Origin of the sequence: Vibrio sp. Y2-5, from assembly GCF_014596725.1 — a bacterium.
In the GTDB taxonomy this organism is placed as follows: Bacteria; Pseudomonadota; Gammaproteobacteria; order Enterobacterales; family Vibrionaceae; genus Vibrio.
Genome location: NZ_JACVEG010000005.1, coordinates 115,344 through 173,014 on the forward strand (window position 1 = coordinate 115,344; position 57,671 = coordinate 173,014).

A 57,671-nucleotide genomic window follows, 5' to 3' on the forward strand; every position below is an offset into this window, starting at 1 on the left:
CTGACGGGTGAAACAGCTCAGCATATGTATGCAGAAGTGAACTTCGAATACCCTGTGAAACCAGGTGTGAAGCGCTCTGAACTGGTAGCATCTTGGGGTGATTTCAAATCTGATTCACTACCTTTAGAAAAAATTGCTGACAATCATACGGTAGCCATCAAGTTGCTGGATGAAGTAAAATTCGATCTTTAGTTTGTTGAGGGGGGAATGTTTCCCCCTTTTTTTAAAAGCGATATGAGATGTCTTTGCGCCGTTTATGCATCTCAAATTGTCTTGTTGTAATAGGCAATGAAAGAAAAACATCTTATATGGAAAACCAGTAGTGTTGTTCTGGCAGCACTACTGGTTTTGCCTATCTTAGCTATATTTTTTACCGCTGTTGGCCACTCCGATGACGTCTTTGCTCATCTTATGGCAACAGTGATGCCCACCTATGCGCAAAATACCATTGTTCTCGTCGTCAGCGTGATGGCTTTATCTCTGCTCTTTGGGATACCAAGCGCATGGATTATGGCGATGTGTAAGCTTCCCGGAGAGAAAATTCTGCAATGGGCATTGGTGCTCCCTTTAGCGATTCCCGGTTATATTGTTGGCTACATTTTTACCGGCTGGTTTGATTATGCCGGCCCTGTACAGATGTGGTTAAGAGAGCTAACCGGATGGAAAGCTGGAGAGTATTGGTTTCCTGATATCCGCAGTTTAACCGGAGCTAGCATTGTGCTGGCTTTAGTGCTTTACCCTTACGTTTATTTATTGTGCCGAGCAACGTTTATGGAGCAAAACGTTTCTCTATTGCAGTCGGCGAGATTGCTCAAGTGCACACCGTGGGAAAGCTTTAGACGAATTTCTCTTCCTCTGGCTCGTCCTTCTATTGCGGTTGCGTTATCACTGGTGGCAATGGAGACTATCGGTGATTTTGGTACGGTTAATTATTTTGCGATCAGCACGCTAACCACCGCGGTGTATGACACTTGGTTAAACTATTCTAACCTTAATGCTGCTGCTAAGATTTCAGCCATTATGTTGGTGATCGTGTTGCTATTACTTAGCGCTGAACGTTACAGTCGCCGCAAGCAGAAGCTTTACCAGACTCAGTTTAATAGCCATGAAGATTTCCGTTACGATTTGAGCGGATGGAAAAAATGGCTTGCTCTGTTCTGGTGCTGGGGATTAGTCGCCACGGCTTTCATTTTTCCTCTAATGCAGTTGATCAGTTACGCGTATACCTACTTTGAACAAAGTTGGACTGAAGAATTTCGCCAATATGCGCTTAATAGTTTGAAAGTGTCGCTAACGGCGGCGATTGTTGCTGTTAGCGTTGCTTTGGTTCTTAATTTCTATGCCCGCCTAAAACAGAATCGAACCAGTGTTGCTTTGATGCGTTTATCTTCTATGGGGTATGCGGTTCCGGGAACTGTACTTGCTATCGGCGTAATGGTTCCTGTATTAACTCTAGATCACACTGTCAACGATATCGCGAAAGCGATGCAGTGGGGCAGACCGGGGCTGATATTCTCAGGCACTATGTTTGCGATTATTTTCGCCATGCTGGTTCGTTTCTCTGCGGTTGCGATTGGCAGTATCGAAAGCAGTCTAAACAAAGTCTCCCCATCACTGGATATGGCTGCCCGCACAATGGGATGTCAGGCAAACAGTATGTTGTGGCGAGTACATTTTCCACTGGTGAGACGCGGTGCTCTTATTGCTGGTTTACTGGTGTTTATTGAGTCAATGAAAGAGCTCAATGCTTCACTGCTACTGCGTCCATTCAACTTTGAAACGCTGGCTACCTATGTCTATAACTATGCTTCTGATGAGCATTTAGAACTTGCCGCATTACCAGCCGTATTATTGGTTCTGGTTGGTTTAATCCCGCTTGTAATTGTTAACCGTTCTCTGGAGCAAAATCACTGATGAGCTGCGCACTTTCCATTCAAGACCTCACCTGTCAGTACGACACTCAAACGGTACTGGAATCTCTATCGCTTGAAGTTGATAAAGGTGAGATTGTCTGCTTACTTGGGGCAAGTGGATGTGGCAAAACAACCCTGCTTAAAGCGATTGCTGGACTACTGCCTTTAACATCAGGACATATGAGCTTAAATTGCGTCACCATCGATGATGGAGCCAACTGGCTTGCGCCGGAAAAACGCAATATAGGTATGATTTTCCAAGATTACGCGTTATTTCCACATCTAACCGTTGAAGAGAATGTTGGCTTTGGGTTGCGAACCTTATCTGCGGTTGAACGTAACAGCAAAGTTCAGGAGATGTTGGAACTGGTTCATCTTAGCTCATTTGGTGATCGTTACCCTCATCAGCTTTCTGGTGGACAACAGCAGCGTGTCGCCATTGCTCGTTCGTTGGCTTATAAACCGGATCTACTGTTACTTGATGAACCGTTTTCCAATATCGATACTCAAGTGCGCCATGATTTGATTTCAGAGATTCGTAAGATCTTCAAAAAGCAGGGCGTGACGGCGATTTTCGTCACTCACTCAAGAGAAGAAGCATTTGCCTTTGCCGATAAAATGGCCGTGATGAATCACGGTGTTATTGAACAGTTCGGCACTGCCTCAGAGCTTTACTATCAGCCCTCAAGTAAGTTTGTTGCGGATTTTCTTGGTGGTGGTAGCTATCTGCCAGCGACTCGTAATACACAAGGTCTGTTTGATACGTCTCTTGGAACCTTAGAAGCGCAGATGCAGACTGAAATTGCTGTTGGTGGTAGTTGTGACTTACTGTTACGTCCTCAGCAAGTGCTGATTCAAGCTTCAGATAAAGGAGAAGTCACCGTTCTAGAGCAGCAATTTATGGGCGACCACTGTCGTTACGTGATTGATGTGCACGGTACTAAACTTCTGGCGACTTCAGCTCAGGCTATTTCGGTAGGGCAGAAGGTAGTAGTGGAGATTGATGAGCAAGGTATTCTCGCTTTCTAATCCCCTTTTCCTCTGCGTATTTGATGTTGTAGTGTTGTTGACTGTAGATGTGCGGAGAATGAAAGTGGATATGATTACGCAAACCGCTCAAGACTTCCTGTTCGCTTAGACAAGGGCATCCATGCCCTTGTATGTTTGCTTCATCATAACCACTTTGATTATTCTAAGATTTCTTACAAAGACAAAAACGTCTTCATCTGTAGCAATACACGCTCTGCAGTCGGCTTGTCTTCCATCTCTGCGAAAATACGCAGCAAAGGTTCAGTGCCTGAGAATCGGGCAATGACCCAACCACCATTTTTGAAGTAAACCTTCGCACCATCTTCGTAGCTGACTTTTTCAATTTCAAATTCAAAGTCTGGCAACTGCTTCTCAACATAGATCTTGTTGTACAGCGCTTGTTTCTCTGAAGCTTTAAATTTGCAGTCACCTTCAGCGGTATAGGCATAGCCATAACGAGCGTAGATCTCGTCCAGCATTTCAGACAGCTTCTTGCCTGTTACGCTGATCATTTCCACCAGCAGGCTGGAAGCAAATACGCCATCTTTTCCTTTGATATGGCCGCGAATGGTTAAACCGCCAGAGCTTTCACCGCCTAACAGTGAATCATCGGCTTCCATTTGTGAGCTAATATGCTTAAAGCCTACGGGAACCTCAAAGCTCTTTTCGTTGTGATCCGCCGCGATTTTATCGAGCAGATGAGTCGTTGCGATGTTACGTACCACTGAGCCTTTCCAGCCCTTGTATTCAAGCAGGTAGTAATACAGCAGCATCAACACTTCATTAGGATGGATGAAGTTACCTTTCTCATCGATGATTCCAAGGCGGTCAGCATCACCATCGGTACCAATACCAATATCGTAGCCTTCGTCTTTAACCAGATGCTGCAAGCGATACAAGGTCGCAGCGCTTGGAGATGGCATCAAACCACCGAAGTCGGGGTTTTTACCATCGTTGATCACATCCACGTCACAGCGACCATTGATCAATACCGTTTGCAGCGCATTTTTTGCCACGCCAAACATAGGGTCGATCAATACGCGTAAGTTGGCTTTTTTGATCGCATCAATGTCGATAAAGTCGATGATCGAATCGACGAACTCATTCATTGGGTTGATCGCAATAATCTGTTTATCCTGAATCGCTTGATCAAATTCAATGGATGTTACGTCACTTAACATAAGTGTCGCGATCTGCTGTTCGATCTTCTTGGTGATAATTTCATCGGCATCGCGGCCGCCACGAATAAACACTTTTACGCCATTATAGTCGGCTGGGTTGTGAGAGGCGGTAATACACGCAGAGTAAGCACAGTCGAGCTGTTTTGCCTTATACATCACCACTGGTGTCGGCACGAACTTGTCGATAAAGCTGACGGTTATCCCGTTACCAGCCAACACTTCTGCAAACCATTTTGCGGCTTTGTCGGAAAGAAAACGGCGGTCATAGCCAATCACAAAACCTTCATTTGCCACATTTTCACTATTGATGATATTGGCTAACGCTTGGGCGACTAAACGCACGTTGTCTTTGGTGAACTCTTCACCAATAAATGCGCGCCAGCCACCAGTACCAAATTGAATCATGTTCTGTTCTCCTTTAATCGCCGCTCTAAGCAGCGCCTTAGAGAAAAGGCAGTGAACCAGCATTGATAAACAAACCCTACGTGCCATGGATGGCACGGTTGGAGCTCCATGGATAGGAAGGGCGTGTTTGTGTTCAATGTTGGTTCGCTGATTCTCCGTAGTTAACTTTTATTAACCCATTACCACTGTGATTTGGTTAACGCTGCCTTGTGGTTGCACGTTGATTGCATCAACCTGCTCGCCATTTACCGTCATTGACTTAACGCCTTTGCTTACACCATTCGGGTTTAGCACTTTGATCTGGTAAGTTGCGCCGCGCCATTGACGAGTCACTTCAAATTCCGGCCATGAGGTTGGAATACAAGGGTCAACAGTCAAGCTATCAAAGCCAGTACGTACACCAAGGATGTAGTTAGTCGCCGCATAGTAAGCCCAGCCTGATGTTCCGGTTAACCATGGGTGGTTTGCTCGACCATGGTCCTGATGATCACGTCCCATGATGAACTGCACATAGGAGTAAGGTTCTGCAACGCGAGTCTCAATCATATCGTTCTGGTTATATGGGTTAAGAGCGTCATAGAATTCCATCGCTTTGTCACCACGGCCTAATTTCGCCTCAGCTACCCAAGCCCAAGGGTTTGGATGGGAGAATATCGCGCCGTTCTCTTTTACCCCCTGATAAACACGAGTCACAAAACCGATATCATCATTCGGCGTCGCGAATGATGGTGCATTCAGGTGTAAACCGTATGGTGAGAATAGGTATTTGTAGACCGCATCCATGGCTTTTTCGCCGCGCTCTTGAGAAACCGCGCCTGATAAAACGGCCAGCGAGTTAGACTCAAGATGCACTTTGCCTTCTACCTGTTCAAAGGTGCCGATCTTGTCGCCATCTTTGGTGAGACCACGGATATACCACTCGCCTTGTCCATCCCATAAGTGGGTTTCACAGGCATCGCGTACACCGTCAGCCATCGCTTGGTATTTGCTTAACGCCTCGCTATCGTTGCGGTAGTTGGCTAATTCAATGAAAGCTTCCAAAGCCCAGAAATGAAGGAAGGAAACCATTGCGGATTCACCGCCGCCTAAGTTCAGACAGTCGTTCCAGTCAGCGCGCAGGCCTTTACAAATCCCTGTTTGTCCGACGTATTCGGCTGAGAAATCCAGGGCTGCCATCATGTGTTGGTAAACCGTTGCGTTACCCCCATCAGCATAAGGGATCACTTCATCAATAAAGCCGAAATCGCCCGTCTCTTTTACGTAGTTAAGAATGGTTGGCACTATCCATAGATGATCGTCAGAACAGGTATCTTTAATGCCGTGGATCTTATCTTCGTCAGAAGGTGTTGGAACGACGGTCGGTGATTTTGAAGGTTTTACATCGGCTTTTTCTGGATCAAACCAATCAGGATCGAACAGGTGCAAACCGTAGCCTGCTTTTACTTGCCCACGTAGAAGATCCACTAAACGTTTACGAGTCATCGATGGGTTCGTATGCGGCACTGATATCGCATCTTGCGCAGTATCACGATAGCCAAGACCCGTACGTCCACCCACTTCAATGAAAGAGGCGAAGCGTGACCACACCACACAGGTTTCTGCTTGATAGAGCGTCCATGCGTTCAGCATGGTGTCCAAGCCTGCATTTGGAGACTTCACTTGGAACTTGCTGCAACGCTCATCCCAGTGCTGTTTGATGCCCGCAAAGGCTTTATCCACTTCGTTTAGGTCTTGGTACTTAGCTCTAAGTTTTTCGCCATTACCTTTACCGACACCAAGTATGACCGCAAAACGTACTTTCTCGCCCGGTTGTAGTGTGAATTGCTTATGTAAAGCACCGCAGTGGTTGTAACAGGTTTGTGTGCGGTTAGAACACTGTCCCTTTTCAACAGCGATTGGGTTAGCTTCGTCGCGGTACATACCTAAGAAGGTATCTCGTTGGCCGTCATAGCTGTCAGCATCGAACGTTGCTGTTAGGTAGTAGTAACCAAGGAAGTCGTCAGTGTTGTAGTAAAGATCGTACTCAATGACACCATCTTTGTAGTCTGTACCCGCAGAGTAAAGAGACATCTGATGGTTCTGATTGTCCGATGCAATGTGGCTGAAAGAGAACTCTACATAGTTAAATGCACTGATGGTACGAGGACGATCAGAGGTGTTTTCAATCACAACATCCCAAACTTCCGCATCTTCACCTTTAGGTACAAACAGCGTTTTGCTTGCGACAATACCGTTGTAGTCACATTTAAATTTTGAGTATGACAACCCGTGGCGAACTTCGTAGTTGGCTTGCTCTAAACTCTTTGCTACTGGCTGCCAAGAAACAGACCAGAAATCACCCGTTTCGTCATCACGCAGATAAACATAGTGACCAGGACGGTCTTGGGTAAAGTTTGGACGGAATTTGGTGACTCGGTTGTACTCTGGTGAATGATAAAACGAGTAGCCACCTGCGTTGTGAGAGATAACGCTGCAGAATTTTTCCGTGCCCAAATAGTTGGTCCATGGCGCAGGTACGTCTGGACTTGTGATGACGTATTCACGATTATCGTTATCGAAATAGCCGTATTTCATGGTGATTTCCTTTTTCTAAAACTACGAATAACGCAGTCAATGTCGATGCTAGCGAACTTGAATATGTACTTACTTCCATCCCGTGCTTTGGCATGGGAATGGCAAAAATGAATAACGTTATTTCCAAGGAGATCGATAGTGGATCTCCTGTTTATCCAGCAATGGTAAGTGCCCTTTGAGGCGAGCCAGATAATCAGGCCAGTCACGTAATGAATTCTGTGTCCATCCTGCTTCCGCTAATGCGGTGAGGCGAGGGTAGAGCATGTAGTCCATACGAGATTGGTCATTGATAATTTCGCACCATAGTGCGCTTTGCATGCCTAAGATGCGTTTGCGAATCGGGTGGTCGGCGGGAACTTCCGCCAAAGGTTCGTAGCTGTATGCGCGTTCCAATGGTGTAACGCCAGCCCAGGCAACACCGGGTTCTTCTGGTGCATAGTCCTGAACAATATCGAGATAGGTGTACTGACCCGGTTGCAAGATGACATCAAAACCTTGCTTGGCGCAGTCCAGTGCCGCTTGCTCTGAAAGCCAAGAATAGATAACCGTGTCTTTACTGACTTTGTTGCCATGTTGCGCCTCTTCCCAGCCCACCATACGTTTACCTAAAGAACGTAATTTTTTCTCAACGTAGCGCAGTAAGTGACCTTGCAGCTCTTTGGCATCTTCATAGCCATGTTCTGCCATTAACGCCTGACATTTAGGGCTGTTAATCCAAACACCATCAGGCACTTCATCAGCACCGATATGGATAAAGTGACTTGGGAACAGAGTGGCGACTTCTTCCAAAACCAGATCCAAAAAGCGATACGTTTCAGGAAGGGCTGGTGATAACACGTTGTCGCTATAGTTTTGGATACTGCGATATTCAGAACGATCTTCAGTATCCACCAGCCATTCAGATAGCGAACGGATCGCGGCGCGACAGTGGCCCGGAATATCGATCTCAGGAATAACTGTGATTCCTCGATCTTCGGCAAAAGCGATCACTTGCTTGATCTCTTCTTGGGTGTAATAGCCACCATGCTGATCGGTGACAGTACTGAACTGAGGATCAATCTCTTTGTCTACACCACGCCAAGCGCCGATATTAGTCAGTTGAGGCAGTGATTTGATCTCAATACGCCAGCCTTCATCATCGGTGAGATGCCAGTGAAAAGTACTGAACTTGTAGTGAGCTAACTGATTGATCAGACGTTTTACACGTTCAACCGGATGAAAATGACGAGCGCAGTCGAGCATCATGCCGCGATATTTGAATCGTGGTGCGTCGCTGATTTTGACGCACGGAACAACCAAACCATCTTGCGTGCGTTTAATTAGTTGCAACAGTGTCGCTGAAGCGTGCACAAAACCAACGTGACCGCTGGCTTCTAAGAGTATGCCTTTGGTGTTAACGGTCAGGTGATAGTGTTCTTCATCCAATATTGGATTGCTTTGATAGACAATATCCGCATTGCCAATTGGTTGAGGTTCAAAGTCATAAAGATGTTTGAGTTCTTGTTGCAGCCAAGAGGCAGCTTGTTCCGCATTAGCAGAGTGCAGTGTAATCTGGCTGGTGGATGCTAAAATATAATGTCCGGCCAGCTTTTCAACCTTGTTCGGTTTAGGGATCAAACATAACTCAGCGGCTTCTGTCGCTGGGATCTCACTACGTTCTTGATACGGAGAAGCCAGAACAATCGGAGTGACAGCGACATCGTAGCGAACCGTTGCTTCAGTATGATTGAGCTGTACAAACGCCTCTTTAATTCCGTCACTGTAAAAGCGGAACGGAGCTGTTTTTATGCGAAATTCACAGTAATAGTGACCATTAGCAGGCAATACCGCTTGATGCGGTAATAGGCTGCAGAAGCTTCCTACCTGATGGAGTTCGCCGTTGGAGACACTGTCAGGCTGGATAAAGCGATCCATGATGAAATGCAATGACCAATCACTTAGATCTTGCTCACTTAAGTTGTGTAGTGTCAGGCCAAATCGGCAATCATTCTTCTGTTCAGAAAGTACAGCAAAGTCAATTCGATAGTTCATCATTAACCCTTAATACAAATTCTCTTAATACAACTTCTGTTAATACAAATTGTGTGCTGGTTTGCCAGCAAACATCAGTGCGCCCTCAATAGCATCGAACTGAGGTGTAACAATCCATTGTTGAACGGGTGGAGATAGCCAATCCAAAATGCGTTCTGCAATACTGCCCATCAGACAAATTTTCTCTGCACCCTTGCGATGTAAAGCATTGAGAAACATTTCGATATCTGCAGCGGTTTGTTGAAGAAGCTCAATCGCCAGAGGATCGTGTCGCTGAGCATGAGAAAAAATGGCTGGAGAAAACTGTCCGTAATCACGAGGTAAAGCCGATTTGGACCATTCGACAATCTGATCTACATCGTTATCAAAATGCTCCATGACATGCTGACTTAGAGGAGTATGAGGACGAATACCATCTTGGCTCAGAATGACCTTTTGAATCAGGCTTAGCCCCATCATTGCACCGCTGCCTTGGTCTGAAATTGGAAATTCTCTGCCTCCAACCACATGTTGTTGACCGTCTTTGAGTAAAATTCCACAAGAGCCAGTACCGGCAATCATAATCGCACCATCATCGCCGTTATGAGCACCGAGACACGCGCCGTAGGCATCTGTGTTCAAGGTGACAGAAGCGAACGGGTGAGGCTGCTGCATAAAAGCAAACCATGCGGACTTTTGTTCCGCTCCCGCTAAAGCAAGGCCGACATGCATTCTGTGTAGATAGGTTTCATCCAAGCCACCTTGTTTTGCGGCAATGCGAATAGCTTCAGTGATTGAACGCAACGCAATATCTACACCCAGTAGGATGTTTGCGCTGCCACTTTTGCCTTCACCGATGAGGTTGCCGTCAATGTCACGAATGCGAGCTCGACAAGAGGTACCTCCACCATCAATGCCAACGAAATAATTACTCATGGCTTTGCTCCTGTTGCTGAGCAGAGCAGGCTGTCTTGAAGTGCTCAAACTGGCTCATAATTGCCATTAGGTACCAAGCACCATGTGGGATCCATTGTTCTCCCCAGCGCCAGTTTTGCATCATGTCGTCTTTCTGTTTTTCAGGGTTGAAGGCAATGTCCTGTGGGTCGTCAAAACCGGCGGTGATACCATTGCAGACACCGCCCTTAGCATTGAAAAAGCCTAGGTGAGGTAAGTAGTCAGGATTGTTGCGTCCATGCCCGTCGAGCATGCACATGTCGTATGGGTTTAAGCCTGTAACCCAGTTAAGCGAATTTTGTGCAAAGCTGAGCAACTGGCTTTTTAGCTGTTGGTCTTGTAAGTACGGTTGTACTTGATAAGCCATTGCTGCCAGTGAAGCCAGACGGGCATTCTCGCCTTGCCACCAATAGCCTGATTCGTTGTTTTGTGAAATAAAGAATGCGCTGCGCTTTTCTCCATCCACGTCTTTAACATATTGACGAGGGTAGCCGAACGGGTTGCAAACGGCTTGAGTAATCGTGAGTTCAAACTGGCATGATTGAGTCACGACAGTGTGAACTTTTTCCAAACGCTGTTTGCTCGTTTCAATATCCAGATACTCGCACAAAGCAATGACTGGAAGCCCTGCTTCTGATGCGTGATAGTAAGGACGACTACCATCGTTGTTGGCAGACCAGAAACCAAGATGATTCTCATCGTTGTGCTGTCTTGCACATAAGCGTTCGGCCCATGCTTGAGCTTCTTGCAAATACTCTTGTTTTGAACTGCTTGAACGATACAACTCGCATGCTGCGAGTAGGGCGCAGTATTCATCAATGATGTTTTCTTCACCGTCATTGAGATAGCGGGTATTGCACTCTTTTAAATGCCAATAACCTTTCTCTGCGGCTGCGAGATATTGTTCACGGCTGAATTCGCCATCAATATCGCATCTTGCTGCGGCTGCTAGTGCGGCTATTGCCACACCGCCACCTTGACGAAAACCGGCTTGATAATCGTTGGATTTGTGACCTTGCTGAGTTTCATAAGCACAGATCTCTCTGCGCTTAATGTCTTTACTCCACTGGTCGAAAACCGTCATATAAAAAAATCCCTCGGAGTGCTGCATACGAACTAAGAAATCAGCACCAAACAACGCCTCTTCCTTAAGGCGAGTGCGAGAAAATGCAGCAAACTCCGAGCGATGGTCTAAAATCGCTAACCCTTTGAATAGGTTCCATACCACAATGGGGGTTTGTTGTGGATTCAAATAGTTAGCGTAAGAAAGGTGACTTAAATATTTGCTAACGTCACCTGAAGCGTCGTACCAGCCACCATGCACATCGGCAGTGGATGATGTGCCTAACAGAGGTACTGACTTATCTTGCTTATCAAAAATCCCGCCACAACGTTGTGACTTGAAGTAATGCAGCACATCCGAAAAAGTGCGCTGCATTAGTAGACCTTGAGCAATAGAAAAAACGTCAGATTGAACATTTTCAACTCGCACGTAAAAGCTGCCTTCCTCAGTAAAATGGGAGAAGTCGATACGGTGAAAATACCCTTGATGCCAATTCGCCACTTTACCGTGTTGCTCAATTTTGAGATGGGCAACAGTCTTATGGCTATAACTGCAAACAAGTTGAGCAAAAGTAGAGTGTATTTCTGAGGTTCTACTCAAAAGTACCACCTGCTTTGGTCCAAATGTTTCATAGCCAATGTGGTTGATCAGTAACTGCATTTAGGTCTCCAGTTGCCTTTTGACCAGCACTGCTTTGCAGCGCTGAGTCTTCTTAATACATCAGGTTCGCCCAAGACGAAGGCGAGCCTATTAGTTGTTAAACGCTTAGTTTTCGTATGTTTCTAGTTTTCGTATAGATAACAACGGACAAAGTGGTTATCCGCCAGTTGGGTTATTGCTGGTAATTGCTCGCGGCACTTGCTGGTGGCGTGAGTACAGCGGCCAGCAAACGGGCAACCAACCGAAGCGGGTGTCCACAACGGGATCTCACCTTTGTTGCCTTTCAGTTTTTCGTGGATCGATTTTTTTGGATCCGGAACCGCTGAAACCAGTAATTGGGTGTAAGGGTGCTGCGGATCGTGAATGATCTGCTCGGTATCTCCCCATTCCACCATGTGGCCGACATACATCACGGCCAGATCTTCTGCGATGTAACGAGCGGTGGCGATGTCGTGAGTGATGTAAAGAAGTGACATTTTCTTCTCAAACTTCATCTCTTCCATCAGGTTCAAAACGCCGGCACGAATTGATACGTCAAGCATTGAAGTCGGTTCGTCAGCCAGTACAACTTCAGCACCTACAGCAATGTTACGTGCTAAGTTGACGCGTTGACGCTGACCACCTGAAAGCTGGTGCGGGTATTTCGCTGCTGTCTCTTTTGGTGGAATTAAGCCCACCTGCTCTAACAGGTCATACACGCGTTCCTGAAGCTCTTTCTTATTGCCTGATTTCACTTTCTTATGAATCAAAAGTGGGCGGGCAATATGGTGGAAAATGGTATGAGTCGGGTTTAGCGAGCCAAACGGATCTTGCCAAACCATTTGTATGCCTTCGCGGTAATGCATGAGATCAGAACGAGATTTGATCTCTTGAATGTCACGACCTTTGTACTCAATGTTGCCTGAAGTCGGAGCGTACATTTTGGCGATCATTTTAGCGGTAGTGGATTTACCAGAACCGGATTCACCTACTACTGAAAGCCCACGGCTTTTGTACATCTTGAATGACACGTCATTGATTGCACGCATCATTGGTTGTTTTAATGTGTTGCTGTTGATCGGGAAGTCTTTAACCAGATTCTTCCCTTCAATTAATAGATTTTCGTTTTGAATATTCATATTTCTTTCCACCCCTAACTTTGCGAATAGCGTTGCTGTACACGTCTCAAGCTATAGCTTTACCTGAGCAATAGGCTCACCATAGAGGTGGCAATTGGAGAAACGCCCCGGCTCTATTTGACGCAGCAGCGTCGGTACTTTGGTACAGGTTTCATGGACACGGTCACAACGTGCCTGAAAACGACAACCTTGCGGAATTTCAAGTAAGTTCAGTGGGTTACCTGGAATTCCCGTCAGTTTGGTTTTTGGCCCCGTTAGTGGTGGGAATGAGCTTCCCAGACCTTTGGTGTAAGGGTGGAATGGGCTTTGTAGAATCTCTTGTGAAGGCGCAACTTCAATCAGTTCACCGGAATACATGATGCCAATACGATCTGAGAACTCGACCATCAGTGACAAGTCATGAGTGATAAACAAAATAGAGAAGCCGAACTCTTCTTTTAGTGCGTAGATCTTTTGCAGAATTTCACGCTGAACCACCACATCAAGTGCTGTGGTTGGCTCATCCATGATGATCATTTTTGGATTAAGCGCCAACGCAATCGCGATCACTAGACGCTGACGCATACCACCTGAAAATTGGTGTGGGTAGTCGTTTAAGCGACTCGGGTGAATATCCACAATTTCCAACAGACCTTCAGCGCGGCGTTTAGCCTGCTCTCTGGTCAAATTGGTATGGCGCATAATCACGTCACAGAACTGCTCTTCCATGGTGAGAACAGGGTTAAGAGCATTCATCGCACTTTGGAAGACCATCGACATCTGGCTCCAGCGAAATGACTGCATTTTTTCGTCGCTGTATTGAAGAATGTCTTCGCCATTGAAGATCACTTCGCCACCAGTAATGAACGCAGGCGGCTTATGTAGGCGCATCAACGAGAAGGCGACGGTTGATTTACCACAACCAGATTCACCCGCTAAGCCAAACACTTCGCCCGGTGCGATATCAAAGCTGACGTTGTTACAGGCGCGAACATCGCCTGCATCAGTAATGTAGTCCACGCATAAGTTGCGGATTGAGATAAGTGGTGCTGTCATGTTATTTGTCTCCGCTCCATAGTGCATTTTGAGGTGGTAGGTTAGGCTCACGCCCTGATTTGTCTTGCTGAGCGAGTTTCTTCCAACGCTTCATCCCTTTATGAGAACGCAATTGTGGGTTAGCGATTTCGTCTACCGCGAAGTTAAGTAGTGCCAGACCAGTAACGAGTAACGTCAGTGATAAACATGGAGCTAACAGTTCCCACCAAGCGCCAACCAACATAGATGAAGAGGTTTGCACGTTGTAAAGCATGATGCCCCAACTGATGGTGTTTGGATCGCCCAGACCGAGGAAGGAGATAGTGGCTTCCATCATCACGGCGTACATGACTGAGCCGATAAAGCTTGCGCCGACAATTGAGATAAGGTTTGGCAGGATTTCAACGAAGATGATGCGCCATGAACTCTCACCCAATACTTCAGCCGCTTTTACAAACTCTTTTTCACGCAGTGCAAGTGTCTGAGCTCGCACAACACGGGCACCCCATGCCCAGGAGGTACATCCTATGATGAGGGAAATGGTGAGTGGGCCAGCTTCACCAATAAAAGCGGCAACCACGAACAGAAGCGGGTACTGAGGGATAACCAACATGATATTCATGGCAGCGGTTAAGAAATCATCCACTTTGCCACCGAAGTAGCCCGCTGAAACACCAATGATGGTTGCTAGGAAACAAACGGTGATACCCGCACCAAAGCCTACCGCTAAGGATACGCGTGCGCCATAAGCAACTTGCGACCATACGTCACGACCCATACGAGTTGTACCAAGGGTATGATCGGCTTTTTTCGACATCGTCAGAGTTCGTCTGTCTGTCGCCAGATTTTCAGCAACCCAGCCATTCGGGTTACTTTTGGCGGCTTTCACAACAAATGAAGGGTATTCATGTGGATTGCCTGTACGTTTATCTGGTGAGTGTTTGGTAATCATCGGTGCAGCAAGCGCGATGAACAAGAATACTGAAAGAATCGCGACACCTATCATGGCGACTCGGTTGCCTGATAACAGTTTCCAAAGTGCTTTCATGATTATTTACCTCCCTTACGTAGACGAGGGTCGAGTACGACATACAGCATGTCTGCGAGCAGGTTAAAGAACAGCATAAACAGAGTCATGATAAGAAGTTGGCCTTGTAGAACTTGGTAGTCACGAGCTGTGATTGCGTTAAACAGCACCGTACCAAGACCTGGGTAGTTGAAAATGATTTCGATAATGAGCTGACCACCGATAGCCATACCTAATGACATCGAAAGCGCAGTGACACTTGGCAATAATGCGTTGCGAGCGGCGTAGTTGAATACAACGCGGTTTTCACTCAACCCTTTGCCTTTCGCCATCGTGATGTAGTCTTCAGCAAGTAGGTTGATCATGTTGTTACGCATGTTGACCAAGAAGCCACCGATTTGAACGATAGAGGCACAGATAAGCGGAAGTATTGCGTGGTAACCGACATCTTTAATGAACTCCCAGCTTGTCCAGTCAGGAATGGTACCTGCAGTGTAGGCATAGCCGGTTGGGAACCACTTTAAGCCGATAGCAAAAATGAACATGGCAAGCATGGCGATAACCACTTGAGGAACCGCTTGAATAACCAGCATACCCGGAGTGATGAAAGTGTCGTAACGGCTACCGCGTTTCCATGCAGCAAAGATGCCGAGAATTGAGCCGATTGAGAAAGAGATAATGACGGCAGTACCAGCAAGGAAAAGTGACCAGCCAAATGCACCGCCTAAAAGCTCGTTAACGCTTAAAGGATAGAATTTGATCGAAGTACCCAGCTCCCAGCTAAAGATACTTTTCATGTAGGCAGCATATTCCACATACCAAGGACCGCCAACGAAGCCAAGTAGCTCCTTCATAGCAGCGATACGCTCAGGTGTTACCTGCACCGTTGCGTGAGCAAACATCATGGTGACTGGGTCACCAGGCATTGCTCGTGGAATAATGAAATTGATAGTTGCTGCAACAAGCAGCGCGGCAAAATAAAATGACAAACGTCTTAAAAAATAACCCATAACTTACACCTTACTCACCCGATATTTGTTTACGTGCTAGCGAAATTTAGAGCGAGAAATCCCCTGACGTAAAACGCCATAACTTTTCGAAATAATGGGGATTTAAATAGGCGGCGCACGAAGTACGCCGCAAAGAACTAACGTTTACTTAACTGGTTTTAGGTCCAGTACGTGAAGTAGACGTTCTGGAATACCAGCCCATACACTTGGACGACCTTTCGCGTTGTCTTCGTTCCACCAACCAGTGAATCGAGTAGTGTTGTACTGGTACATCCACGCGCCCGACAATACAGGGATAGTCACTTGGTTTTCAGCGATGATTTTCTGAATACCGTGCGCAATTTCTACTTGCTTGTTCTTATCTGCTGTTTTGTAGAAGCTATCTAATAGTCCGTCTAGCTTATCGTTTTTGTAGAAGTGCATCGCAAAACGTGGCATGCCTTCACCACCTTGAAGTGATGAGTTGTAGCCACTATTCCAGTAAGTGTAAGGATCTGCACCGTGGAAGTAGTTGGTGTATGCCACGTCGTAAGTGCCTTTCAGCATTGCTTCGTTGTATACCGCGAACTCAGGGGTACGAGCTTTCGCTTGAATACCCACTTCGTTTAGCTGTTCAACAGCAAGTTGAACGGTGTTGTTAAAGTCTGTCCAACCGTTTGGCGACTGAACAAGTAGCTCGAAAGATTTACCTGAAGGAGTGTCGACGAAGCCGTCACCGTTCACATCTTTAAAGCCTGCTTTAGCCAAAAGTGCTTTTGCACCTTCAGCATTATAAGAGTTAAAGCCTTTGTACTTGTTGTGAACCGTTTCATCAGACCATGCTTCAAATGCGTAACCTAAGCCTGATGCGAAGTCGTTCACCGTACCGCCACCGTAGAATGCGATGTCGATAATGGTTTGACGATCAATCGCCATTGAGAAAGCACGACGGAAATCTACGTTAGTCAGTGCTTCTTGCTTGGCTGGATCTGGGTTTTTGAAGTTAACCACAAACGCTTGGGTACCAGATGCTGGGTACCAGTAGTGGTGGTTTGGACTTGCAGCTGCGTAAGTGCGGTCAATGTCAGGAATGAATGATGAAGTCCAATCCAGTTCAGAGTTCACAACTTTACCCAATAGTTGGTCGTTGTTTGCGATTTGTGGAACACGTAAACAATCAACTTCTAGGTTTGCAGCATCCCAGTAATTAGGGTTACGGCACTGAATATATAGTTGAGGAGTGAAGGTGTCGATTTCAGTAAACGGACCCGTACCTACAGGATTTTCATTAGTGAAAGTGGTAGGTTCTTTGACATCTTTCCAGATGTGCTCAGCTACGATCGGAACAAGCGAAATTTCGTATGGTACGTTGGAGTTCGCTTCAGTTAGCTGGAAGCGCACGGTGTAGTCATTTACTTTCTCTACACTCTTAATCCATTTGTTGATACCACGTTGGTCAAGCTCTGGTTTGTTTTTCAGTAGGTTGTAAGAATAAAGGATGTCATCTGCAGTAAACGCTTCGCCATCAGACCATTTCACGCCTTTACGAACGTTGAATGTCACGCTCATTAGGTCGTCAGCCATTTTGTAGCTTTCTGCAAGGCGCATCACCGGAGTGTTGCCTTTCATCTCGTTAAAAACCACTAACGGTTCATAGATGAAGTCTGTGGTTGTACGTAGGTTTGTTGCTAAGTACGGGTTGAAGTTGCGAACCATAGTTGGGTAGAAATCAGGTACTATGGTTAGCTCACTGCGTGCTAATGCAGGAGCTGAGACGCTAATTGCTCCAGCGATAACGGCTGTTGCGAGTGCTGTCTTTTTAATATTGGCAAGCATAGCTGTTCCTTACTGTTTGCTTCATTTCACGAATGGATATGAATGTCATCATGGGATGAACAATTTCCAAAGGTTTACCTCATATTGAGTTCCACCAGCGGAGGAGCAGGGGGAATATGAGTGGCCTGTAAACCGTTGGCTGAGGTAAGAAAACACTTTGTACCAACATTTGGCAATTCCATTTCTCGTTAAAAACGTCAAAACACACTCATTCTCCGTCATTAACGTCAAAATTCGTTACGGTTGATGATGTTTTAACCGTTTTATCTTAATCTTAAAAGCTTACAAATTGCATGTTTTTTGCTTTACTGTTAGTGATTACTTACTTTTCAATCATTGTTTTTACTGGTGATTTTCGTCTTTTCAATAAAGTGAGATTTTTGTCACTACCACATTTCTCCGTTAATTTATCCTCATGAATTAATTCTGGCGAATTGTTGTGATTCAAATCCCACGGCCAAAAAAATTGTTATTTCTATGCTATCTCTAGGTGCTTTTTTGGGCTGAAAGTGGGGTAATTCTAACGACAATAACTAAAAATAAACGCATTAATTTTCTTCGTAAATTAACTTAAGTGAAACGTATTGATGGCTTGGTTAAGTTTGAACTCTCAGTTACAGGCATGGAGGCGGGAATGCCCCTAAATAACGCTGAAGGCCGCTGTAGAGTAGCCTGCTCTTAGCTAAAAGCCTTACAGAAGAGGGTGAGAATGCGTGTGAAGTGCTTTAATTAGCACGAATAAAAAAGCCCACGTCAGTGGGCTATTAGAGTTGATAATTCACGCAGTTAATAGTGTTACATAGCCGCGATAAGTTTCTGTAATTTGTTACGCAGGGCTTCAAGGTGAATGCGTTCTGACCCCGGCTCATTGTGATGCTCAAGGATGTAATCGAGCGAGTTTAGTACGGTACGCCAGCGTGGGGTTTTCGGCAGCGTTTCGATACGCAGATACTTGTCGAGTGTACGTGTTTGCAATGTACTTCTGTCCAAGTAAACACGCCACAGTCCGCTTTGTTCTGCAAAAGTGAACTTGGTTTGGCCGGGAGCTTTCTCCCAGTAGTTGAGCGCGCTTGTCATCGCATCGACAAGCACTGCGCGCATAAGCTCTTGCTTGGATTGATTATCGCCCTCGGCCTTATCTGCAATGCGAGTGAACTCACCGCCCAGCTCCTTAAGTTGCTGCAATCTTTCTTTATCGCCACTAAACGCATAACTCGATAGAGCATCAACTGCCGTTTCTAAGTTATGTATTCTTTGTGCGCTCTGAGCACCACCGACATTTAAAATATAAATTGCATGCATCCCCGAGCCTTTAGGGAGTTTTAGAATATCTGCTGATAAATGAAGACGTGAATCACCCACAAATATATCGATTTCGCCGCAATAGTGTTGTTGAGTAATGTTGACATGCTTATGGGAAAACAGTTCTTCAGCACTAGAACGCTTTAGTTGCTCTTGCGTGCGTTTAAACAATCTCGAGGCTGCTTGGTTGGCGAACAGAACCTTGTTGTTTTCTTTGATACATACAATGGCTTCTGGTGCCGATTCTAGCTGTTCCAACAGTCGTTCTTGTGTTTCGAGCAAGTCGGCTTCAACAACATTTCTTTGCTTGAGCTCATTTTGTAATTCTAGATTTTCTAATCTTCTTTGTTCAGCTTGACTCGCTGCCATATGAGCATGAATACGCGCCGCCAGCTCTTTTTTATTGAACGGCTTTGACAGATAGTCGTTTGCGCCAGCAGCAAAGCCTCGTAGTCGGTCTTCTGTTTGATTCAGGGCTGTGAGCATGATGATAGGTAAATCGGTGAGGCTGTATTTTTCTCTCAGCTTTTCACACACCTGATAACCGCTCATACCTGGCATCATAATATCGAGTAGTAATAGCTCTGGTTTTTCGTTTTCAACGGCTCTTAACACTTCGTTGCCATCTGCGACAGTTCTTACACGATAGCCTTCTAATCTTAAGAAACTGTCCAAAATTCGTAGATTCACAGGCTCATCATCGGCAACAAGCAGCAGTGGACCGTTACTATTTTCTGGCAGATTGCTAGTATCGGGTAGCTCAACCTCTCCAATTTCTTGCACTTGATAGTGAGGTTGTTCGGTCAGTTGGGCTCGCTCAATGTCTTCTGCCGAAGCAATAGGCAAAGTGAAGCTAAATGTTGTACCGACAAGTGGCTGACTGCTGACATAAAGGGTGCCGTTCATCAGTTCAATCAGTTGTCGGCTAATCGATAAGCCTAACCCAGAGCCTTGGCGATAGCGGTTAGTCTCGACGGTACCTTGGATGAGCGGTTCAAAGATATGTTCCAACTGTTCGGCGGGAATGCCTTGACCGGTATCGACAACTTGTACACGAATCTGATCATCAATTTGAGACGCGGATATAACAATTTTGCCTTCCGAGGTGTATTTAATCGCATTGCCAATCAGGTTATATAGGACTTGCTCTAAACGCTGTGGATCGGCGAAGACCCAGAAGTGATTATCTGAAATTTGATTGATGATCCGGATAGGCTTTTTACCCAGCAGATGGTTAGAGAGTTCTAGCACTAACCGTGTTGAACTTGATAAATCAACCGCATTGCTCTGTATATCAAGATTACCATAACGCATTTTGTGGTAATCGAGTAAGTTATCAACCAAGCGAGCAAGACGTTGCCCACTGGTGGCAATGATATCCAACTGATACTTGTGATCGGAGGTAATAGGACCGTTTGCGCCAGATATTAAGGCTTCGGCAATACCAATCATTCCGTGTAATGGGGTTCTCAGCTCGTGAGAGGTTGTGGCAAGAAATTCATCTTTTAGTTTGTTCGCTAGTTGCAGTTCATCGTTTTGTTTACGAATGATTTGGATATTTTTTTCCAATTCGCTGTTTTGCGATTTGATTAGTTGGATTTTCTCGCGGATAGAACGCTGCATGCGTTCAAAGCTAACCGCAAGACGACCAATTTCATCTTTACGCTCGGTGTTAATCATACTTTCATCGAGATCGCCAGCCGATGCACGTTCAGCTGCCCATGTTAGCCTTAACAGTGGTGAAGTAATGAAGTTTGAAAGCATGTGTGAAGCGATAACCACTAATACGATGGCGGTAAGCATGGCGAAAATGAACAGTTTTTCTAACTGGTTTACTCGTGCAAATGCCTCTTTTTCGGGTAGTTCTACGACAATAGCCCAATGTGTGCTGTTAAGGTTGATCGGGGCATAAGCCGCGATGTTCTTTTCACCAACGGAATCGGTGTAAGTGCCTACATCTTGCTTACCAGACAGGGCTAAGCTAATGACTTCACTGCTTTTATCTATGTCGTCTTGAAGGTAAGAAAGTGTACGCGAACGGTGATCCTGACCAACAAGAAGTGTCTGCATTTGTGAGTTATTGCTATCGGCTATGAGTTTGGTGATCCCCTTGTTTGGCAGGCGGAACATCGCATAGCTATGTAAGTAACCTTGCTGGATAATTGGTGCGCCAAACCAAGCGTATTGTTGTCCGTTCTCTTCAATAAAATCGGAAAGCATAACCGGAGTAAAATCCTCGTTGGTTTTTCTGTGCTCGGAAACCGTTTTTTCTAGACGTTGAAAGGTTTGGCCTAAGTTAGCGTCTTTGAATTTTCCGCTGAACAGATTGGTACCATACTCTTCATTTTTATTAATCGAATAAGTGACATTCCCGTTTAAATCGACCAGTAAAATGTCATCAAAGTCAGATCTTTTGAGCAATTCCATGTATGCCCAGTGATAGCGCTTATGCAAAAGTCGGTAGCGCTCACTACCCACATAACTACTGGATTGCGGTAATACAGAGGTTTTAACCTGATCGCCGGAACCTAAGATGTAGCGTTGTTGGGCGTTTTCTCTGGCTTGTTCAATGTTTTCGCCCAAGCGTGTAAAAGCATTAACTAGACCATAAAATCGGCCACCACTGGCATAAGCGAGTTCTGAGCGGACAAAGCCCATAACCTCTGATTCTTTGGCATTGAGGTAGTCGACAACTTGCTGTTGTTTGGTATCTCGAACTGACAGAAGATGAGAGGTACTTTGTTCTTGAAGATCGTCAATATGAGATTTCAGAAAGAAAATAGCGGTAACAGTCAAAGGAGTAATGCTAAGCACTAGAAAAGCCAGCATCAAAGTATTCTGTAAGCGTTTAAACTTTTGTCTGCGATAAAACCTGAACATATCAAAGAGAATTCTTTCAATGAAACTTGCAGGCAAACCTGCAAGTTATGTGATTGAGTAAAAACGGGTTACGCAGAAGTTAACAAGTTTTTTTTCTTTGACAAGTAAGTCCCACTTAAAGCGTGGACATTGGCTCACTTTTAGTTAATTTGTAACCAATTGTTAAGGTTTTTTTGCGTGATAAATAGCGAATTTACTGGTCTTATTTAACGTCTCGCAATTACCTAGTGATTGCTCAATAATCGGTGGATATTTCAAGAAACTATTGGCCACAACGAACAGCTCACCATCAGTGGTTAAATAGTTTGGTGCTTTTTCCAATAGGGTTTCTGTCGCACTATAGCTAGTATCTAAACCTGCATGGAAAGGCGGGTTGGTGACAATGAAGTGATAGTCTGTCGCTGTATCTGAGTAGATATCTGATGCGAATACTCGACCAGATAAATGATTGGCTTTCAGTGTTTCTTCGCTTGAGCGTACAGCTAACGCACTGATATCACACATTTCCAACTGAATGTCGTTGTTCAAGGTTGCCATCACACAGCCTAGAACACCTGCGCCGCAACCAAAATCAAGTACTTTACCACTGAGATTTGGCAAGGTATCGAGCAGTAATCGACTGCCTAGGTCAAATTCACCATGGCTGAATACGCCTGGCAAACTTCGAATAGTAAGTTCATGTTCGTGATATTGAACGGTATAAGACTTGAACCAGTCTTCGATCTGGAAAGCTTTCGGCTGTTCTAAACATTGACCCCAATAGAATGAGCAGCGGCGAGCAGAATCGTACTTTGTTACTCTGCCATATTCCGCAAACATCTTTTCGATACTTTTTATACCAGAACGATTTTCACCGACTACAACGATTTCTGTATTGACCCCAAGTTTCGCCATCAACATAGCAAGCAGATATTCCGCTTCCATCTTTGCTTTTGGCCAGTAAATAAGCACCATGTCTGCATCAATATCGCCTTCCAACTCAGCACCGAAATGGACGCTAATCGCTGACTTAGATTTAAGCTGACGGTAGTAGCCATAGTTGGTTGTAAATACAGAAACGGAAAGACAGTGTTGGGCGAGTTCAACAGGAAAGAGATCTTCGGCTTCACCCGCTATGAGTACTTTTTTATTCTCAAAGTAAGCGAGTTGGCGTTGGGCAATTTGGCTTGGGGTAATGTAATTAGACATTCAGAGCCTGTTATCTTTTAGGTTCAATTAAGCTAGATTCAATTTTGGAGCCGATTTTCGCATAGTCGGCTCCAAGCATGAAGCTTTTTAGCTGTTGTCTTGGTTATCTAGGAAGTTCTGGAACTCTTCTTCGTAAATATTAAACAGTACGATCGCGATCGCGAAGATCAGCGGACCATAGATAAGACCGATTAAACCAAACAGTTGAATACCGCCCAGTAAAGAGAAGAAGATCATCAGAGTGTTCATTCCTGCACTGCCTTGCATCAGGAGAGGTCTGAGTAAGTTGTCGATAGAGCCAACAATGGCAACGCTCCATACGGTTAGGAAAATAGCCCAAGTAGTATCACCTGTGAGGAATAAATACGTTGCGGTTGGAATCCAGATTAGTGCAGTACCCACGACCGGAATAAACGACGCAAACCCCATCATGGTTCCCCAGAATAACCCCGGAAAACCAGCTAACCACATACCAATACCACCAGCGACACCCTGAGCGATAGCTGTAAGGAAAGATCCCATCACTGCTGATTTGGATACGCTTTCAATCTCATCCAGCAAGCGATCTTCTTGGCTGCGAGACAACGGCAGTATGTGACGAATGGTTGAGATGATCTTTTCTCGGTCTCTTAGTAAGAAGAACAGAACAAACAACATCAAGAAGAAGCTCATGATAAAACTTGTCGCATCGCCTAATATTTTTGCGCTGATACCAACTAAATTGGTGCCAAAGCTAGTGGCGAATTGTGCAATTTTTTGCGCGATTTGTTGCGGGTTAATACCATCAAAAGGTAAATACTGATTGGCGAAAGCTAATCCTTTTATTACCCAAGGATGGTTAAACAGAGTTTGAATACCGCCATGGGTAACCCACTGATAAACGTTCTGAGAAAACTTGGAACCTTGCTGAACGATAGCCGCAAATACGAAAAGTAGCGGAATAACAATAATAAATGTCAGAATAATGCAGGATAGCAAAGATGAGATATTTCTATGTGTGGGCATCATGTTGTCTAATTTCTCATGCAGAGGAATCAGAAGCATGGAAATAATGAATGCCATCACAATTGAATTGATATAGGGTTCTACGATTAGGTAGCAGGCGAAACCTGCTATGAGCAGGGCAATAACAAGAACCCAATGACTGGATGAAATTTTGATTTTTTCTGGCACTTTTGGCTGTCCTTGGAATCAAATAAGTATGTTTATAATGGCTGTAATTCAGTCGGTTAGCAATGAAGAGGGTTGTATGGGATGTTGCAATGATGAGAAGTGTTGCGAAACTAAGAATGTAAAACGTCGCAAAATTTCATGGATTGGCGTTGTTGTCGCCGTTCTAGTTGTACTTGTTATTGCCAACTGGAAATAAAATAAGGCTGCCGAAGCAGCCTTATTGTTCAAACTGGTTATGCGTTATTTTGCTTCGGCTGCAATAATTGCTAAACAGCGATCCGCTGCTTCAAGCGTCGCTTCGATTTCTCTAGAACCGTGAGCTAAAGAGGTGAAGCTAGCTTCAAATGCTGAAGGTGCAAGGTATACGCCTTTGTCCAACATTAGGTGGAAGAAGCGTTTGAAACGTTCAATATCGCACTTTGTCACATCTTCGTAGCAAGTAATGCTTTCTTGATCTGTAAAGAAGAATCCAAACATGCCGCCTACTTGGTTCACGACCATTGGGATTCCATGTTTATCTGCAAGGTATTTAAAACCATCAGCTAATTGCTTCGTTTTGAATGCAAGGCGCTTTTCGTTACCTTCTTCTTTTAATAGGCTCAGACAAGCAAAACCAGCAGCCATTGCTACAGGGTTTCCTGACAATGTACCTGCTTGGTACACAGGGCCTGTTGGTGCGATGAATTGCATCACTTCTTTACGGCCACCAAATGCACCGACAGGCATTCCGCCGCCAATTACTTTACCTAATGTTGTTAAATCAGGCTTGATGTTGTAATGCGCTTGAGCGCCGCCAAGTGCAACGCGGAAGCCAGTCATTACTTCATCAAAAATCAACAACGCGCCTTCTTGGTCACAGATCTCACGTAGACCTTCGTGGAAGCCTTCTACTGGTGGGATACAGTTCATGTTGCCCGCAACAGGTTCAACGATGATACATGCAATTTCACCTTTATTTGCAGCGAACAATTCACGCACGGATTCAAGATCATTAAAGCGTGCCGTTAATGTGTGTTTTGCAAAATCAGCAGGTACGCCTGGGGAGCTTGGTTGACCCAGCGTCAAGGCACCTGAGCCTGCTTTTACTAATAAGCTGTCAGCATGACCATGGTAACAACCTTCGAATTTGAGGATCTTGTCACGACCGGTGAAACCACGCGCTAGGCGAATTGCACTCATGGTTGCTTCTGTGCCTGAGCTCACCATACGTAGTTGTTCCATGGAAGGAACTAACTCAGACACTAGCTCAGCCATAGTGATTTCGATTTCAGTTGGAGCGCCGAAACTTAAACCACGGTTTGCCGCATTGATCACTGCTTCACGGATAACTGCGTGGTTATGACCAAGAATCATAGGCCCCCAAGAACCTACGTAATCAATGTATGCTTTACCATCAGCATCAAAGATGAATGCGCCGTCTGCTCGCTCAATAAAAATAGGAGAGCCACCAACACCGTTAAACGCACGAACAGGAGAGTTAACGCCGCCAGGAATCTTTGATTGAGCTTTGTTATAGAGATCAGCCGATTTGGTCATGGAATCTTCCTCTTTATTATGTCTCGGACCAAGTTGCTGTGCATTGTACGCTTGTGAGTGCAGAGGTGAAACGTTTTAACTAAATTTCTGACTCTTCTCACTGAGTTATCTTGATTAATCAGCAAAAATGGAGCTCATCATTTCTGAAGACATTGAACTAAGTATCGGTGAATACTTGAACGTATAGGTCAGGTATTAGATAATCGCCGCATTATCAAAAAAGAGTCATGTCCATCAGATTGATATAGTGAATAATATCTGGTGTACATTTACGCGACTGAGAGAGGTCATTGTGAGTGATGTAAATGTACCGTTATCCTTTTCGGATGCAGCAGCAACACGTGTTAGAGCGTTGATTGCTGAAGAAGAAAACCCGGCACTGAAACTACGTGTGTATATTACAGGTGGTGGTTGTAGTGGCTTCCAATACGGATTCACATTTGACGAGAATGTAAATGATGGAGACACCACAATCGAAAATAGTGGTGTAACCCTAGTGGTTGACCCTATGAGCCTGCAATATTTGATTGGCGGAGTGGTTGATTATACGGAAGGGCTGGAAGGTTCCCGCTTTTTTGTAAACAATCCAAACGCAACAACCACATGTGGTTGCGGTGCATCGTTTAGTGTTTAACTAATGATGCAGAGTGAATTAGCAAGATAAATGAAACTTCTGCTGATTCACTCTCCTTGCATATTTGAGTTGTTGTGCAGGGACATATATATAAAGGATTGTCCATGTCTCATGTCTCATTGAGAAGCTTACTTGGGGGGCGATATTTAACACAAAAGCCCTGGCTTGTTTCTTTCATACTGATCATATTATTAACCCTCTGGCTGAGTCTTGGTTCACTTAACGCACAAGAGCAAGCCCCTGAAAAATCTGCAGATACTATCCCGCTTGCAAAAGTGATGTATCAAACCTTCCATGCTGAACCTACAGAAAAGAAAATCGATCTTTACGGACGCACTGCGCCAGATAAGCAAGCTCGCTTATCTGCGGAAATCGCAGGTAAGATCCTACTCACTAAAATCGACAAAGGTGACAAAGTCTCTAAAGGGCAAGTGATTGCGCTTATTGATCAAGGCGATCTGCAATCTCAACTTGATCGAGCAAAGGCTGTTTTGTCGGTAAAGCGTCAAGAGTTCAAAGCGGCAGAGTCGCTTAAGAATCGTGGATTGCAGGGCGAAATCGCTTATACAAATGCACTTGCAGAACTGACTGATGCCAAATCCAGTGTAAAAACGGTCGAAATGCATCTAGCGCATACTTCAATTGTTGCTCCGTTTGATGGCGTTGTAGAAAACTTGTTTATTGAACAGGGCGACTTTGTTGGTGTTGGTGATCCGGTAGCAACTTTGATTGACCTTAATAAATTAGTAATAGAAGCGAACGTAAGTGAACGCCACATTCAGAGTATTACTAAAGGTCAATTAGCAACCATTCAATTCATTCAAGGTTCGCAAGCTCAGGGAACCGTGCGTTATTTGTCTCAGCTTTCTTCTCCTTCAACTAATACTTTCGCTATTGAGGTGGAAGTGCCTAATCCGAAGCAGTTGATCCCAGCAGGGGTAAGCACTCAAGTTGAACTGAATTTAGAAACGCAAATGGCCGTGAAAATTACTCCAGCCATGCTTGCGCTTGATGATCAAGGAAACTTAGGGGTGAAAACCTTGGTTGAAGACAGAGTTCATTTCGTTCCTATTCAATTGGTCAAAGCCGAGCAAGACGGTGTTTGGCTAACGGGCTTAGGCGAAGAAGTTGACATCATTACTCGTGGCCAAGGTTTTGTACGTGATGGTGATAAAGTCGCAGCAGTTAAACAGACAGCAGATATAGAAACCCAACAGTTACAGAATAGTAAGCCTTAGGAGGCGACATGTTTGCGTTAATTGACGCGGCACTGTCGCGTACTCGAACTATGCTGGTGCTATTGATCTTTATTCTTGTAGCTGGCGCATTAACTTATGTCACGATTCCTAAGGAATCGAGTCCAGATATCACTATCCCAATCATCTATGTTTCTGTTTCTCACCAAGGTATTTCACCGGGAGATGCTGAGCGCCTGATTGCCCGCCCTCTAGAGCAGGAATTGCGTTCTATCGAAGGCATTAAAGAGATGACATCCAATTCTTCTGAAGGCCATGCTTCGGTGGTTCTGGAATTCAATGTCGGTGTCGATCTTGATAAGGCAATGGCCGATGTGCGAGATGCGGTCGATTTAGCCAAGCCAAAACTGCCTGCTGACAGTGATGAGCCAACTGTAAACGAAGTGACTCTGGCAAATGCCCAACCAGTATTATCCGTCGTTTTATATGGCACAGTACCTGAACGTGGCATTGTGCAAATCGCTCGTTTATTGCGGGATAAACTGGAGAGCTTTCGACAAGTTCTTGAAGTGGATATTGCTGGCGATAGAGACGACATCGTTGAGATCATTGTTGATCCATTGCTCATGGAGAGTTACGGGTTAGATCAGGGGGATATTTATAACCTCATTGCTTTGAATAACCGTGTTGTAGCGGCAGGTTTTGTAGATACTGGTTATGGCCGTTTCTCTGTCAAAGTCCCTTCTGTGTTTGACTCGATAAAAGATGTCTTAGAGTTGCCTGTGAAAGTGGATGGCAAGCAAGTGGTCACATTTGGAGACATTGCGACAGTAAGACGAGCTTTCAGAGATCCGAGTTCGTTCGCCAGATTAGATGGCAAATCAGCCATTGTTTTGGATGTCAAAAAGCGAGCGGGCGAGAACATCATTGAAACGGTAGAACTTGTCAAAACTGTTATAAGTGAAGCACAAAAGCGAGAAGGTTGGCCATCCAACTTATTGGTCAAGTACACATGGGATGAATCTCAAGATGTTGAGATGATGCTTAATGACCTACAGAACAATGTATTATCCGCCATTATTTTAGTCGTTATCGTTATCATCGCTGTATTGGGTGTGAGAACTGCATTATTGGTTGGTGTTTCAATCCCTGGTTCATTCTTAATTGGCTTGCTGACACTTTCGGTGTTTGGATTAACCGTCAACATTATCGTCTTGTTTGCGCTCATTATGGCGGTAGGTATGCTGGTGGATGGCGCGATTGTTGTAACCGAGTTTGCCGATAGGCGAATGCAGGAGGGGATGCCAAGAGGTGAAGCGTATCGTGATGCTGCTAAACGCATGGCATGGCCTATTACGGCCTCAACCGCGACCACTCTCGCTGCGTTTGCTCCTTTGTTGTTCTGGCCGGACGTGACTGGGGAGTTCATGAGGTATCTTCCTCTTACTCTGATTGCGACGTTGACCGCTTCATTAATTATGGCGATGTTGTTTGTACCGGTTTTAGGTAGCGTTATTGGGCGTCCTCAAAACGTAACTCCCGAAGCGAGAGCTAATATGGTGGCGTTACACGAAGGAGAGTTTGATAAAGCAACGGGTATCACCAAACTCTATTACCAAACGCTTTCTATTGCATTGCGTCATCCACTCAAAATTCTTTTGAGTGCGATTGTTATGTCTGTCGCAATAGGGTTTGCCTATGCCAAAGCTGGTAATGGTGTAGAATTTTTCCCTGAGGTTGACCCGCCATATTTCAACGTGAAAGTTCGATCTTACGGTGACTTGTCTATTAATGAAAAAGACACCATCATGCGTGAGATCGAGCAGGTGATGCTTGGGCATGATGAGTTTGAAAGTGTTTACACCCGAACGGGTGGTGATGATGTTATCGGCCAAATTCAAGTTAAACCTGTTGAATGGCAGTATCGCCGTAAAGTCATGGCGATCATTGATGAACTTAAGCAGACCACCGATAAGTTTTCGGGTGTAGAAATTGAGTATAAGTTTCCAGATGCAGGTCCACCAGTCGATCACGACGTAGTGATCGAGCTTTCAGGTAACAATGCTCAAGAGCTAGAGTTGGCTGCTAAGACGGTACGTCACTGGGCTGACAGTAATGCTGCGTTTACCAATATTAGCGACTCATCTTCAAAGCCGGGTATCGACTGGCGGATTGACATTCGTCGCGATGATGCTTCTCGCTTTGCAGCTGATGCGACTTTGGTGGGTAACACGGTTCAGTTTGTTACAAATGGCCTCAAAATTGGTGATTACTTGCCAGATGATGCCAACGAAGAAGTGGATATTCTTGTTCGTTATCCAGAAGATAAGCGAGATATTGGACGGTTTGATCAACTGCGGGTAAAAACACCGGCAGGTTTAGTACCGATTACCAATTTCGCCGAAATTAAGCCAGATCATAAACAAGATACGATTAAACGTGTTGATGGGCGCAGAATTATCAATGTGATGGCCGATTTAAACGAAGGCTATAACTTGGCGCTAGAGTTACCGAAAATCGAACAAGCGTTATCTGAATTAGGGTTACCGCCAAGCGTTGAATTTAGAATGAGAGGCCAGAATGAGGAACAAGAGCATTCGGCTGCTTTCTTAGAAAAGGCGTTTTTAGTTGCATTGGTAGCAATGGCCGTGATTTTGATTACTCAGTTCAACAGCTTCTATCAGGCATTTTTAATCTTGAGTGCAGTATTGTTCTCAACGGTTGGTGTCTTCGCTGGTTTGTTGATTTTCCAGAAACCGTTTGGTGTGATTATGTCTGGCATTGGCGTTATTTCACTGGCAGGTATTGTGGTAAACAACAATATTGTTTTGATCGATACTTATAACCAGCTGATAAAGCGCGGAATGGATAAGAAAGAAGCGATACTTCGAACCGGTGTTCAACGTTTACGTCCGGTCCTGCTCACCACCATCACCACCATCCTTGGCTTGTTACCTATGGTTTTGGAAATGAACATCGACCTAATCAATCAAAAGATTGAGTTTGGTGCTCCTAGTACCCAATGGTGGTCGCAATTAGCAACAGCTGTTGCTGGTGGTTTAGCATTTGCAACGGTTCTAACTCTTGTTTTGACACCCTGTCTATTGATGCTTGGGCGGAATAAGCACCAAAAATAGTTGTTAGGAAACACATAAAACAAAGGGCTGAGTATTTCTACTCAGCCCTTTTTGTCTTTGTATACATCGTCTTTGATGAATACTGACAGGCTTGTTATTTAGCGTAGAGCAACTGGCTATATCTGTCTAAACGCTGCAATCTAATTTCCGCGTTAGCAATAAAAGTTTGTTTGGCTTTACCCGTTAAAGATTTAGATTGCGGTAATGAAACGGTTCGTGGGTTTTTATGAACACCATTAACTAAGAATTCGTAATGCAGATGAGCCCCTGTTACTCGACCTGTTCTGCCTAAGGTGCCTATCACTTGCCCTTGTTTCACCCTTTGACCAGTTTTGACGGTTCGTTTAGTTAGATGCAGATACTTAGTAATGTAGGTGTTGCTGTGACGGATGAATACATAGTTACCGTTGAACTGGTTGTAACTCGATCTTTCTACTACACCATCGCCCGCAGCCCAGATGGGGGTACCGATAGGTGCTACATAATCCGTACCTCGGTGTGCTTTCACTTGTCCCGTGACTGGGTGTAAACGTCTTGGGTTAAAGTTGGAGGAAACCCGACGGAAGTCCAGTGGTGAGCGTAAGAACGCTTTTTTCATAGCGCGGCCATTTGGGTCGTAGTAGTTACCCGTATTGTCATCGAGCACCGCAGTAAAGTTTGTACCCTGGTTGATAAAGCTGGCTGCAATAATATTTCCGCGCTCAACCACTTCCCCTTCAACGATTTTTTCTTGATAGAGCAATTTAAAGCTATCGCCAGAGCGAATATCTAAAGCGAAGTCGATATCCCAGCCAAAAATTCCCGCTAACTCCATTATTTGGTTCGCGCTTAAACCAGCAGACATGGCAGCATTCCAGAAATTTGACGTAATTTCTGCTTCAGCATAGTTGTATTGGTAGAAGACTTCTTTCTTGTCTACTTCCGAGGTGTAACCATTTCCAGATTGGGTGACAACAAAGGTTTCGTAAGCACTCAGTTTACGTTTAAGTTGAATCAGTTCATTGTTGTCATCAAAGCCAAACTGCAGTTCATCACCAGGACGTAGACGACTTAACTGTCTGTTAATCTCATCGTTACTAGACGTTAAGTTATACAGTTGTCTGGCACTGAGCCCAATGCGCTGGAATAAGACAGCGGCACTTTCTCCTGAACGAACTTTGTATTTTTCCCAGCGAAGAATGGCTGAAGGAAGAATCGTCGAGCCCGGAGAGAGAGCCTCACTATTGATAGCAAGTGGGTAGTGGCGACCGACTTGCAGTTTGTTTGGATTCTTTTGCAAAGACTCTGGGCTAGGCAAAAATAAAAGAGCAAAAACAATCAGCGCACTGCATAAGGCGATTAAAGTTCGATGAATCCATGGAAGACGAGTGAAAATAGAAAGCATACTCGGAGGTCATTCAGCCAATAATTAATAAAAAATCCAGTTACGTAGTCTAACTGGTTTCAAAATGCATCGCTATTCAAGTAATATGTCGAACTATTAAATTTTTGCCAAATCTGTGGGAGTGAACAAGAATGGCGAGTATTGAAGCGGCTTTAGCTGAAATTAAACGTGGTGTTGAGGAACTGATTCCTGAAGAAGAGCTGATTGCTAAGCTTAAAGAAGGCCGTCCTTTGCGTATCAAATTAGGTGCCGATCCAACTGCACCAGATATTCATTTAGGTCACACTGTGATTCTAAATAAGTTACGTACTTTCCAAGACTTAGGTCATGACGTTACTTTCCTTATCGGTGATTTTACGGGTATGGTTGGTGACCCAACGGGTAAAAATACCACTCGCCCACCACTAACTCGTGAAGACGTTCTTCGTAATGCTGAAACGTACAAGCAGCAAGTGTTCAAGATCTTAGATCCAGCGAAAACCAAAATTCAGTTTAACTCTGAATGGTTATCAGACCTTGGTGCAGAAGGTATGATTCGTTTGGCTGCAAACCAAACTGTGGCTCGAATGTTGGAACGCGATGACTTTAAAAAGCGTTATGCAGGCGGCCAGCCAATTGCTATTCATGAATTCATGTACCCACTCCTGCAAGGTTATGACTCAGTAGCGATGGAAACTGACGTTGAGTTGGGTGGTACTGACCAAAAATTCAACCTATTGATGGGACGTGAACTGCAAAAGTCTAACGGTCAAAAACCTCAAGTTGTGTTGATGATGCCACTATTAGTTGGTTTAGACGGTGAAAAGAAAATGTCTAAATCAGCAAACAACTATATTGGTATCAGTGAATCTCCAAGTGAGATGTTCGGTAAGATCATGTCTATCTCTGACGACCTGATGTGGAGCTACTACGAGTTACTGTCATTCCGTCCTCTTGCTGAGCTCGATCAACTGAAATCAGACGTAGCGAATGGCTCAAACCCTCGTGATGCTAAGATTCTTTTAGCTAAAGAGATCATTGCTCGTTTCCACACTGAGGCGGATGCTGAAGCAGCAGAGCAAGAGTTCATCAATCGTTTCCAAAAAGGTGCGATGCCAGATGAGATGCCTGAATTTGAATTTGAAGCTGGTATTGCAATCTCTAATCTACTTAAAGATGCTGGTCTTGTTAACTCAACATCCGATGCGATGCGAATGATCAAGCAAGGTGCGGCTAAGCAAGATGGCGAGAAAATCAATGATGCTAAGCTAGTACCAACTGCGGGTAATTATGTTTTCCAAGTAGGTAAGCGTAAATTCGCACGTGTAACTGTGAAGTGATTTTACTCACATTGAGCATCAAAAAGCGCCTATGGGCGCTTTTTGTATTTTAAGGACACTCGGTTTAATTCACGTGTTTTTAAGCTTAAAGCTACTTACTTAACTCAACCACTTGTCGATAAAAGTTTTTTTCAAAAGTTACCAGAGGTGCTTCTACAGGAACCTTGCTTTCAACTTCTGGTGGGAAGTAATCCGTAACAAACTGGATGAAGACTGAATTCGGTTTTCCTCTTTCATCTAAGCCATATCCCGCCATATTGTGCGTTCCATATAGAGAGCCGCTCTTGGCTTTGATCCTTCCTTTAATCGCTTTATCGCGCATGCTACGTCGATACTGTAATGTCCCTGATTCTCCGGAACTCGGCAGCAGGTTGATTAAACCTAAGGTTTTGTCGTGCTTCCAAATGTAATGCAAGACTTGAAGCATGTTGGATGCCTGAATCCGGTTATTGCGTGATAAACCAGAACCGTCAACCAGTTGGTCCTCTTTAAGCGAGATACCTGTTTGCTTGGAAATCACTTCTTTTATGGCTTCTGTACCATTGTTGTAGCTACCTGCTTGCTGGTAATGATGTCGACCTATAGATTTTGCTAATGTATCCGCTATCAGATTGTCAGAATCTTTGAGCATGGTATCGAGAAGAATAGGTAAAGGTTCTGATTGATGAGTTGCGATAACTTTTCCTTTCTTTGGCATCTTTCCCATTTTTATTTCGCCTTTAAGCTGAAGACCCAATTGATTCAGGAGCTTATAAACAACTCTCTGCGCATAAAGATTGGAATTTTGAACCGCGAATTTTAAGGGAAGTGGTTTTGCTCGCTCGGCTAAGCATCCCGATAACTGATAGTGATTTTCTTGTGTGGGGTAGAGTTCTAAATCGCAGTGTTGTGACTCTTGTTGTTGTTCAGAAACCGCCTTTGCATCCGTCATTACATAAACAGGGTATTGTTCGGGTACATATACGCGAGTGGTTCCATCTTTCTCTGTATAGATAGAGGATTGAATACAGTTGCCATCGATATTGATGGCACTTGCTGGCGCGCTATAACAGACACCAACAATATCCCAAGGCCAACCTACGGCTTTGTCATATCCGGTGAATGCCGTGTTATCTAACCAAATATCCCCTGAGATTAACCCCGAGTTTGTTGATTTTATATTGCCCAGTAGTTGCTTGATGTTCTCTGAAGATAACGTCGGGTCTCCAGAAAATACCAGAGAATAACTATTACCTGATCGTGTTAAGGCTGTTTGGAAACGAAACTCATCGCCCAACTCCAGTTTAGCGGCAAGTGCGGTTACGACTTTTAATGTACTGGCAGGGGGAAAATACTGTTTTGTCGATTGTGCATCTGTTTCAATCTTGTCAGTAAGCTTTTTCGCAATAAGCGCGTAACGAGTAGCGGGAGGAAGCTCAGCAGCAACTTGGTTAGCCTGCGCCTGAAAGGATAATAGGATAACCGTCAATCCAACGACAAAGCTAAAAGCGATTTTTTCAAAGGTGAGTTTGGCTAAAAAGATACGCTGCATATGGACTACAAAATTGCTTAAAAGTGCAGTCAGTATAATGTGTTGAGCAGTAAGTTTCATTGCCGTTTTGGTTAAACTTTTATGTGCTAAAAACAAAAACGCCTGCAAAGCAGGCGTTTTAAGAAAAGGCATTGATTACGATTAGAAATCGTAACGCATACCTAGCACAACTTCGTCTTCAGCATCCACTTTAGATGCAGTGCCTTGCGTATAGACACCTGTTGTAGAGTTTTTAGATGTAAATGCATCACCAGCGTCAATTAGGTTGAAGTTGTATGATACATAAGCACGGAAGTTAGGCTTGAAGTAGTAGCTTGCATCTACAGCGACGTTGTCTGCTGTAGTGTTGTCCCAAGTTTCAGCTTTGTTGTATGTAGTAGTGAATACAGTTTGGCCTAACGTGTAAGCTGCAGCGAATTCATAACCTGTGTAATCTACATTTGTATCTTTTTCACCATCGGTGAAAGTACCAGCAAAGTAGAAATCAGAAATAGCGTAAGAAGCTGCTAGCATGTACTCATTTTGAGTATCTTGGTCTGCATAGCCAGCACCTAGTTTCAAGCCTGTATCACCGAGTGCATAGATAGCTGATAGAGAGTAGCCGTCTTGACCGTTATCATCGTAGCCACCATCAGCAGCTTTTTCATTGCGGTCAGCAAAGCGGTAGCTAGCTTTTAGTGAAAGGTCAGAGAATGCGCCTTTGTACGAGATCATGTTGTCAGTACGGTCAGCTACAGCAATTTTGTCTGCTGCTGAGTTACCGTGGAAAGCCATGATATCGGTAAAGTCCGTGATAACACCTAATGCACCTTCGTTTTTACCGTAAGTGACTTCACCGAAGTTGCCGCCAATACCTGCGTAAGCGTAACGGTTCATTAGGCTATCTGAACCAGAACTGTCAGTTTTACCTTGATCTGATGTTGTAAACTCACCTTCGTAGAAACCAACACCGTATAGGCTGTCGGTGATCATGCTTTTACCAAGGAAGTTTAGACGGACGCGAGATAGGTCGTCTGCTTTGCCATCTTTAAGAGATAGACGTGCTTCTGCACGACCACCCATAGTAAGAGTGTCGCCATCTTTGTTGTATAGTTCGTTAGCGTTTGCGCCTGTTGCCACTGCTGCGCCAGCCACTACTAGAGCAATTAGAGTCTTTTTCATTTTTTAATCCTAATTTACTGTCCATAAATAGAAAATAGAGTGTGAATATACTACAACGCACATATCTATCGTCGTTTGAATACTTAAGCCGATCAAGATCCCTATGTCATGTTTATGTGAAAGTTGCATAAACAAGTTTAGAGAGCCTACGGATATTGCGTAGTTAGATTTAAACCTCAAAGTTCCCATGCTTGTTAGTAAAATGATGTAAAAAACATAATTGAACAGTGTTTTATTGTGGTTGTAAAATATCAAGTGTATGTTTTTAAATGATTTTAATGCTTGTCTAATCTTTTTTTAATCGTTTGTTAATGGCAAATATTTATCTTTTTTTATTTTAATGGCGTAAATATGACCCGGATGATTTGTGACCTAGATCTCTGTGATAGCCAGGTTTGTGCGCCGAAAGCCAAATCTTGTATCTAATTTTTAATTTGGATGATTTCGACAGAAAGTTTGTTTACACTTAGTCAAAATACATTTATCTATTACAGCCTATCTCCCTAGGGAGGTTAGGCTGTTTCGTTTTGTCCAAAGGCAGCTTTGGCGTAGAGGTATAAAATGGAAAAAGTTCCTATGACAGTACGCGGTGAGAAATTACTGCGTGATGAACTTGAAAGATTATTGAAATTGCGCCCACAGATTTCTCAAGCTATTGCAGAAGCTCGTGAGCTAGGTGACTTGAAAGAGAATGCTGAATATCACGCTGCTCGTGAAGAGCAAGGAATCTGTGAAGCTCAGATCCGAGATATCGAATATAAGCTATCAGTGGCTCAAGTTATCGATGTAACGAAGATGGATAAGACAGGTAAGGTTATTTTTGGTTCTACAGTAACGCTGATTGATGTCGATACTGATGAAGAAAAAACTTACCAAATCGTTGGTGACGATGAAGCCGATATCAAGGCTGGTCGAATCTCTGTTAGTTCGCCGATTGCTCGTGGACTGATTGCAAAAACTGAAGGTGACGAAGTTACTATCTTTACACCTGGCGGTGAAAAAGTATTTGAAATCGACAGAGTAGATTACATCTAACGGTTGAGTTTAAGTTCTATAAAAATATAAAAGGTCGCTACAGCGACCTTTTTGTAATCTTAAGTAACACTTTTTGTTTCTTGCAGAAAAGCTATTACTTACGAGGTAGTTCGATCTTACGTTGTTCTGAAGGACGATACAGAACCAGTACTTTACCTATAACTTGTACTTTTTCTGCTTTAGTCTCTCGAACAATCGCGTCAACAATCAGTTGTTTTGTCTCGCGATCTTCAGATACCACTTTCACTTTAATCAGTTCATGGTGGTCAAGCGCAATTTCGATTTCTGCTAGAACCGCTTCGGTCAGCCCGTTAGCGCCCATTAGAACGACTGGGTTTAAATGGTGTGCTAGACCTTTTAGGTGCTGCTTTTGTTTGTTGCTTAGGTTCATTACGCGCCCAAATTTCTTTATTATCAGGGTTGAAAAAAGCTATTTTAGCGCCATCTATCTTTGAAGACTATATTTTCTACCATACTTTCTCAGATAGACGCTGTTTGATTAGGATTAGAATGAGTAAACAAAAACATTCAGCGAGCTCTGGCCGCTGGTTGAAAGAACACTTCGATGACAAGTATGTGAATGAAGCTAAAAAGAAAGGTTATCGTTCACGTGCTATCTTTAAAATTGAAGAAATTCAAGAAAAAGACAAATTATTGAAGTCCGGAATGACAGTGGTTGACTTGGGCGCCGCTCCAGGTGGCTGGTCACAATATGCTGCTGGTATTGTTGGTGATAGTGGACAGGTTATTGCTTGTGATATTTTGCCAATGGACTCAATTGCTGGTGTATCGTTTCTTCAAGGAGATTTTCGTGAAGAAGCAGTTTTGGAAGCACTTTTAGAAAGAATTCAGCCTGACATGGTCGATGTCGTAATGTCTGACATGGCACCTAATATGGCAGGTAACCTTTCTGTTGACCAACCTAGGGCGATGTATCTGGTGGAATTAGCGTTAGATATGTGTCGACAAGTTCTTGCGCCTAATGGTAGTTTTGTTGTCAAAGTGTTTCAGGGCGAAGGGTTTGACCAATACGTTAAAGATGTCCGCGACATGTTTAAAGTTGTGAAAATTCGTAAACCAGATTCTTCAAGGGCTCGCTCTCGAGAAGTTTATATCGTCGCCACTGGTTACAAAGGTTAACTATTTTACCTTGGTGAGAAAAGTTAACACTATGGCTACAGCCTAGAAACTGTAGTACCCTACCTTTAATTACAACTAGTTATCGAGAGGCTTACACCTTGAGTGACATGGCAAAAAATTTAATTCTGTGGCTTGTAATCGCTGTTGTGTTGATGTCTGTATTCCAAAGTTTTGGTCCAGGTGATAACAACGGTAGAACTATCGATTACACGACCTTTGTACAAGAAGTTGGTCAAGGCCAGATTCAAGAAGCTCAGTTCAATAACAGTGAGATAAGCTTTACTCGTAGAGGCAGCAGTGCACGTTACGTCACTTATATGCCTGTATATGATGAAAAATTGCTTGATGACTTGATCAATCAAAATGTGAAAGTTCAAGGTACTGCTCCTGAAGAGCAAAGCCTACTTGGAACTATCTTCATTTCTTGGTTCCCAATGATTCTGCTTGTCGGTGTGTGGATTTTCTTCATGCGTCAAATGCAAGGCGGCGGCGGCAAAGGTGCTATGTCCTTTGGTAAGAGCAAAGCCCGCATGATGAGCGAAGAACAAATCAAAACCACATTTGGCGATGTTGCTGGCTGTGATGAAGCAAAAGAAGATGTAAAAGAGCTGGTTGATTATCTGCGTGATCCAAGCCGCTTCCAAAAGTTGGGTGGTAAGATCCCGACAGGCGTGTTGATGGTTGGTCCTCCGGGTACAGGTAAAACATTGCTTGCAAAGGCGATCGCTGGTGAAGCCAAGGTACCTTTCTTTACTATCTCTGGTTCTGACTTCGTTGAAATGTTCGTCGGTGTTGGTGCATCTCGTGTGCGTGACATGTTTGAACAAGCGAAGAAAGCGGCGCCTTGTATTATCTTCATCGATGAGATCGATGCGGTAGGTCGTCAACGTGGTGCTGGTGTTGGTGGTGGCCACGATGAACGTGAGCAAACTCTAAACCAAATGCTGGTTGAAATGGATGGTTTCGAAGGTAACGAAGGTATCATCGTTATCGCAGCGACTAACCGTCCTGACGTACTTGACCCTGCACTTCTTCGTCCTGGTCGTTTCGACCGTCAAGTTGTTGTTGGTCTACCAGACGTTCGCGGTCGTGAGCAAATTCTTAAAGTTCATATGCGCAAAGTTCCTCTAGCAGGTGATGTTGAGCCTTCATTGATTGCTCGTGGTACACCGGGTTTCTCTGGCGCTGACCTTGCAAACCTTGTCAACGAAGCTGCTCTGTTTGCTGCTCGTGGTAACAAACGTAATGTTTCTATGGTTGAGTTTGAGTTGGCTAAAGACAAAATCATGATGGGCGCAGAGCGCCGTTCAATGGTGATGTCAGAAGAAACCAAAGAATCAACCGCTTACCATGAAGCTGGTCATGCTATCGTCGGTCGTTTAGTGCCTGAACATGATCCAGTTTATAAAGTATCGATCATTCCTCGTGGCCGAGCTCTTGGTGTGACAATGTACTTACCAGAACAAGATCGTGTAAGTATGTCGAAACAACATTTAGAGTCGATGATTTCAAGCTTGTACGGTGGTCGTCTTGCTGAAGAGCTGATTTACGGTGTTGAGAAAGTATCGACTGGTGCGTCTAACGATATCGAACGAGCTACTGATATTGCTCGTAAGATGGTGACTCAGTGGGGTTTTTCTGAGAAGTTAGGTCCAATGCTTTACGCGGAAGAAGAAGGTGAAGTATTCCTTGGTCGTAGCGTAACGCAAACCAAACATATGTCAGATGACACGGCTAAGTTGATTGACGATGAAATTCGCATCCTCATAGACCGCAACTACGAACGTGCTCGCAAGATTCTGACCGAGAATATGGATATCATGCATTCAATGAAAGATGCACTGATGAAATATGAAACGATCGACGCAGGCCAAATTGATGATCTGATGGAGCGTAAATCAGAGATTCGTGAGCCAGCAGGTTGGGGTGATCAAGCGAAATCTCAGCAAGAAAAGGCTGAAGAGACTTCTAAAGCTTCTGCTCCTGTTGAAGAAATAAAAGATGAGTCAAAAGAGGAAGATAATTCTCAAGAGTCATCTAGTGAGAAAAAAGATTCAGAGTAATCTAATATCATCTATAAAACCCCGACTCGTTCGGGGTTTTCTGTTTCAGGGTTATGGAAACATTCATCGTTTATGAAATTAACAACAGCAACTAAAGAACTCATTCTCGACCGCCCCCATGTGATGGGAATTTTGAACACTACTCCAGATTCATTCTCAGACGGTGGGAAGTACACGTCTGTAGATAATGTCATTGTGCGTGCTAAACAAATGATAGAAGCGGGTGTTAGCATTATTGATATTGGTGGCGAATCCACAAGACCGGGAGCACCTGAAGTGAGTCTTGAGGAAGAACTTCACCGTGTCATTCCGGCAATTAAAGCGATTCGAGAGTTTAATCAAGATGTATGGATTTCGGTCGATACCAGTAAAGCTGAAGTGATGCGACAATCGGTAGAAGCTGGAGCTGATCTGATTAATGATGTCCGCTCACTGCAAGAGCCTGGAGCTCTGGAGGTTGCAGCTAAAGCACAGGTGCCTGTTTGTATCATGCATATGAAAGGGCAACCTAAAACGATGCAAATCAATCCGGAATACGATAATGTTCAGCTTGAAGTAGAGACCTTTCTCCTCGAAAAATTGGCGATATGTGAAAATGCAGGTATCGCGCGTGAAAACATTATCCTTGACCCCGGTTTTGGTTTTGGTAAATCACTTGAGCATAACTATCATTTACTCGCTAATTTAGAAAAGTTGCATCGTTTTGGGTTACCTATTTTGGCTGGAATGTCGCGTAAATCGATGATCTTTAAGCTTCTTGAGAAAAAACCTGCGGAATGTATGGTTGCGAGTGTAACTTGTGCCTCAATTGCCGCTATAAAAGGCGCTCAGATTATTCGTGTTCATGATGTTGAAGAAACATTGGAAGCGATGAAGATTATCCAAGTAGTGAACGATAATCTATAAGTAACAATAAGTTATAAGAATAAGTTAAGGAAATATTATGTCTGATGAAAGACGTTATTTTGGTACTGACGGTGTGCGTGGCAAGGTAGGTCAATATCCTATCACCCCTGACTTTGTACTCAAGCTCGGCTGGGCTGCAGGACGTGTGCTTGCTAAACAGGGTACTAAGCAAGTGATCATCGGTAAAGATACCCGCATTTCTGGTTATATGCTGGAATCAGCTCTTGAAGCAGGACTTGCAGCCGCGGGTTTGAAAGCCGTATTTACTGGCCCGATGCCAACACCTGCGGTAGCGTATCTGACTCAAACATTTCGTGCAGAAGCGGGAATTGTGATCTCAGCTTCTCACAACCCGTATTACGACAACGGTATCAAGTTCTTTTCTTCTAACGGAACAAAACTACCTGATGAAGTGGAATTGGCTATTGAAGCTGAGTTAGATAAAGAGATCACTTGTGTAGAATCCGCTCTACTAGGTAAAGCTTCGCGCTTAGTTGATGCTGCTGGCCGTTATATCGAATTCTGCAAAAGCACGTTCCCAAATACATTGAGTTTGGCTGGTTTGAAAATTGTAGTGGACTGCGCACATGGTGCGACTTACCACATCGCTCCTAATGTATTTAAAGAGTTGGGTGCAGAAGTTGTTGCTATGGGTATTGAACCTAATGGTACCAATATCAACGATAAAGTTGGTGCAACCGACGTAGCGGCACTACAAAAACGGGTTGTTGAAGAGCAGGCTCATCTCGGATTGGCTTTTGATGGTGATGGCGACCGTTTAATCATGGTTGATGAGAATGGTAACAAGGTTGACGGAGACCAAATTGCTTACATCATTGCTCGTGATGCTTTACGTCGCGGAGAACTGAAGGGTGGTGTTGTTGGTACACTAATGACCAACCTAGGTATGGAAAATGGCCTGAAACAACTAGGCATTCCATTTGTTCGTGCTGCGGTTGGTGACCGCTATGTGATGGAACAGTTGCTGGCTAAAGGTTGGAAAATCGGTGCTGAAAATTCAGGCCATATTATCCTGTTGGATAAAGTCACAACCGGTGATGCGATTGTAGCCGCTCTGCAAGTGCTAGCTTCAGTTGTAGGCAGTGAAATGTCATTAGGCGAGTTGTCCCAAGGTATGACTCTCTATCCGCAGGTGTTGGAAAACGTACGTTTTAGTGGCGATTCTAATCCGTTAGACGCTGATGCTGTGATAGCAAGCGTTAAAGAAGTTGAAGCCCAACTAGGCGCTAAAGGTCGGGTGCTGTTGCGTAAGTCAGGTACTGAGCCTTTGCTTCGAGTTATGGTGGAAGGCGAGGATGCTGAGCTTGTAAAATCTTCTGCTTTAAAAATTGCAGAAGCTGTAAAAGCGAACTGTTAAGTCTTGTTTTTATTGGCTCCTAAGTTTTTAACCAGGTTAGAAATTTGGAGCCAAGTTTAAACTAATATCACTTTGAGCCTTTTTTGACCGTTTGATAAGCAAACGGGATATTTTTATCAAATATCCCTTGTCAGTCATACTCGCATTCGATAGTATTGCGTCCGCCTTCTGTTAGGAGGTCGCTAGCCTTGTTCTTGTCGATGATTAGAAATGATTGGAACGGCGCTGGCTCAACAATTTGGAACATAGGTGGAAGCGATGTTTACAGTTCTACTTGTGATTTACCTGTTGGCAGCGGTTGGTATCATTGGCCTAGTGTTGATCCAGCAAGGTAAAGGCGCAGATATGGGAGCCTCATTCGGTGCTGGTGCTTCAAACACAGTGTTTGGCGCGAGCGGCTCAGGAAATTTCCTAACCCGAATGACTGCAATTTTTGCAACAGTATTTTTTATCTTCAGTCTTGTGCTAGGCAACATGTCTACACATAAAGCTGAATCACAATGGGTTGACCCTACTAAAGGTCAAGTGATTGAGCAAACTACTGAAGGTACATTGAGTGAAACTCCAGCCTCAACAGGCGACGAAATTCCTCAATAATCTTACTTTAAAGTAAGAAAGGTTATGCCGAGATGGTGAAATTGGTAGACACACTAGCATGAGGTGCTAGCGCTTCGGTGTGAGGGTTCGAGTCCCTCTCTCGGCACCATGTTTACAAACTTGTAAAACACCTTGTTGAGCGTATAATTGCTCACAAGTCGGACGCGGGGTGGAGCAGCTTGGTAGCTCGTCGGGCTCATAACCCGAAGGTCGTCGGTTCAAATCCGGCCCCCGCAACCAATTATCTTCTATTTATAGAGAGCTAATTGTTGCAAGTTTGGCAGTGTTTACCTCACTGCAGTTGAGAAGAAATTCTCAATTTATCAGGGTCCAGCAGCAAAAACCCCGACTTTCGGGGTTTTTTGTTATCTGTGTTTCTTAATGTGAAATACAGGTGCTTTGCTTGGAATTTAAATTGGGCTCTATGCCCTTTTTTTGTTTCTGGAGTGGTTTAAATGACTGGTTTAGAAAGACAATTAACAGAAATGCTTGAGGCTCCTGTAGCGGCTTCAGGTTATGAGTTGGTTGGATTAGAGTTTGTTCGCGCAGGACAACACTCAACACTACGTATCTACATTGATCATGAAAACGGTATTAACGTTGATGATTGTGCAGAAGTAAGTCACCAAGTGAGTGCTGTATTGGATGTTGAAGATCCGATCACTGTGGCTTACAACTTAGAAGTGTCTTCGCCAGGTATGGAAAGACCACTCTTTAAAGCTGCACATTATGATCAGTTTATCGGTCACGAGGTCAGCATCGTTTTGAAAATGGCTGTAGCAAACCGTCGTAAATGGAAAGGCATCATTCACTCAGTTGACGGTGAAACTGTTGCTATAACTGTAGATGGTCAAGAAGAACATTTTGCGATTAGCAACATTTCAAAAGCTAACCTGATCCCTAAATTTTAGTTCTCCTAGAGAAAAGAGCTTAAGAGGCTATAAAATGAGTAAAGAAATTTTAGCGGTTGTAGAGGCTGTTTCGAACGAGAAAGCAGTACCTCGTGAGCGTATCTTCGAAGCGCTTGAAATTGCGCTAGCAACATCGACTAAGAAAAAGTACGAAATTGACGTAGATGTTCGCGTTGCTATCGACCGTAAAACGGGTGAGTTTGAAACTTTCCGCCGTTGGTTAGTCGTAGACGAAGTAGAAAACCCAACTAAAGAGATGTCTCTAGAAGCTGCATCTTATGATGATGACTCAGTTGAGTTAGGTCACTACTATGAAGAGCAAATCGAATCAGTAACATTTGACCGCATCACAACGCAAACTGCGAAGCAAGTTATCGTACAAAAGGTACGTGAAGCTGAACGCGCACAAATCGTAGAACAGTTCATCGATAACGAAGGTGAGCTAGTAACGGGTGTCGTTAAAAAGGTTAACCGTGAGACTGTTATCCTAGATCTTGGTAACAACGCTGAAGCGGTGATCTTACGTGAAGATCAACTACCACGTGAAAACTTCCGTCCTGGCGACCGCGTTCGTGGCCTACTTTACAAAGTGGCTCCAGAAGCGCGTGGTTTCCAACTATTCATCACTCGTTCTAAGCCTGAAATGTTGGCTGAACTGTTCCGTGTGGAAGTGCCAGAAATTGGCGAAGAGATGATCGAACTGAAAGGTGCAGCACGTGATCCTGGTTCACGCGCGAAAATCGCTGTGAAGACAAACGATCGTCGTATTGACCCTGTAGGTGCGTGTGTTGGTATGCGTGGTGCACGTGTACAAGCTGTTTCTAGCGAGCTTGGCGGCGAGCGTATCGATATCGTGCTTTGGGATGATAACCCAGCGCAATTTGTTATCAATGCAATGGCTCCAGCAGATGTGGCATCTATCATCGTTGACGAAGATGCACACTCAATGGATATCGCAGTAGAAGCGGATAACCTAGCACAGGCTATCGGCCGTAACGGTCAAAACGTTCGTCTAGCATCTCAACTTTCTGGTTGGGAACTGAACGTAATGACAGTTGAAGATCTACAGAAGAAACACCAGGAAGAATCAATGGCAGCTATCGAGAACTTCATGAAGTATCTTGATATCGAGCAAGACTTTGCTGAGCTATTGGTTGAAGAAGGCTTCTCTTCTTTAGAAGAAGTCGCGTACGTTCCAGTTAATGAACTACTAGAAGTTGACGGCCTAGATGAAGATCTAGTTGAAGAACTACGTAGCCGTGCAAAAGATGCATTAACAACAATTGCATTGGCACAAGAAGAATCGTTCGAAGGACTTGAGCCTGCTGAAGACCTACTTTCTCTTGAAGGTCTAGAGCGTGAAATGGCATTTAAACTTGCTGCTAAAGGTGTAGTAACACTTGAAGACTTAGCAGACCAAGGCATCGACGATCTTGAAGGTATTGAAGGTCTGACCGAAGAACGTGCTGGTGAGCTAATTATGGCAGCACGCAACATTTGTTGGTTCGGCGAAGACGCATAATTTCAGCAAGGGGAGGAAGCGGCATGACACAACTTACAGTTAAAGCACTGAGTGAAGAAATTGGTACTCCAGTTGACCGCTTATTAGAACAACTTGCTGATGCTGGCATGAAAAAAACGAGTTCAGATAGCGTATCAGATGATGAAAAGAACCAGCTTCTTAATCACTTACGTAAAGAACACGGAGAGGGCTCTTCATCTGAGCCTACTCGTTTAACGCTCCAGCGTAAAACCCGTAGTACACTTAGCGTAAGCGCAGGTGGCGGTAAAAGTAAGAATGTTCAGGTTGAAGTGCGCAAAAAACGAACGTATGTTAAGCGCAGTACAGTTGAAGATGAAGCAAAACGTGAAGCAGAAGAAGCTGCTCAACGTGAAGCTGAAGAATTAGCAAAACGTGAAGCAGAAGAAGCTGCAAAACGTGAAGCCGAAGCGCAAGCTCAAGCCAAACGTGAAGCAGAAGAAAAAGCCAAACGTGAAGCGGAAGAAAAAGCGAAACGTGAAGCAGAAGAAAAAGCGAAGCGTGAAGCACAGGGTGGGGCGAAAGATGAACGTTCTGCTGAAGAGAAAACTAAGCAAGAAGCAGCGCGAAAAGAAGCCGAAGCACTGAAGCGTCGTCAGGAAGAAGAAGCTAAGCGTAAAGCTGAAGAAGAGAGTCTTCGTCAGCTTGAGAAAGCACGTGAATTGGCTGAACAGAATAAAGAACGTTGGTCTGCTGAAGAAGAGAAAAAGGGTAAAATGGAAGAGAATACAGATTACCATGTAACCACGTCGAGCTATGCTCGCGCGGCTGAAGATGAAGCAGATCGTCGTGAAGAAGGTAACGGTCATCGCCGTTCTTCGACCAAAGCGAAAAAGACAAAAATGTCTAAACGTGATGATAAGCAAGAGCGCAATACTAACCGTGGCGGTAAAGGTCGTAAGGGTGGCAAGATTGCTAAACCTTCGTCGATGCAGCATGGTTTTGATAAGAGTGCAGTTGTTGCGAAATCAGATGTCGTAATCGGCGAAACTATCGTAGTGTCTGAATTGGCAAGTAAGATGTCAGTGAAAGGTACTGAAGTCATCAAAGTGATGATGAAGATGGGCGCAATGGCGACAATCAACCAAGTGATTGACCAGGAAACAGCACAACTTGTTGCTGAAGAAATGGGTCACAAGGTTATTCTTCGCAAAGAGAACGAACTTGAAGAAGCGGTAATGCAAGACCGTGACAACGAGTTTGAAAAAGTTTCTCGTGCACCGGTTGTGACTATCATGGGTCACGTTGACCATGGTAAAACGTCAACGTTGGACTACATTCGTCGTACACACGTTGCTTCTGGTGAAGCGGGTGGTATTACCCAGCACATTGGTGCGTACCACGTAGAAACGCCAAACGGCATGATTACGTTCCTTGATACTCCTGGACACGCGGCGTTTACGTCAATGCGTGCTCGTGGTGCTCAAGCGACAGATATCGTTGTTCTTGTTGTGGCAGCAGATGATGGTGTAATGCCACAAACAGTTGAAGCTATCCAGCACGCAAAAGCGGCAGGCGTACCTTTGATTATCGCTGTGAACAAGATCGACAAAGAAGATGCTAATCCAGATAACGTTAAGAATGAGCTAGCTCAATATGACGTTATTCCTGAAGAGTGGGGCGGTGAGAACATCTTCGTTCATATCTCTGCAAAACAGGGTACAAACATTGATGCACTACTTGAGTCTATCCTTTTACAGGCAGAAGTTCTTGAACTAACTGCAGTAAAAGACGGTATGGCTTCTGGTGTTGTCATCGAATCACGTCTAGATAAAGGCCGTGGTCCAGTTGCAACTGTTCTTGTTCAGTCAGGTACTTTGAACAGAGGTGATATCGTACTTTGTGGTCAGGAATATGGCCGTGTTCGCGCAATGCGTGACGAAGTTGGTAACGAAGTAACCGAAGCTGGTCCTTCTATTCCTGTAGAGATTTTAGGTCTTTCAGGTGTACCAGCAGCGGGTGACGAAGCGACAGTTGTACGTGATGAGCGTAAAGCTCGTGAAGTTGCAAACTACCGTCAAGGTAAGTTCCGTGAAGTTAAACTTGCTCGTCAGCAGAAATCTAAACTAGAGAACATGTTCTCTAACATGACTGCTGGTGATGTGGCTGAACTGAACATCGTACTGAAAGCTGACGTACAGGGCTCTGTAGAAGCTATCTCTGATTCATTAGTGAAACTATCTACTGATGAAGTAAAAGTGAACATCGTTGGTTCTGGTGTAGGTGGTATTACTGAAACTGACGTAGTACTAGCAGCAGCTTCAAACGCTATCGTTGTTGGCTTTAACGTTCGTGCTGATGCTTCAGCTCGTCGTGCAGTTGAAAACGAAAGCATCGACCTACGTTACTACTCAATCATTTACCAATTGATTGATGAAGTGAAAGCGGCGATGAGCGGTATGCTTGCTCCAGAATTCAAGCAAGAAATCATTGGTCTTGCTGAAGTTCGTGACGTGTTTAAGTCTCCTAAACTGGGTGCAATCGCAGGTTGTATGGTTACTGAAGGTACAATCAAGCGTAACAGCCCAATTCGTGTACTACGTGATAACGTGGTTATCTACGAAGGTGAACTTGAATCGCTACGTCGCTTTAAAGACGACATGCAAGAAGTTAAGAACGGTTATGAGTGTGGTATCGGCGTTAAGAACTACAACGATGTTCGCGTAGGCGACCAAATCGAAGTATTCGAAACAGTTGAAATTCAACGTACCATCGATTAATTCGTTAAAATTGATGAGACCTGATGATTATTCGTTAATCACAGTGGTTCATCAATTAGAACAAACGGCAATGTTCGGTTGTTGAATACGCCATGGGGGAGTGGGATTACCATTCCCCCATTCTTTCTATTAGTGAGAAAATTATGCCAAAAGAATTTAGCCGTACTCAGCGTGTGGCTCAGCAATTACAAAAAGAACTAGCGATGATCCTTCAACGCGAAGTTCGTGATTCTCGTTTAGGAATGGTGACCATTTCTGATGTAGAAGTTTCTCGTGATCTTGCTTACGCGAAAGTGTTCGTCACTTTCTTATGTGTAGGTGAGCAAACGCCAGAATCATGTTTAAAGGCATTGCGTGAACATGAAGCTCATATTCGTATGATGCTTGGTAAACGTATTCGCTTACGTCTAACGCCTGAAGTTCGTTTCCATTACGACAGCACCTTAGTAGAAGGTATGCGTATGTCGAACCTAGTTTCAGAAGTGGTTAGCAGTGACAAGCAAAAACAAAAAGAAGCAGGTCGCGAGGACGAAGAGTAATGGCTCGTCGTCGTAAAGGGCGTCCGATTAATGGTGTGGTGCTGATTGATAAGCCAACCGGCATCTCATCAAATGATACCCTGCAAAAAGTTAAGCGCCTGTTCTTCGCTGAAAAAGCAGGACATACTGGTGCGCTGGATCCTCTGGCAACCGGTATGCTTCCGATTTGTCTGGGTGAAGCAACTAAGTTTTCTCAGTTTCTGCTTGATTCCGATAAACGTTATCGCGTGATCGCAAAACTGGGTGAGCGCACTGATACATCGGATTCAGATGGTGAAGTGGTTGAAACTCGTGACGTGAACGTAGATCGTGAAACACTGATCAGCTGTATCGAAAAATTCAGGGGTGAAACTGACCAAGTGCCTTCAATGTTCTCAGCATTGAAATACCAAGGTCGTCCTCTGTATGAGTATGCTCGTCAGGGAATCGAAGTTCCTCGTGAAGCTCGTAAAATCACCGTTTACGATATTGTTCTGCATCGTTTTGAAAACGATGAAGTAGAGATGGAAGTTCACTGCTCAAAAGGCACCTACATCCGCACTATCGTTGACGATTTAGGTGAAATGCTAGGCTGTGGCGCGCATGTCACTATGCTTCGTCGTACTGGTGTTGCGAAATACCCCTATGAAAATATGGTGACGCTAGAGCAGCTTAATGAGCTTGTTGAACAGGCTCACCGCGAAGAACGTTCACCCTATGATGCCCTTGATGCTTTGTTGTTGCCAATGGATACCGCAGTACAAGACTTGCCTGAAGTAAATCTTGTCGCTGAGCTAGTTGATATGGTTCAGCACGGTCAAGCCGTTCAAGTGTTTGGCGCTCCAACTGACGGTATTGTTCGCATGACTGGCGGTGAAGAGAAGCTATTCCTAGGTGTTGCTGAAATCGATAACGATGGCAAGGTAGCGCCGAAGCGTCTAGTGGTTTATCCACCACGTACTTGAAGCTGCTGCCTTTAACAGCGTTCATTTACCCTTGTCGCATAGTTTATCTACGCTGACGAGGGATTCGTCTGCTTGTTGCTTAGCTGCAACTCCAATTACTTTGCGGGTTTATGGCGCGAGTTTGTCGATTCTATTCTGTGAAATAGCGCTTGTGTGATTACAGGTTATTCCCTATAATCCGCCCCTCACGTGTCGGCTGAATCAGAGATTGGCTGACACAAATATAAACTTAACTCTTTAGGAGAGAATTATGTCTCTGAATGCAGAAACTAAAGCAGCAATCGTAGCAGAATATGCACGTGCTGAAGGCGATACTGGTTCACCAGAAGTTCAAGTAGCTCTACTTACAGCTTCTATCAACCACCTTCAAGGTCACTTTAAAGCTCACAAAGGCGATCACCACAGCCGTCGTGGTCTTCTACGTATGGTTTCTAGCCGTCGTAAGCTTCTAGACTACCTAAAAGGTAAAGATCTAGATCGTTACCACGACCTAATCAAACGCCTAGGCCTACGTCGCTAATTAGCGTCTGCCAAGCAGGTTTGAAGAAAAGGGGCTTTTAGCCCCTTTTTTTATGTCTGTAAAAAGTCAAAATTATGGGTTACAGAGACCTTAATTCCCTCCTGAAATTAGCATCTTGCCGCAAGCGGGTATATACTATGCGCGTCGAAATCCTTAGATAGGGTTAGGCGTTCAAACTCACTACATTACAGTCAACCACGTCGACCAAACGGTCGCGGCTATTCAAAGCGTGCTTACAGAGCGTATCTTGAATGAATTTTCTGGGGACAGCGTCTGTTGGAATGAAAGACTGAGCGCGTTTTTACTAGTCGCGATTCGTAATGTGTGAGATTCATTTACTAAATCTGAGCATCTGCTCAGAGAAAGGAATATTTACATGTTCGAAAAACCAGTTGTTAAAACGTTTCAGTACGGAAACCACACTGTAACGCTAGAAACAGGTGTTATTGCACGTCAAGCGACAGCTGCAGTTATGGTTACTATGGATGACACCGCAGTATTCGTATCTGTTGTTGGTAAAAAAGAAGCGGTAGAAGGCCAAGACTTCTTCCCACTAACAGTTAACTACCAAGAGCGTACTTACGCTGCTGGTAAAATCCCTGGTGGTTTCTTCAAGCGTGAAGGCCGTCCTTCTGAAGGTGAAACACTGACTGCTCGTCTAATCGACCGTCCTATTCGCCCTCTATTCCCAGATGCATTCAAAAACGAAGTTCAAGTTATCGCTACTGTTGTTTCTGTTAACCCAGATGTACAACCAGATATCGTAACTATGATCGGTACTTCAGCAGCGCTTGCTATTTCTGGTATCCCGTTCAATGGTCCTATCGGTGCGGCTCGTGTGGGTCACATTGATGGTCAATTAGTACTTAACCCAAGTAACACTGAGCTAGCAACATCTAAGCTTGATCTTGTTGTTGCTGGTACTTCATCTGCAGTATTGATGGTTGAATCAGAAGCAGACAACCTAACTGAAGAAGAGATGCTTTCTGCTGTTGTATTTGGTCACGACCAACAACAAACAGTTATCAATGCTATCAACGAATTTGCAGCAGAAGTTGCAACTCCAGCATGGGCTTGGGAAGCTCCAGCAGAAAACACAGAGCTTAAAGCGAAAATCGCTGAGCTAGCTGAAGCTAAACTTGTTGAAGCTTACCAAATCACTGAAAAAATGGCGCGTTATGACCGTATCCATGAAATCAGTGCTGAAGTGAACGAGAAGCTACTTGCTGAAAACGAAGAACTGAACCTAAAAGAAGTTCACACAATTTTCCACGATCTAGAGAAAGTGGTAGTACGTCGTAGCATCATCGCGGGCAACCCTCGTATTGATGGTCGTGAAAAAGACATGGTTCGTGCTCTTGATGTACGTACTGGCGTTCTTCCACGTACTCACGGCTCTGCGCTATTCACTCGTGGTGAAACTCAGGCTCTAGTTACTGCGACTCTAGGCACTCAACGTGATGCTCAAATCATTGATGAGCTAACAGGTGAGAAGAAAGATTACTTCCTACTACACTACAACTTCCCTCCATACTGTGTAGGCGAAACTGGTTTCGTAGGTTCTCCTAAGCGTCGTGAAATCGGCCACGGTAAACTGGCTAAGCGCGGTATTGCTGCAGTAATGCCTTCTCCAGAAGAATTCCCGTACACAGTACGTGTTGTTTCAGAAATCACTGAATCAAACGGTTCTTCTTCAATGGCATCTGTATGTGGTACTTCTCTTGCTCTTATGGACGCAGGTGTGCCAATCAAGTCTTCTGTTGCAGGTATCGCTATGGGTCTTGTTAAAGAAGGCGATGATTTCGTTGTTCTTTCGGACATCCTTGGTGACGAAGACCACCTAGGTGATATGGACTTTAAAGTAGCAGGTACTAACACTGGTATCACTGCTCTTCAAATGGACATCAAGATTGAAGGTATCACTAAAGAGATCATGCAAATTGCTCTTAACCAAGCGCAAGGTGCACGTAAGCACATTCTATCTGTGATGGATGAAGCGATCTCTGGCGCTCGTGACGATATTTCTCAATTCGCTCCACGTATCCACACAATGAAGATTAGCTCAGATAAGATCAAAGATGTTATCGGTAAAGGCGGCGCAGTTATCCGTATGCTAACTGAAGAAACGGGTACAACGATCGAAATCGAAGATGACGGTACAATCAAGATTGCTGCAACTTCTGGTGAGCAAGCGAAAGAAGCAATTCGTCGTATTGAACAAATCACAGCTGAAGTTGAAGTAGGTAAGATCTACACAGGTAAAGTTGCACGTCTTGCTGACTTCGGTGCATTCGTAACGGTTCTTCCTGGTAAAGATGGTCTTGTACATATTTCTCAAATCGCTGACCAGCGTGTAGAGAAAGTATCTGACTTCCTAACTGAAGGCCAAGAAGTTCAAGTTAAAGTACTTGAAATCGACCGCCAAGGCCGTGTTCGTCTGAGCATGAAAGAAGCAGTAGAAAAACCAGCTGAAGCAGCGCCAGCATCTGACGCTCCAGCAGCAGAGTAAATAAACTCTATACTCAAACTACTTGGCGTTGTCGGTAACCAATACCGCTGCAGCTTCAAGTCGGAAGAGTATAATGGAAATGCGAACTGTTTTCGCATTTCCATCACAAAGCGTGTTATAAAGGGAGCGTAATTCGCTCCCTTTTTCATGTGTTTGGGGTATACAGGAGTATCTATTAGTGAAATGGTTCAAAACCGCAGCGGCCAGTGCAGCATTAATGTTGTTAGCTGGATGTGCGAGCAATTCATCAGAATCGGATCAATCTGTACCTTGGGTTTATCCACCAATGGCTATTCCTTTACAGGCAAGTGTGCAACAGGAAGTGCAAATAGCGCGTTTGACTCAGCTATTACAGCGCCCTGATTTAAGCGACGAAGTGCGAGCAAAAATGTTGTTTGAACGTGGCAACGCTTATGACAGTGTTGGTTTACGTGATTTAGCTCGTTTAGACTTCACTCAGTCATTAGCGTTAAATCCAGCACAACCAGATATCTTTAATCTGCTTGGTGTTTATTACACTGAAACAGGTGAATTCGACGCAGCCTACGAATCTTTTGATTCAACGTTAGAGCTTGACCCGAATAATGAATATGCAATGCGTAATAGAGCGGTTGCACTTTATTACGGTGAGCGTCCACAGCTTGCATTCGATGAAGCTGACAAACATTATCAAATGGATCCTAATGATCCGTTCCGTGCTCTTTGGCGCTACATCATCAAGATGGATCTCGATCCAAACGCCGCAAAAACTGAGTTAAGCCAACAGTTCAAGTCTCACAATGAAGAGTGGGGGTGGTTGTTAGTTGCGGTGATGTTGGATGACATATCCGAAGAACAACTATTTAAAGTGATACTGGCGAGCACTCGTGACAACAATTTGTTAGCGCAGCGATTAACAGAAGCCTACTTTTATTTAGGTAAGCGTTATCACATGCAGGGGGATTATGCGCATGCGGTCTCTCTTTATAAGTTGGCCATCTCATTCAATGTTTATGAGTACGTAGAACATCGTTACGCGTTTATTGAGATGGGGCGCATTTACAAAGATGTACGTGAAGCGCAGAAGGCGAAAGAAAAAGCGAACCTTACGGCAAGTGAGTAGAGCTATCTAAGTCTTGTGATGAATAAAAAAATCCAGTGTCTGAGGCACTGGATTTTTATTTGCGGTAAACAAAAGAATATCAGTTGGTTAACTCTAAGCGGATAAGAACTTCTTCAGTAATATCGATAATCTCGCCGTAGCCAACAATGGTGCTGATTTCTTTCTCCAAGTTTTTAGCCTGATGGAGACTGATTTGTGCCAACTCATCAATATCGCGCCTTAGCAGTACCGTGAACGGGTCAAAAACAGGAGCGCCGCAAAGTCGCAGAATAATAATTTCGCCCATAAATTGTGCTTTCTGAATGAACTTAATACGTTCTTTCGTATTGGCAAAATCGGATAACAGTCGGGTTTCAATAGACTGAATACGTGAGCCAAACTTGAGTGCAGCAATATACACTTCATTGTATTGAGCTTCAGCCCCGTCAATTCGCTTCATTGGGGTTGCCAGTAAGGTATTGGTGTGACCTTTGAAGATTGGCTCTAGGGATATTTGACCCTCTTGCCCCAGTTTCGCCAGCAAAGCCAAATGAGCAGGAAGCGGGTAATTTACCCCAATTACTTTAGGTTTCAGGCTAGGACCGCTTTTTTCGACAAAAATTGGTGCGCTGACAATCTTATCGAGCAGGATGTTGTGTAAGCCCTCGAGTAGTTGTGGGCTAGGCAAAACTTCTTCTTTCGGTTTTAACTTGTCTTGATTGCTTTCAATGATGCTATTGAAAAACGCGATGGTTTTCATTGTTTGTGCATTTTCATCGATCATCAGATGCAGACGTTGCCCTTCTGGACTGATGCGAATGACGTGATATGGAACATGATTGAGTGGCAAATTTTTGTCGTACAGCTTCAGCTCGAGAAAATCAATGTTGATCATGTCTCCCGCTTTTAATTGCAAAGGAGTATTCACAATTACATTCAGACCTCGTTTTGAAAGGTCTACAGAAGCGCCTTCTCCCAGCAATTGTTCATTTAGACTGATGTTTACAGGTGTTTTGAGTGTGTAACGAGGCTCTTTGCGGCGTGAGCGGGCATCAAAATAGATACCTGTCGGCGAACCAATAACCTTACGAGGGTGCCTAAATGGATTGAGGTCACTGGTTGGTAACTGAGGTTTGTCGACTAATAAATAGTCCTTCGCTGAGCTGAAATCGCTGATTTCTTGTAATACTCCGCAGTGAGTGAGTTTTTGCGATTGGTTTGCGAGTTCACTGGAATGATTAGCCAGCTCTTCTCGTTCTGCCTGAGAAAGCTCGAACACTGATAAACGAAAAGCTTTCCAACTCTCTTTGCGGGCTCCAACATGCCAGAACAGTTTACGTTGGTCGCTTGTGGCTTCAGGCATCATCATAGAAAAGAAGAACGTTTTATCTTGGTGCTCGTGTTTAAACGCATAAAGGACATTATTGCTGCCGCTTACGCCCGGCTTAGTGAGCATGTCCATACGAGTCTGATTGAACAAGCTGCTTAAAGATTGTTGGTTACGCTCATCATGCCAATATTGCCAGATAGGATGGTTATTCTCAGTGAGTAACGCCAACTTAAGTTCACTACCACTGAAAAATACTGGTAAGTTACAGGTATGTTTTAGATAGATGTGTTCGTAACCGCGAGTCCTAGCGCGAATAATTTTGTCTTGATTATCGTGGCGAGCTTTCTGGCTATTATTTTTCAGTGACTCTTCTATCACTTTTTCAATAATTGGACTATCCGACAACTTCAAAGCACGCAAATACTTTATCGAGTCATTGTCGTAAGATTCATCGACACCAAGAACGCGATATTCAATCGGTTTGTTCAGTTCTTCGAGCTTAGTGCTTTTAGTGAGTTCGGTGAATTGAACCCAAATGGTATCGCCAAGTTTGTAGTTGAACGCCGAGGGGACTTTGAATTTAGCGCCAGATGCTGACAAATCGACACTCAATCCATGAACAACTTGTTCAGTACTTGGCAAATGGATTTTTACCTGAGTATTAATTTTTAAGCGATTTTCTAAGCGTTTAAGGTCGTACCCCAACTTAACTGGCTCAACTTCAAAGCTGCCGTCTACAGTGGCACTTTTGCCCTTGTTCATTGTGCCTTTCTGCTTCATTACACGAAAGTTGTTGCGGGTGTTAATTAAGTTTTCCCAAACGCCTTCGGTGTAACCGCCAAATTTCTTAATGCTCTTGTGATAAGTATTAAAGGCAACATCATCCAGCCAATGCTTTCGCCCGTCTAACTCATATTCTCTACATTCACCTTGCACTCGCCCACGTAAATCAATGCTTTTGGTACAGGGAGCCATGACACGATTCAGCTCCATCTTTACCAAAAGTTTGACAGACGGAGGCTGCCCCCCCGTGAATTTATTCAGGAGTTGCTCAAAGTCGGCTGATTTATAAGCGGGAATAAGCCGTTCAGCGAGGGAGAGAATTTCAGATTGCTGCATAGTTTTCTGTTAGAGTAATGTCCACTTAATAAAATCGGCATTGATAATGATTTCTTTAGCAATATGTTGCATTGATTCAACATATTATTAAAGTCTCTGTGTCACAACTTAGATGAATTTGAGGAAGCATGGTAAAAGCAAAACGCGCTTATGTATGTAACGATTGCGGCGCAGATTTTCCCCGTTGGCAAGGTCAGTGTAACGCTTGTGGCGCATGGAATACCATATCTGAAGTAAGGCTGGCCGCTTCGCCACAGGTTGCGCGTAATGAGCGCCTCAGTGGTTATGCGGGAAGTGCTACAGAATCGCAGGTTCAAACACTCTCAGAAATCAATCTACAAGAAGTTCCTCGTTTTACCAGTGGTTTTAAAGAGTTAGATCGAGTGCTCGGTGGCGGTATTGTTCCGGGAGCTGCTATCTTGATTGGTGGTAACCCTGGCGCAGGTAAATCTACACTTTTATTACAAACAATGTGTTTGCTGTCTTCCCAAATGCCAACGCTTTACGTCACTGGCGAAGAATCACTTCAGCAGGTCGCTATGCGTGCTTCTCGGCTTGGGTTGCCTAAAGAGCACCTGAAAATGCTATCAGAAACCAACGTTGATAAAATTTGTCAGGTAGCAGAAAAAGAGCAGCCAAGAATTATGGTGATTGACTCTATTCAGGTGATGCATGTTGGCGATGTTCAGTCTTCTCCCGGAACGGTGGCCCAAGTACGGGAATCCGCAACGACTTTGACCCGCTACGCCAAACAGAACAATGTTGCGGTGTTTATTGTTGGTCATGTAACGAAAGATGGCTCTTTAGCTGGGCCCAAAGTGTTGGAGCACATTATTGACTGTTCAGTGTTGCTCGACGGTGGTTCAGATTCGCGATTCAGAACCTTACGCAGCCATAAAAACCGCTTTGGCGCTGTCAATGAGCTTGGCGTATTTGCTATGACAGGCCAAGGTCTGCGCGAAGTGAGTAACCCATCTGCCATTTTTCTTTCTCGTGGAGAAGAAGATACTTCCGGAAGTTCAGTGATGGTGGTGTGGGAAGGTACTCGTCCATTGCTTGTTGAAATACAGGCGCTGGTGGATTATTCGCAGTTAGCTAATCCAAGACGAGTCGCAGTGGGATTGG

General features: G+C 44.3%; 42 protein-coding genes and 2 tRNA genes (2 of these 44 cut by a window edge). 25 read left to right on the forward strand and 19 right to left on the reverse strand.

Going from position 1 to position 57,671, the window contains the following annotated elements; genetic code table 11:
- The 3 genes from HUO09_RS14070 to HUO09_RS14080 all read left to right on the forward strand — a co-directional run.
- On the forward strand, positions 1-192 hold the end of the coding sequence (locus tag HUO09_RS14070) for a Fe(3+) ABC transporter substrate-binding protein (protein ID WP_167410379.1). Its footprint begins 822 nt before the window's first position; 192 of the gene's 1,014 nt are visible here — the last part of the coding sequence; its start codon lies beyond the left edge, outside the window; its stop codon occupies positions 190-192.
- Between the two features lie 96 nt (positions 193-288).
- Complete coding sequence (locus tag HUO09_RS14075) at positions 289-1,914, forward strand: iron ABC transporter permease (protein ID WP_188234375.1); 1,626 nt, start codon at positions 289-291, stop codon at positions 1,912-1,914.
- Entirely contained in the window at positions 1,914-2,942 is a 1,029-nt protein-coding gene (locus HUO09_RS14080) for an ABC transporter ATP-binding protein (RefSeq protein ID WP_188234376.1), read from the forward strand. The genes HUO09_RS14075 and HUO09_RS14080 overlap by 1 nt, the downstream gene beginning before the upstream one ends.
- Before the next feature lie 173 nt (positions 2,943-3,115).
- Here HUO09_RS14080 and HUO09_RS14085 read toward each other — a convergent pair whose 3' ends face one another.
- The 13 genes from HUO09_RS14085 to HUO09_RS14145 form a co-directional block, all read right to left on the reverse strand.
- A complete protein-coding gene (locus tag HUO09_RS14085; RefSeq protein WP_188234440.1) occupies positions 3,116-4,528 on the reverse strand; it encodes a phosphoglucomutase/phosphomannomutase family protein in 1,413 nt (470 codons plus the stop codon).
- Positions 4,529-4,699: 171 nt separating this feature from the next.
- Positions 4,700-7,102, reverse strand: a complete 2,403-nt coding sequence (locus HUO09_RS14090) for a GH36-type glycosyl hydrolase domain-containing protein (RefSeq protein WP_188234377.1) — start codon at positions 7,100-7,102, stop codon at positions 4,700-4,702.
- A 117-nt stretch (positions 7,103-7,219) separates the two neighbouring features.
- Positions 7,220-9,133 (reverse strand): beta-N-acetylhexosaminidase, encoded by a 1,914-nt coding sequence (locus HUO09_RS14095; RefSeq protein WP_188234378.1) that lies wholly within the window; start codon positions 9,131-9,133, stop codon positions 7,220-7,222.
- Between the two features lie 39 nt (positions 9,134-9,172).
- Positions 9,173-10,048, reverse strand: a complete 876-nt coding sequence (locus HUO09_RS14100; protein ID WP_167410373.1) for an N-acetylglucosamine kinase — start codon at positions 10,046-10,048, stop codon at positions 9,173-9,175.
- Entirely contained in the window at positions 10,041-11,789 is a 1,749-nt protein-coding gene (locus HUO09_RS14105; protein WP_188234379.1) for a glycoside hydrolase family 9 protein, read from the reverse strand. The genes HUO09_RS14100 and HUO09_RS14105 overlap by 8 nt, the downstream gene beginning before the upstream one ends.
- 122 nt (positions 11,790-11,911) lie before the next feature.
- A complete protein-coding gene (locus tag HUO09_RS14110) occupies positions 11,912-12,907 on the reverse strand; it encodes an ABC transporter ATP-binding protein (RefSeq protein ID WP_042484453.1) in 996 nt (331 codons plus the stop codon).
- A gap of 51 nt (positions 12,908-12,958) precedes the next feature.
- The gene (locus HUO09_RS14115) at positions 12,959-13,942 is read right to left on the reverse strand and encodes an ABC transporter ATP-binding protein (RefSeq protein WP_188234380.1); all 984 of its coding nucleotides are present in this window, start codon (positions 13,940-13,942) and stop codon (positions 12,959-12,961) included.
- Position 13,943: 1 nt separating this feature from the next.
- Complete coding sequence (locus HUO09_RS14120; RefSeq protein ID WP_167410369.1) at positions 13,944-14,969, reverse strand: ABC transporter permease; 1,026 nt, start codon at positions 14,967-14,969, stop codon at positions 13,944-13,946.
- Positions 14,970-14,971: 2 nt separating this feature from the next.
- Positions 14,972-15,958 carry an ABC transporter permease gene (locus tag HUO09_RS14125; RefSeq protein ID WP_167410368.1) on the reverse strand — a complete coding sequence of 329 codons (987 nt, stop codon included), beginning with the start codon at positions 15,956-15,958 and terminating at the stop codon, positions 14,972-14,974.
- Positions 15,959-16,102: 144 nt separating this feature from the next.
- Complete coding sequence (locus HUO09_RS14130; protein ID WP_188234381.1) at positions 16,103-17,773, reverse strand: ABC transporter substrate-binding protein; 1,671 nt, start codon at positions 17,771-17,773, stop codon at positions 16,103-16,105.
- A gap of 795 nt (positions 17,774-18,568) precedes the next feature.
- On the reverse strand, positions 18,569-21,955 hold the full coding sequence (locus HUO09_RS14135; RefSeq protein ID WP_188234382.1) for a response regulator: 3,387 nt from the start codon (positions 21,953-21,955) through the stop codon (positions 18,569-18,571).
- A gap of 162 nt (positions 21,956-22,117) precedes the next feature.
- A complete protein-coding gene (gene rsmC, locus HUO09_RS14140) occupies positions 22,118-23,143 on the reverse strand; it encodes a 16S rRNA (guanine(1207)-N(2))-methyltransferase RsmC (RefSeq protein ID WP_188234383.1) in 1,026 nt (341 codons plus the stop codon).
- 87 nt (positions 23,144-23,230) lie between these two features.
- Positions 23,231-24,316, reverse strand: a complete 1,086-nt coding sequence (locus tag HUO09_RS14145; protein WP_167410364.1) for an AI-2E family transporter — start codon at positions 24,314-24,316, stop codon at positions 23,231-23,233.
- A 37-nt stretch (positions 24,317-24,353) separates the two neighbouring features.
- On the opposite strand from HUO09_RS14145, the gene HUO09_RS14150 reads away from it, so the two are divergent.
- Positions 24,354-24,512, forward strand: a complete 159-nt coding sequence (locus tag HUO09_RS14150; RefSeq protein ID WP_167410350.1) for a hypothetical protein — start codon at positions 24,354-24,356, stop codon at positions 24,510-24,512.
- Between the two features lie 44 nt (positions 24,513-24,556).
- Here the strand turns inward: HUO09_RS14150 and hemL are convergent, their stop codons facing one another.
- Entirely contained in the window at positions 24,557-25,852 is a 1,296-nt protein-coding gene (gene hemL, locus HUO09_RS14155) for a glutamate-1-semialdehyde 2,1-aminomutase (RefSeq protein ID WP_188234384.1), read from the reverse strand.
- Between the two features lie 292 nt (positions 25,853-26,144).
- Between hemL and erpA the strand changes: the two genes are divergently transcribed.
- From erpA to HUO09_RS14170, 3 genes are all read left to right on the forward strand, one after another.
- Entirely contained in the window at positions 26,145-26,486 is a 342-nt protein-coding gene (gene erpA / locus HUO09_RS14160) for an iron-sulfur cluster insertion protein ErpA (protein ID WP_042484430.1), read from the forward strand.
- A gap of 104 nt (positions 26,487-26,590) precedes the next feature.
- On the forward strand, positions 26,591-27,724 hold the full coding sequence (locus HUO09_RS14165; protein ID WP_188234385.1) for an efflux RND transporter periplasmic adaptor subunit: 1,134 nt from the start codon (positions 26,591-26,593) through the stop codon (positions 27,722-27,724).
- Between the two features lie 8 nt (positions 27,725-27,732).
- On the forward strand, positions 27,733-30,819 hold the full coding sequence (locus HUO09_RS14170) for an efflux RND transporter permease subunit (RefSeq protein WP_188234386.1): 3,087 nt from the start codon (positions 27,733-27,735) through the stop codon (positions 30,817-30,819).
- Between the two features lie 94 nt (positions 30,820-30,913).
- Here the strand turns inward: HUO09_RS14170 and HUO09_RS14175 are convergent, their stop codons facing one another.
- Positions 30,914-32,203, reverse strand: a complete 1,290-nt coding sequence (locus HUO09_RS14175) for a peptidoglycan DD-metalloendopeptidase family protein (protein WP_167410360.1) — start codon at positions 32,201-32,203, stop codon at positions 30,914-30,916.
- Between the two features lie 131 nt (positions 32,204-32,334).
- On the opposite strand from HUO09_RS14175, the gene tyrS reads away from it, so the two are divergent.
- Complete coding sequence (gene tyrS, locus HUO09_RS14180; protein ID WP_167410359.1) at positions 32,335-33,522, forward strand: tyrosine--tRNA ligase; 1,188 nt, start codon at positions 32,335-32,337, stop codon at positions 33,520-33,522.
- 91 nt (positions 33,523-33,613) lie between these two features.
- Here the strand turns inward: tyrS and dacB are convergent, their stop codons facing one another.
- Complete coding sequence (gene dacB, locus HUO09_RS14185; protein ID WP_188234387.1) at positions 33,614-35,053, reverse strand: serine-type D-Ala-D-Ala carboxypeptidase; 1,440 nt, start codon at positions 35,051-35,053, stop codon at positions 33,614-33,616.
- A gap of 141 nt (positions 35,054-35,194) precedes the next feature.
- Positions 35,195-36,214 carry a porin gene (locus HUO09_RS14190; RefSeq protein ID WP_188234388.1) on the reverse strand — a complete coding sequence of 340 codons (1,020 nt, stop codon included), beginning with the start codon at positions 36,212-36,214 and terminating at the stop codon, positions 35,195-35,197.
- 561 nt (positions 36,215-36,775) lie between these two features.
- On the opposite strand from HUO09_RS14190, the gene greA reads away from it, so the two are divergent.
- On the forward strand, positions 36,776-37,249 hold the full coding sequence (greA, locus tag HUO09_RS14195; protein WP_167410356.1) for a transcription elongation factor GreA: 474 nt from the start codon (positions 36,776-36,778) through the stop codon (positions 37,247-37,249).
- Positions 37,250-37,343: 94 nt separating this feature from the next.
- Here the strand turns inward: greA and yhbY are convergent, their stop codons facing one another.
- Positions 37,344-37,640, reverse strand: coding sequence for a ribosome assembly RNA-binding protein YhbY (gene yhbY / locus HUO09_RS14200; protein WP_042484407.1), 297 nt, complete (start codon positions 37,638-37,640; stop codon positions 37,344-37,346).
- Positions 37,641-37,759: 119 nt separating this feature from the next.
- Between yhbY and rlmE the strand changes: the two genes are divergently transcribed.
- From rlmE to nlpI, 15 genes are all read left to right on the forward strand, one after another.
- Entirely contained in the window at positions 37,760-38,389 is a 630-nt protein-coding gene (rlmE, locus tag HUO09_RS14205; RefSeq protein WP_167410355.1) for a 23S rRNA (uridine(2552)-2'-O)-methyltransferase RlmE, read from the forward strand.
- A gap of 98 nt (positions 38,390-38,487) precedes the next feature.
- Positions 38,488-40,452, forward strand: coding sequence for an ATP-dependent zinc metalloprotease FtsH (gene ftsH / locus HUO09_RS14210; protein WP_188234389.1), 1,965 nt, complete (start codon positions 38,488-38,490; stop codon positions 40,450-40,452).
- 72 nt (positions 40,453-40,524) lie between these two features.
- Positions 40,525-41,358: a dihydropteroate synthase gene (folP, locus tag HUO09_RS14215; protein ID WP_188234390.1), complete on the forward strand. Its 834-nt coding sequence runs from the start codon at positions 40,525-40,527 to the stop codon at positions 41,356-41,358.
- 37 nt (positions 41,359-41,395) lie between these two features.
- Positions 41,396-42,736, forward strand: a complete 1,341-nt coding sequence (gene glmM / locus HUO09_RS14220) for a phosphoglucosamine mutase (RefSeq protein ID WP_188234391.1) — start codon at positions 41,396-41,398, stop codon at positions 42,734-42,736.
- Between the two features lie 258 nt (positions 42,737-42,994).
- Positions 42,995-43,333 carry a preprotein translocase subunit SecG gene (gene secG / locus HUO09_RS14225; RefSeq protein ID WP_188234392.1) on the forward strand — a complete coding sequence of 113 codons (339 nt, stop codon included), beginning with the start codon at positions 42,995-42,997 and terminating at the stop codon, positions 43,331-43,333.
- A gap of 26 nt (positions 43,334-43,359) precedes the next feature.
- A tRNA-Leu gene (locus HUO09_RS14230) sits at positions 43,360-43,442 on the forward strand.
- A 54-nt stretch (positions 43,443-43,496) separates the two neighbouring features.
- Positions 43,497-43,573, forward strand: a tRNA-Met gene (locus HUO09_RS14235).
- Positions 43,574-43,788: 215 nt separating this feature from the next.
- The gene (gene rimP / locus HUO09_RS14240) at positions 43,789-44,244 is read left to right on the forward strand and encodes a ribosome maturation factor RimP (protein WP_102941021.1); all 456 of its coding nucleotides are present in this window, start codon (positions 43,789-43,791) and stop codon (positions 44,242-44,244) included.
- A gap of 34 nt (positions 44,245-44,278) precedes the next feature.
- Positions 44,279-45,766: a transcription termination factor NusA gene (gene nusA / locus HUO09_RS14245; protein WP_167410879.1), complete on the forward strand. Its 1,488-nt coding sequence runs from the start codon at positions 44,279-44,281 to the stop codon at positions 45,764-45,766.
- Positions 45,767-45,789: 23 nt separating this feature from the next.
- On the forward strand, positions 45,790-48,504 hold the full coding sequence (gene infB / locus HUO09_RS14250; protein ID WP_167410878.1) for a translation initiation factor IF-2: 2,715 nt from the start codon (positions 45,790-45,792) through the stop codon (positions 48,502-48,504).
- A gap of 143 nt (positions 48,505-48,647) precedes the next feature.
- Positions 48,648-49,043, forward strand: coding sequence for a 30S ribosome-binding factor RbfA (gene rbfA / locus HUO09_RS14255; RefSeq protein ID WP_167410877.1), 396 nt, complete (start codon positions 48,648-48,650; stop codon positions 49,041-49,043).
- Positions 49,043-49,987 (forward strand): tRNA pseudouridine(55) synthase TruB, encoded by a 945-nt coding sequence (gene truB / locus HUO09_RS14260; RefSeq protein WP_167410876.1) that lies wholly within the window; start codon positions 49,043-49,045, stop codon positions 49,985-49,987. Before rbfA ends, truB begins: the two co-directional genes overlap by 1 nt.
- A 250-nt stretch (positions 49,988-50,237) precedes the next feature.
- Positions 50,238-50,507: a 30S ribosomal protein S15 gene (gene rpsO / locus HUO09_RS14265; protein WP_093273742.1), complete on the forward strand. Its 270-nt coding sequence runs from the start codon at positions 50,238-50,240 to the stop codon at positions 50,505-50,507.
- A gap of 376 nt (positions 50,508-50,883) precedes the next feature.
- Positions 50,884-53,016, forward strand: coding sequence for a polyribonucleotide nucleotidyltransferase (pnp, locus tag HUO09_RS14270; RefSeq protein WP_167410875.1), 2,133 nt, complete (start codon positions 50,884-50,886; stop codon positions 53,014-53,016).
- 178 nt (positions 53,017-53,194) lie between these two features.
- A complete protein-coding gene (gene nlpI / locus HUO09_RS14275; protein WP_188234393.1) occupies positions 53,195-54,118 on the forward strand; it encodes a lipoprotein NlpI in 924 nt (307 codons plus the stop codon).
- Positions 54,119-54,197: 79 nt separating this feature from the next.
- Here the strand turns inward: nlpI and HUO09_RS14280 are convergent, their stop codons facing one another.
- Positions 54,198-56,546 carry a PilZ domain-containing protein gene (locus HUO09_RS14280; protein ID WP_188234394.1) on the reverse strand — a complete coding sequence of 783 codons (2,349 nt, stop codon included), beginning with the start codon at positions 56,544-56,546 and terminating at the stop codon, positions 54,198-54,200.
- 128 nt (positions 56,547-56,674) lie between these two features.
- Between HUO09_RS14280 and radA the strand changes: the two genes are divergently transcribed.
- Positions 56,675-57,671 carry the 5' portion of a DNA repair protein RadA gene (radA, locus tag HUO09_RS14285; protein WP_188234395.1) on the forward strand. Its footprint extends 383 nt past the window's final position, so only the first 997 of its 1,380 coding nucleotides appear in the window; it begins with the start codon at positions 56,675-56,677; the stop codon falls past the right edge of the window.

Excerpts from the sequence above, each read along its gene's own strand:
- HUO09_RS14130 (WP_188234381.1), bottom strand. The coding sequence starts at position 17,773 with ATGCTTGCCAATATTAAAAAGACAGCACTCGCAACAGCCGTTATCGCT.
- folP (WP_188234390.1), top strand. The coding sequence starts at position 40,525 with ATGAAATTAACAACAGCAACTAAAGAACTCATTCTCGACCGCCCCCAT.
- HUO09_RS14100 (WP_167410373.1), bottom strand. The coding sequence starts at position 10,048 with ATGAGTAATTATTTCGTTGGCATTGATGGTGGAGGTACCTCTTGTCGA.
- rimP (WP_102941021.1), top strand. The coding sequence starts at position 43,789 with ATGACTGGTTTAGAAAGACAATTAACAGAAATGCTTGAGGCTCCTGTA.
- HUO09_RS14125 (WP_167410368.1), bottom strand. The coding sequence starts at position 15,958 with ATGGGTTATTTTTTAAGACGTTTGTCATTTTATTTTGCCGCGCTGCTT.
- HUO09_RS14090 (WP_188234377.1), bottom strand. The coding sequence starts at position 7,102 with ATGAAATACGGCTATTTCGATAACGATAATCGTGAATACGTCATCACA.
- HUO09_RS14095 (WP_188234378.1), bottom strand. The coding sequence starts at position 9,133 with ATGAACTATCGAATTGACTTTGCTGTACTTTCTGAACAGAAGAATGAT.
- HUO09_RS14170 (WP_188234386.1), top strand. The coding sequence starts at position 27,733 with ATGTTTGCGTTAATTGACGCGGCACTGTCGCGTACTCGAACTATGCTG.
- HUO09_RS14120 (WP_167410369.1), bottom strand. The coding sequence starts at position 14,969 with ATGAAAGCACTTTGGAAACTGTTATCAGGCAACCGAGTCGCCATGATA.
- HUO09_RS14135 (WP_188234382.1), bottom strand. The coding sequence starts at position 21,955 with ATGTTCAGGTTTTATCGCAGACAAAAGTTTAAACGCTTACAGAATACT.
- rlmE (WP_167410355.1), top strand. The coding sequence starts at position 37,760 with ATGAGTAAACAAAAACATTCAGCGAGCTCTGGCCGCTGGTTGAAAGAA.
- nusA (WP_167410879.1), top strand. The coding sequence starts at position 44,279 with ATGAGTAAAGAAATTTTAGCGGTTGTAGAGGCTGTTTCGAACGAGAAA.
- dacB (WP_188234387.1), bottom strand. The coding sequence starts at position 35,053 with ATGCAGCGTATCTTTTTAGCCAAACTCACCTTTGAAAAAATCGCTTTT.
- HUO09_RS14280 (WP_188234394.1), bottom strand. The coding sequence starts at position 56,546 with ATGCAGCAATCTGAAATTCTCTCCCTCGCTGAACGGCTTATTCCCGCT.
- HUO09_RS14085 (WP_188234440.1), bottom strand. The coding sequence starts at position 4,528 with ATGATTCAATTTGGTACTGGTGGCTGGCGCGCATTTATTGGTGAAGAG.
- glmM (WP_188234391.1), top strand. The coding sequence starts at position 41,396 with ATGTCTGATGAAAGACGTTATTTTGGTACTGACGGTGTGCGTGGCAAG.
- secG (WP_188234392.1), top strand. The coding sequence starts at position 42,995 with ATGTTTACAGTTCTACTTGTGATTTACCTGTTGGCAGCGGTTGGTATC.
- HUO09_RS14190 (WP_188234388.1), bottom strand. The coding sequence starts at position 36,214 with ATGAAAAAGACTCTAATTGCTCTAGTAGTGGCTGGCGCAGCAGTGGCA.
- HUO09_RS14075 (WP_188234375.1), top strand. The coding sequence starts at position 289 with ATGAAAGAAAAACATCTTATATGGAAAACCAGTAGTGTTGTTCTGGCA.
- HUO09_RS14080 (WP_188234376.1), top strand. The coding sequence starts at position 1,914 with ATGAGCTGCGCACTTTCCATTCAAGACCTCACCTGTCAGTACGACACT.
- HUO09_RS14110 (WP_042484453.1), bottom strand. The coding sequence starts at position 12,907 with ATGAATATTCAAAACGAAAATCTATTAATTGAAGGGAAGAATCTGGTT.
- pnp (WP_167410875.1), top strand. The coding sequence starts at position 50,884 with ATGTTCGAAAAACCAGTTGTTAAAACGTTTCAGTACGGAAACCACACT.
- tyrS (WP_167410359.1), top strand. The coding sequence starts at position 32,335 with ATGGCGAGTATTGAAGCGGCTTTAGCTGAAATTAAACGTGGTGTTGAG.
- infB (WP_167410878.1), top strand. The coding sequence starts at position 45,790 with ATGACACAACTTACAGTTAAAGCACTGAGTGAAGAAATTGGTACTCCA.
- hemL (WP_188234384.1), bottom strand. The coding sequence starts at position 25,852 with ATGACCAAATCGGCTGATCTCTATAACAAAGCTCAATCAAAGATTCCT.
- rsmC (WP_188234383.1), bottom strand. The coding sequence starts at position 23,143 with ATGTCTAATTACATTACCCCAAGCCAAATTGCCCAACGCCAACTCGCT.
- HUO09_RS14165 (WP_188234385.1), top strand. The coding sequence starts at position 26,591 with ATGTCTCATGTCTCATTGAGAAGCTTACTTGGGGGGCGATATTTAACA.
- rbfA (WP_167410877.1), top strand. The coding sequence starts at position 48,648 with ATGCCAAAAGAATTTAGCCGTACTCAGCGTGTGGCTCAGCAATTACAA.
- greA (WP_167410356.1), top strand. The coding sequence starts at position 36,776 with ATGGAAAAAGTTCCTATGACAGTACGCGGTGAGAAATTACTGCGTGAT.
- HUO09_RS14115 (WP_188234380.1), bottom strand. The coding sequence starts at position 13,942 with ATGACAGCACCACTTATCTCAATCCGCAACTTATGCGTGGACTACATT.
- HUO09_RS14175 (WP_167410360.1), bottom strand. The coding sequence starts at position 32,203 with ATGCTTTCTATTTTCACTCGTCTTCCATGGATTCATCGAACTTTAATC.
- HUO09_RS14150 (WP_167410350.1), top strand. The coding sequence starts at position 24,354 with ATGGCTGTAATTCAGTCGGTTAGCAATGAAGAGGGTTGTATGGGATGT.
- HUO09_RS14105 (WP_188234379.1), bottom strand. The coding sequence starts at position 11,789 with ATGCAGTTACTGATCAACCACATTGGCTATGAAACATTTGGACCAAAG.
- rpsO (WP_093273742.1), top strand. The coding sequence starts at position 50,238 with ATGTCTCTGAATGCAGAAACTAAAGCAGCAATCGTAGCAGAATATGCA.
- truB (WP_167410876.1), top strand. The coding sequence starts at position 49,043 with ATGGCTCGTCGTCGTAAAGGGCGTCCGATTAATGGTGTGGTGCTGATT.
- yhbY (WP_042484407.1), bottom strand. The coding sequence starts at position 37,640 with ATGAACCTAAGCAACAAACAAAAGCAGCACCTAAAAGGTCTAGCACAC.